Annotated in this window: 60 protein-coding genes (2 of these 60 running past the window's edge); 44 read left to right on the plus strand and 16 right to left on the minus strand. The window is 68.8% G+C overall.

From position 1 onward, the window contains the following. A protein-coding gene (locus ACFXJ8_RS20850; protein ID WP_379645564.1) for an alpha/beta fold hydrolase crosses the window boundary here: on the plus strand, positions 1 to 702 show its 3' portion. 336 nt of this gene lie to the left of the window's left edge; only the last 702 of its 1,038 coding nucleotides appear in the window; the start codon falls outside the window, past its left edge; it ends in the stop codon at positions 700 to 702. Here the strand turns inward: ACFXJ8_RS20850 and ACFXJ8_RS20855 are convergent. The 3 genes from ACFXJ8_RS20855 to ACFXJ8_RS20865 form a co-directional block, all read right to left on the minus strand. Further along, positions 687 to 1,559 carry an HAD family hydrolase gene (locus ACFXJ8_RS20855; protein WP_379645565.1) on the minus strand — a complete coding sequence of 291 codons (873 nt, stop codon included), beginning with the start codon at positions 1,557 to 1,559 and terminating at the stop codon, positions 687 to 689. The two genes, ACFXJ8_RS20850 and ACFXJ8_RS20855, sit on opposite strands and share 16 nt — an antisense overlap. A gap of 91 nt (positions 1,560 to 1,650) precedes the next feature. Continuing rightward, positions 1,651 to 2,292, minus strand: a complete 642-nt coding sequence (locus tag ACFXJ8_RS20860) for a DUF5667 domain-containing protein (protein ID WP_379645566.1) — start codon at positions 2,290 to 2,292, stop codon at positions 1,651 to 1,653. Positions 2,293 to 2,363: 71 nt separating this feature from the next. Then, on the minus strand, positions 2,364 to 3,014 hold the full coding sequence (locus ACFXJ8_RS20865) for a sigma-70 family RNA polymerase sigma factor (RefSeq protein ID WP_379645567.1): 651 nt from the start codon (positions 3,012 to 3,014) through the stop codon (positions 2,364 to 2,366). 180 nt (positions 3,015 to 3,194) lie between these two features. Between ACFXJ8_RS20865 and ACFXJ8_RS20870 the strand changes: the two genes are divergently transcribed. Further along, entirely contained in the window at positions 3,195 to 4,793 is a 1,599-nt protein-coding gene (locus ACFXJ8_RS20870; RefSeq protein ID WP_379645568.1) for a putative quinol monooxygenase, read from the plus strand. Positions 4,794 to 4,826: 33 nt separating this feature from the next. Here ACFXJ8_RS20870 and ACFXJ8_RS20875 read toward each other — a convergent pair whose 3' ends face one another. Continuing rightward, on the minus strand, positions 4,827 to 5,063 hold the full coding sequence (locus ACFXJ8_RS20875; protein ID WP_379645569.1) for a glutaredoxin family protein: 237 nt from the start codon (positions 5,061 to 5,063) through the stop codon (positions 4,827 to 4,829). A 102-nt stretch (positions 5,064 to 5,165) separates the two neighbouring features. On the opposite strand from ACFXJ8_RS20875, the gene ACFXJ8_RS20880 reads away from it, so the two are divergent. The 6 genes from ACFXJ8_RS20880 to ACFXJ8_RS20905 all read left to right on the plus strand — a co-directional run bounded on the left by ACFXJ8_RS20880 (position 5,166) and on the right by ACFXJ8_RS20905 (position 11,325). Further along, a complete protein-coding gene (locus ACFXJ8_RS20880) occupies positions 5,166 to 5,852 on the plus strand; it encodes a redox-sensing transcriptional repressor Rex (protein ID WP_379645630.1) in 687 nt (228 codons plus the stop codon). Then, the gene (locus ACFXJ8_RS20885; RefSeq protein ID WP_379645570.1) at positions 5,849 to 7,105 is read left to right on the plus strand and encodes a glutamyl-tRNA reductase; all 1,257 of its coding nucleotides are present in this window, start codon (positions 5,849 to 5,851) and stop codon (positions 7,103 to 7,105) included. Before ACFXJ8_RS20880 ends, ACFXJ8_RS20885 begins: the two co-directional genes overlap by 4 nt. Further along, the gene (gene hemC / locus ACFXJ8_RS20890) at positions 7,102 to 8,001 is read left to right on the plus strand and encodes a hydroxymethylbilane synthase (RefSeq protein ID WP_379645571.1); all 900 of its coding nucleotides are present in this window, start codon (positions 7,102 to 7,104) and stop codon (positions 7,999 to 8,001) included. Before ACFXJ8_RS20885 ends, hemC begins: the two co-directional genes overlap by 4 nt. Continuing rightward, positions 7,998 to 9,542, plus strand: coding sequence for a uroporphyrinogen-III synthase (locus tag ACFXJ8_RS20895; RefSeq protein WP_379645572.1), 1,545 nt, complete (start codon positions 7,998 to 8,000; stop codon positions 9,540 to 9,542). Before hemC ends, ACFXJ8_RS20895 begins: the two co-directional genes overlap by 4 nt. Before the next feature lie 45 nt (positions 9,543 to 9,587). Next, positions 9,588 to 10,571: a porphobilinogen synthase gene (gene hemB / locus ACFXJ8_RS20900; protein ID WP_379645573.1), complete on the plus strand. Its 984-nt coding sequence runs from the start codon at positions 9,588 to 9,590 to the stop codon at positions 10,569 to 10,571. Between the two features lie 127 nt (positions 10,572 to 10,698). After that, on the plus strand, positions 10,699 to 11,325 hold the full coding sequence (locus ACFXJ8_RS20905; protein ID WP_379645574.1) for a bifunctional DNA primase/polymerase: 627 nt from the start codon (positions 10,699 to 10,701) through the stop codon (positions 11,323 to 11,325). A gap of 116 nt (positions 11,326 to 11,441) precedes the next feature. Here ACFXJ8_RS20905 and ACFXJ8_RS20910 read toward each other — a convergent pair whose 3' ends face one another. After that, positions 11,442 to 11,675 (minus strand): type II toxin-antitoxin system VapB family antitoxin, encoded by a 234-nt coding sequence (locus ACFXJ8_RS20910; protein ID WP_379645575.1) that lies wholly within the window; start codon positions 11,673 to 11,675, stop codon positions 11,442 to 11,444. A 44-nt stretch (positions 11,676 to 11,719) separates the two neighbouring features. Between ACFXJ8_RS20910 and ACFXJ8_RS20915 the strand changes: the two genes are divergently transcribed. The 4 genes from ACFXJ8_RS20915 to ACFXJ8_RS20930 all read left to right on the plus strand — a co-directional run bounded on the left by ACFXJ8_RS20915 (position 11,720) and on the right by ACFXJ8_RS20930 (position 15,220). Then, positions 11,720 to 12,319 (plus strand): TetR/AcrR family transcriptional regulator, encoded by a 600-nt coding sequence (locus ACFXJ8_RS20915; RefSeq protein WP_379645576.1) that lies wholly within the window; start codon positions 11,720 to 11,722, stop codon positions 12,317 to 12,319. A gap of 67 nt (positions 12,320 to 12,386) precedes the next feature. Next, the gene (locus tag ACFXJ8_RS20920; protein ID WP_379645577.1) at positions 12,387 to 13,574 is read left to right on the plus strand and encodes an SRPBCC family protein; all 1,188 of its coding nucleotides are present in this window, start codon (positions 12,387 to 12,389) and stop codon (positions 13,572 to 13,574) included. Positions 13,575 to 13,769: 195 nt separating this feature from the next. After that, positions 13,770 to 14,624 carry a metalloregulator ArsR/SmtB family transcription factor gene (locus tag ACFXJ8_RS20925; RefSeq protein WP_379645578.1) on the plus strand — a complete coding sequence of 285 codons (855 nt, stop codon included), beginning with the start codon at positions 13,770 to 13,772 and terminating at the stop codon, positions 14,622 to 14,624. After that, positions 14,621 to 15,220: a dihydrofolate reductase family protein gene (locus ACFXJ8_RS20930; RefSeq protein ID WP_379645579.1), complete on the plus strand. Its 600-nt coding sequence runs from the start codon at positions 14,621 to 14,623 to the stop codon at positions 15,218 to 15,220. Before ACFXJ8_RS20925 ends, ACFXJ8_RS20930 begins: the two co-directional genes overlap by 4 nt. 74 nt (positions 15,221 to 15,294) lie before the next feature. On the opposite strand, the gene ACFXJ8_RS20935 is transcribed toward ACFXJ8_RS20930, so the two are convergent. After that, positions 15,295 to 15,942 (minus strand): class I SAM-dependent methyltransferase, encoded by a 648-nt coding sequence (locus tag ACFXJ8_RS20935; protein ID WP_379645580.1) that lies wholly within the window; start codon positions 15,940 to 15,942, stop codon positions 15,295 to 15,297. A gap of 497 nt (positions 15,943 to 16,439) precedes the next feature. Here ACFXJ8_RS20935 and hemL point away from each other — a divergent pair, with 497 nt between their 5' ends. Next, positions 16,440 to 17,729, plus strand: coding sequence for a glutamate-1-semialdehyde 2,1-aminomutase (gene hemL, locus ACFXJ8_RS20940; protein WP_379645581.1), 1,290 nt, complete (start codon positions 16,440 to 16,442; stop codon positions 17,727 to 17,729). A 13-nt stretch (positions 17,730 to 17,742) separates the two neighbouring features. On the opposite strand, the gene ACFXJ8_RS20945 is transcribed toward hemL, so the two are convergent. After that, positions 17,743 to 18,636 carry an EamA family transporter gene (locus ACFXJ8_RS20945; protein ID WP_379645582.1) on the minus strand — a complete coding sequence of 298 codons (894 nt, stop codon included), beginning with the start codon at positions 18,634 to 18,636 and terminating at the stop codon, positions 17,743 to 17,745. Between the two features lie 72 nt (positions 18,637 to 18,708). Here ACFXJ8_RS20945 and ACFXJ8_RS20950 point away from each other — a divergent pair, with 72 nt between their 5' ends. After that, entirely contained in the window at positions 18,709 to 19,638 is a 930-nt protein-coding gene (locus ACFXJ8_RS20950) for a LysR family transcriptional regulator (RefSeq protein ID WP_379645583.1), read from the plus strand. Here ACFXJ8_RS20950 and ACFXJ8_RS20955 read toward each other — a convergent pair. After that, the gene (locus ACFXJ8_RS20955) at positions 19,631 to 20,473 is read right to left on the minus strand and encodes an EamA family transporter (RefSeq protein WP_379645584.1); all 843 of its coding nucleotides are present in this window, start codon (positions 20,471 to 20,473) and stop codon (positions 19,631 to 19,633) included. The two genes, ACFXJ8_RS20950 and ACFXJ8_RS20955, sit on opposite strands and share 8 nt — an antisense overlap. Before the next feature lie 50 nt (positions 20,474 to 20,523). Between ACFXJ8_RS20955 and ACFXJ8_RS20960 the strand changes: the two genes are divergently transcribed. The 5 genes from ACFXJ8_RS20960 to ccsA are packed head-to-tail and all read left to right on the plus strand — an operon-like array spanning position 20,524 to position 25,032. After that, the gene (locus tag ACFXJ8_RS20960) at positions 20,524 to 21,156 is read left to right on the plus strand and encodes a histidine phosphatase family protein (RefSeq protein WP_379645585.1); all 633 of its coding nucleotides are present in this window, start codon (positions 20,524 to 20,526) and stop codon (positions 21,154 to 21,156) included. A gap of 56 nt (positions 21,157 to 21,212) precedes the next feature. After that, entirely contained in the window at positions 21,213 to 21,782 is a 570-nt protein-coding gene (locus ACFXJ8_RS20965; protein WP_379645586.1) for a TlpA family protein disulfide reductase, read from the plus strand. Then, complete coding sequence (locus tag ACFXJ8_RS20970) at positions 21,775 to 22,497, plus strand: cytochrome c biogenesis CcdA family protein (RefSeq protein WP_379645587.1); 723 nt, start codon at positions 21,775 to 21,777, stop codon at positions 22,495 to 22,497. Before ACFXJ8_RS20965 ends, ACFXJ8_RS20970 begins: the two co-directional genes overlap by 8 nt. Continuing rightward, positions 22,497 to 24,038: a cytochrome c biogenesis protein ResB gene (locus tag ACFXJ8_RS20975; RefSeq protein ID WP_379645588.1), complete on the plus strand. Its 1,542-nt coding sequence runs from the start codon at positions 22,497 to 22,499 to the stop codon at positions 24,036 to 24,038. The genes ACFXJ8_RS20970 and ACFXJ8_RS20975 overlap by 1 nt, the downstream gene beginning before the upstream one ends. Then, positions 24,028 to 25,032, plus strand: a complete 1,005-nt coding sequence (gene ccsA, locus ACFXJ8_RS20980) for a cytochrome c biogenesis protein CcsA (RefSeq protein WP_379645589.1) — start codon at positions 24,028 to 24,030, stop codon at positions 25,030 to 25,032. The genes ACFXJ8_RS20975 and ccsA overlap by 11 nt, the downstream gene beginning before the upstream one ends. 35 nt (positions 25,033 to 25,067) lie before the next feature. On the opposite strand, the gene ACFXJ8_RS20985 is transcribed toward ccsA, so the two are convergent. Then, positions 25,068 to 25,367 (minus strand): PLD nuclease N-terminal domain-containing protein, encoded by a 300-nt coding sequence (locus ACFXJ8_RS20985; RefSeq protein WP_379645590.1) that lies wholly within the window; start codon positions 25,365 to 25,367, stop codon positions 25,068 to 25,070. Positions 25,368 to 26,131: 764 nt separating this feature from the next. On the opposite strand from ACFXJ8_RS20985, the gene ACFXJ8_RS20990 reads away from it, so the two are divergent. Then, positions 26,132 to 26,824, plus strand: a complete 693-nt coding sequence (locus tag ACFXJ8_RS20990; RefSeq protein ID WP_379645591.1) for a hypothetical protein — start codon at positions 26,132 to 26,134, stop codon at positions 26,822 to 26,824. A 10-nt stretch (positions 26,825 to 26,834) separates the two neighbouring features. After that, positions 26,835 to 27,101, plus strand: coding sequence for a hypothetical protein (locus ACFXJ8_RS20995; RefSeq protein ID WP_379645592.1), 267 nt, complete (start codon positions 26,835 to 26,837; stop codon positions 27,099 to 27,101). A 215-nt stretch (positions 27,102 to 27,316) separates the two neighbouring features. Here ACFXJ8_RS20995 and ACFXJ8_RS21000 read toward each other — a convergent pair whose 3' ends face one another. Further along, positions 27,317 to 27,538: a BldC family transcriptional regulator gene (locus tag ACFXJ8_RS21000; protein ID WP_026214226.1), complete on the minus strand. Its 222-nt coding sequence runs from the start codon at positions 27,536 to 27,538 to the stop codon at positions 27,317 to 27,319. 255 nt (positions 27,539 to 27,793) lie between these two features. Between ACFXJ8_RS21000 and ACFXJ8_RS21005 the strand changes: the two genes are divergently transcribed. Next, on the plus strand, positions 27,794 to 28,012 hold the full coding sequence (locus ACFXJ8_RS21005; protein WP_379645593.1) for a DUF4229 domain-containing protein: 219 nt from the start codon (positions 27,794 to 27,796) through the stop codon (positions 28,010 to 28,012). On the opposite strand, the gene ACFXJ8_RS21010 is transcribed toward ACFXJ8_RS21005, so the two are convergent. Then, positions 28,009 to 29,190: a hypothetical protein gene (locus ACFXJ8_RS21010; protein ID WP_379645594.1), complete on the minus strand. Its 1,182-nt coding sequence runs from the start codon at positions 29,188 to 29,190 to the stop codon at positions 28,009 to 28,011. The two genes, ACFXJ8_RS21005 and ACFXJ8_RS21010, sit on opposite strands and share 4 nt — an antisense overlap. A 78-nt stretch (positions 29,191 to 29,268) precedes the next feature. On the opposite strand from ACFXJ8_RS21010, the gene ACFXJ8_RS21015 reads away from it, so the two are divergent. Then, a complete protein-coding gene (locus ACFXJ8_RS21015; RefSeq protein WP_379645595.1) occupies positions 29,269 to 29,988 on the plus strand; it encodes a demethylmenaquinone methyltransferase in 720 nt (239 codons plus the stop codon). Here the strand turns inward: ACFXJ8_RS21015 and ACFXJ8_RS21020 are convergent. Then, complete coding sequence (locus ACFXJ8_RS21020; RefSeq protein WP_379645596.1) at positions 29,970 to 30,410, minus strand: hypothetical protein; 441 nt, start codon at positions 30,408 to 30,410, stop codon at positions 29,970 to 29,972. The genes ACFXJ8_RS21015 and ACFXJ8_RS21020 overlap by 19 nt on opposite strands. A 451-nt stretch (positions 30,411 to 30,861) precedes the next feature. Between ACFXJ8_RS21020 and ACFXJ8_RS21025 the strand changes: the two genes are divergently transcribed. The 19 genes from ACFXJ8_RS21025 (at position 30,862) to ACFXJ8_RS21115 (ending at position 50,202) form a co-directional block, all read left to right on the plus strand. Next, complete coding sequence (locus ACFXJ8_RS21025; RefSeq protein WP_379645597.1) at positions 30,862 to 31,722, plus strand: DUF5753 domain-containing protein; 861 nt, start codon at positions 30,862 to 30,864, stop codon at positions 31,720 to 31,722. Positions 31,723 to 31,780: 58 nt separating this feature from the next. Beyond that, the gene (locus tag ACFXJ8_RS21030; protein WP_379645598.1) at positions 31,781 to 31,981 is read left to right on the plus strand and encodes a DUF397 domain-containing protein; all 201 of its coding nucleotides are present in this window, start codon (positions 31,781 to 31,783) and stop codon (positions 31,979 to 31,981) included. Positions 31,982 to 32,204: 223 nt separating this feature from the next. Beyond that, entirely contained in the window at positions 32,205 to 32,441 is a 237-nt protein-coding gene (locus ACFXJ8_RS21035; protein WP_379645599.1) for a DUF397 domain-containing protein, read from the plus strand. A gap of 282 nt (positions 32,442 to 32,723) precedes the next feature. After that, a complete protein-coding gene (locus ACFXJ8_RS21040; protein WP_379645600.1) occupies positions 32,724 to 33,962 on the plus strand; it encodes a geranylgeranyl reductase family protein in 1,239 nt (412 codons plus the stop codon). A gap of 76 nt (positions 33,963 to 34,038) precedes the next feature. Further along, positions 34,039 to 34,398 carry an NADH-quinone oxidoreductase subunit A gene (locus ACFXJ8_RS21045; protein ID WP_358128674.1) on the plus strand — a complete coding sequence of 120 codons (360 nt, stop codon included), beginning with the start codon at positions 34,039 to 34,041 and terminating at the stop codon, positions 34,396 to 34,398. A gap of 2 nt (positions 34,399 to 34,400) precedes the next feature. Continuing rightward, on the plus strand, positions 34,401 to 34,952 hold the full coding sequence (locus ACFXJ8_RS21050; protein ID WP_379645601.1) for a NuoB/complex I 20 kDa subunit family protein: 552 nt from the start codon (positions 34,401 to 34,403) through the stop codon (positions 34,950 to 34,952). Then, entirely contained in the window at positions 34,949 to 35,626 is a 678-nt protein-coding gene (locus ACFXJ8_RS21055; RefSeq protein ID WP_379645602.1) for an NADH-quinone oxidoreductase subunit C, read from the plus strand. Before ACFXJ8_RS21050 ends, ACFXJ8_RS21055 begins: the two co-directional genes overlap by 4 nt. Further along, positions 35,623 to 36,948 (plus strand): NADH-quinone oxidoreductase subunit D, encoded by a 1,326-nt coding sequence (locus tag ACFXJ8_RS21060; RefSeq protein ID WP_379645603.1) that lies wholly within the window; start codon positions 35,623 to 35,625, stop codon positions 36,946 to 36,948. The genes ACFXJ8_RS21055 and ACFXJ8_RS21060 overlap by 4 nt, the downstream gene beginning before the upstream one ends. Then, positions 36,945 to 37,601 (plus strand): NADH-quinone oxidoreductase subunit NuoE, encoded by a 657-nt coding sequence (gene nuoE, locus ACFXJ8_RS21065; RefSeq protein WP_379645604.1) that lies wholly within the window; start codon positions 36,945 to 36,947, stop codon positions 37,599 to 37,601. Before ACFXJ8_RS21060 ends, nuoE begins: the two co-directional genes overlap by 4 nt. Then, positions 37,598 to 38,887, plus strand: a complete 1,290-nt coding sequence (nuoF, locus tag ACFXJ8_RS21070; RefSeq protein ID WP_379645605.1) for an NADH-quinone oxidoreductase subunit NuoF — start codon at positions 37,598 to 37,600, stop codon at positions 38,885 to 38,887. The genes nuoE and nuoF overlap by 4 nt, the downstream gene beginning before the upstream one ends. A gap of 64 nt (positions 38,888 to 38,951) precedes the next feature. Beyond that, on the plus strand, positions 38,952 to 41,324 hold the full coding sequence (locus ACFXJ8_RS21075; RefSeq protein ID WP_379645606.1) for an NADH-quinone oxidoreductase subunit G: 2,373 nt from the start codon (positions 38,952 to 38,954) through the stop codon (positions 41,322 to 41,324). Then, a complete protein-coding gene (gene nuoH / locus ACFXJ8_RS21080) occupies positions 41,321 to 42,667 on the plus strand; it encodes an NADH-quinone oxidoreductase subunit NuoH (protein WP_379645607.1) in 1,347 nt (448 codons plus the stop codon). Before ACFXJ8_RS21075 ends, nuoH begins: the two co-directional genes overlap by 4 nt. Beyond that, a complete protein-coding gene (gene nuoI, locus ACFXJ8_RS21085) occupies positions 42,654 to 43,169 on the plus strand; it encodes an NADH-quinone oxidoreductase subunit NuoI (protein WP_379645608.1) in 516 nt (171 codons plus the stop codon). Before nuoH ends, nuoI begins: the two co-directional genes overlap by 14 nt. Continuing rightward, complete coding sequence (locus ACFXJ8_RS21090; RefSeq protein ID WP_379645609.1) at positions 43,162 to 43,950, plus strand: NADH-quinone oxidoreductase subunit J; 789 nt, start codon at positions 43,162 to 43,164, stop codon at positions 43,948 to 43,950. Before nuoI ends, ACFXJ8_RS21090 begins: the two co-directional genes overlap by 8 nt. Beyond that, complete coding sequence (nuoK, locus tag ACFXJ8_RS21095; RefSeq protein WP_183652029.1) at positions 43,947 to 44,243, plus strand: NADH-quinone oxidoreductase subunit NuoK; 297 nt, start codon at positions 43,947 to 43,949, stop codon at positions 44,241 to 44,243. The genes ACFXJ8_RS21090 and nuoK overlap by 4 nt, the downstream gene beginning before the upstream one ends. Before the next feature lie 66 nt (positions 44,244 to 44,309). Beyond that, a complete protein-coding gene (gene nuoL, locus ACFXJ8_RS21100) occupies positions 44,310 to 46,136 on the plus strand; it encodes an NADH-quinone oxidoreductase subunit L (RefSeq protein WP_379645631.1) in 1,827 nt (608 codons plus the stop codon). Continuing rightward, positions 46,136 to 47,653, plus strand: a complete 1,518-nt coding sequence (locus ACFXJ8_RS21105; protein WP_379645610.1) for an NADH-quinone oxidoreductase subunit M — start codon at positions 46,136 to 46,138, stop codon at positions 47,651 to 47,653. The genes nuoL and ACFXJ8_RS21105 overlap by 1 nt, the downstream gene beginning before the upstream one ends. Continuing rightward, positions 47,650 to 49,203 (plus strand): NADH-quinone oxidoreductase subunit NuoN, encoded by a 1,554-nt coding sequence (nuoN, locus tag ACFXJ8_RS21110; protein ID WP_379645611.1) that lies wholly within the window; start codon positions 47,650 to 47,652, stop codon positions 49,201 to 49,203. The genes ACFXJ8_RS21105 and nuoN overlap by 4 nt, the downstream gene beginning before the upstream one ends. A gap of 9 nt (positions 49,204 to 49,212) precedes the next feature. Further along, positions 49,213 to 50,202: a polyprenyl synthetase family protein gene (locus ACFXJ8_RS21115; protein WP_379645612.1), complete on the plus strand. Its 990-nt coding sequence runs from the start codon at positions 49,213 to 49,215 to the stop codon at positions 50,200 to 50,202. Between the two features lie 115 nt (positions 50,203 to 50,317). On the opposite strand, the gene rarD is transcribed toward ACFXJ8_RS21115, so the two are convergent. Next, positions 50,318 to 51,262, minus strand: a complete 945-nt coding sequence (rarD, locus tag ACFXJ8_RS21120; protein WP_379645613.1) for an EamA family transporter RarD — start codon at positions 51,260 to 51,262, stop codon at positions 50,318 to 50,320. A gap of 112 nt (positions 51,263 to 51,374) precedes the next feature. On the opposite strand from rarD, the gene msrA reads away from it, so the two are divergent. Together msrA and ACFXJ8_RS21130 are read left to right on the plus strand one after the other, a co-directional pair. Then, on the plus strand, positions 51,375 to 52,028 hold the full coding sequence (msrA, locus tag ACFXJ8_RS21125; protein ID WP_379645614.1) for a peptide-methionine (S)-S-oxide reductase MsrA: 654 nt from the start codon (positions 51,375 to 51,377) through the stop codon (positions 52,026 to 52,028). A gap of 3 nt (positions 52,029 to 52,031) precedes the next feature. Continuing rightward, positions 52,032 to 52,436: a hypothetical protein gene (locus tag ACFXJ8_RS21130; RefSeq protein ID WP_379645615.1), complete on the plus strand. Its 405-nt coding sequence runs from the start codon at positions 52,032 to 52,034 to the stop codon at positions 52,434 to 52,436. 205 nt (positions 52,437 to 52,641) lie between these two features. Here ACFXJ8_RS21130 and ACFXJ8_RS21135 read toward each other — a convergent pair whose 3' ends face one another. The 3 genes from ACFXJ8_RS21135 to ACFXJ8_RS21145 form a co-directional block, all read right to left on the minus strand. Then, positions 52,642 to 53,247 (minus strand): SMI1/KNR4 family protein, encoded by a 606-nt coding sequence (locus tag ACFXJ8_RS21135; protein ID WP_379645616.1) that lies wholly within the window; start codon positions 53,245 to 53,247, stop codon positions 52,642 to 52,644. Positions 53,248 to 53,902: 655 nt separating this feature from the next. Continuing rightward, a complete protein-coding gene (locus ACFXJ8_RS21140) occupies positions 53,903 to 54,301 on the minus strand; it encodes a hypothetical protein (protein ID WP_379645617.1) in 399 nt (132 codons plus the stop codon). A 264-nt stretch (positions 54,302 to 54,565) separates the two neighbouring features. Beyond that, on the minus strand, positions 54,566 to 54,642 hold the 3' end of the coding sequence (locus ACFXJ8_RS21145) for a hypothetical protein (protein WP_379645618.1). Its footprint extends 148 nt past the window's final position; 77 of the gene's 225 nt are visible here — the last part of the coding sequence; the start codon falls outside the window, past its right edge; its stop codon occupies positions 54,566 to 54,568.

Below are 54,642 nucleotides of genomic sequence, written 5' to 3' on the forward strand. Positions count from 1 at the left end.
GACCTGCACACGGTCATCGAGGCCGTCGTGCCGCCCGAGCTGCCCGTGGTGGTGGTCGGCCACTCCATGGGCGGGATGACGGTGATGGGGCTGGCCGCGGCCCGCCCCTCGCTGTTCGGATCGCGCATCGTCGGCGCGGCGCTCGTCAGCACGTCGTCGGGCCGGCTGGGGGAGAGCACGTTCGGCCTGCCGGGCCCGATCGGCAGGCTCGCGCCCCGCGTCACGCCGCTCCTCATGGACGGCCTGCGCGACCGGATGCTCAGCCCGGTCGCAACGATGCCGCTGACCCGCTCCATGGCCTTCGGCCCGAGCAGGCAGCACCTGCGCTTCGTCAACCGGATGATCGCGGCCACGCCCGCGGCGGTGATGGCGGGCTTCTACCGCGGCATGGTCGCCCACGACAAGCTGGCGGCGTTACCGGCCCTGGCCTCGGTGGAGACGCTGGTGCTCGTCGGCGCGCTCGACCGGCTCACCCCGCTCGTCCACAGCCGCAGGATCGCCGACGCGCTGCCGTCGGCCAGGCTGGTCGTGGTGCCGGGGGCGGGGCACATGGTGGGCCTGGAGAACCCGACGGCGGTCGGCGTCGAACTCGCCGCTCTGCTCGAACGCGTCTCCGCCCGCTTGGGGAACGGAGAGCCGGAGCCCATCGGCGCGGGCGCGGCCGAGCCGCTGGGGGAGCGCGCCGCTCAGCCGGAGCGGTAGTGGCGGCGGAGCGCGATGCCCGCCGCGATGCCGCCCGCCACCGCGCCCACGCCCGCCGCGATCGGCAGCGCGGTCAGCGTCGCCTTGCGGCCCGTGCGGAAGTCGCGGACCGGCCAGCCGTGCTTCTTGGCGTGCTCGCGCAGCTCCGAGTCGGGGTTGATGGCCACCGCCCGCCCCACGAGCGAGAGCATCGGCAGGTCGTTGGCCGAGTCGCTGTAGGCGGTGCAGCGCGTCAGGTCGAGACCTTCGCGGCGGGCCAGCGCCCGCACCGCCTCGGCCTTGGCGGGACCGTGGAGCAGGTCGCCGACCAGCCGCCCGGTGTAGACACCGCCCTGCGACTCGGCGACCGTGCCGAGCGCGCCGGTCAGGCCGAGCCGCTGGGCGATGACCCTGGCCAGCTCGACGGGGGTCGCGGTGATCAGCCAGACCCGCTGCCCGGCGTCGAGATGGGACTGGGCCAGCGCCCTGGTGCCCGCCCAGATCCGGTCGGACATCTCCTCGTCGTAGATCTCCTCGCCGAGCCGTACGACGTCGTCGACCTTGCTGCCGGCGACGAAGGCGAGCGCGGTCTCGCGGGCCACCGCGATGTGCTCGGGGTTCTCGTTGCCACGCAGCCGGAAGACCGCCTGGCCGACCGCGAACTTCAGCAGGTCGGAGCTGGTGAACATGCCGCGCGTGGCCAGGCCGCGGGCGAAGTGGTAGATCGAGGCGCCGCGCATCATCGTGTTGTCGACATCGAAGAAGGCCGCGGCCTGCAGGTCTGGCTCGGCGGGAACCGTGGCCACCGCGGCGGCTGCCGCCACCTCGCCGGCAATCTCCGCCTCAGCCGCCCGATGCCGTCCTAGTAGCCGCCTCATAGCCCCTCAGCTTAACCAAGCGCCGCCTGTCCGGTGGGCAGGCGGCCGGGAGACGCCGACTATCTGGCCGGCGTCGGTTGGGCCGCGCCGCCTATCCGGTCGGCAGCCGCAAGCCGTCGATGTAGTCGAGGTAACCGCTGGCCTGACGCTGGTCGACGTCGTTGAGCCGCTCCAGCATGGGGTCGACCTTCTCGTGCTGCTCCTCGACGAACTTGTTGATCTTCGACTGGTCGCGCGGCACCGCCCTGTCCATCCGTTCGATCGCCGAACGCGTGCTCTCCTCCATCTCCTGGAGTGTGGCGCCCACGTGCGGACCTCCGCCGCCCGCGTCGAGCAGCGCCTCGAGCTCCTCGGCCCGCTTCCCCGCCGCGTCGAGCGCGCCGCCCGCCTTGTCGGGGTTCAGCTCGATCAGCGCGCCCTCCGCCGCCCGCTTGAGCGGGTAGAGCACGTCGCCGGGCACCGCCCGGTAGGTCACGACCACCGACATCGTCATCGCCACCGCCAGACCCGCCGACAGCAGCGGCGACAGCCAGCGCAGCCGCCTGCGCTCCGGCCTGCGCGCGGGCCGAGCCGGTACGGCGGGCAGGCTCTCGGACATGAGCGTCTCGCGCAGCCTCGCCCTGAAGGCGGGGTCGGGCCCGCCGCCCAGCGGAAGGTTCTCGCCGAGGTCGTTCAGCTGGCTGAGCAGAGCATCATGAGGGGACAGCCGACGGTGGAATGGCGACCTACCCATGAACGCTCCCTGCCGCCCCCGGATGGTGATCTCTTGCTGATACTTGCCTAACGACCTGCCGCGGGGTGAGGTTACGCCAGATCGGGCTTGAGGGCCCTGGCCAGCGATCGGATCGCTCGAAACTGCAGCGCTTTGATCGCTCCACTCTTCTTCCCCATGATCAGTGCGGTCTCCGCGAGTGACAGGCCGTGCAAGAACCTCAGGACCACGCATTCCTGCTGCTCGGGATTGAGCTCCCGGACGGCGCGCAGCACGCGGTCGTTGATGATCGCCGTGACGACGGCGTTCTCTGGGATGTGCGCCCCGTCGAGGGGCACGTCGAGCACCTCGGCGGTCGTGACCTCCAGGCGGTAGCGGCCCGACTTGAAGTGATCGGTGACGAGGTTTCGCGCGATGGTCACGAGCCAGGCGCCGAAGTCACGGCCCTGCCAGGTGAAGTCGGTGATTCGGCGAAGAGCGCGAAGGAAGGTCTCGCTGGTGAGATCCTCGGCGAGCGGATGGGAGCCGACCCTGAAGTAGATGTAGCGATAGACAAGATCGAGATAGCGGTCGTAGAGCGTTCCGAACGCGTCGTTGTCGCCGGCTTTCGCCTGTAAGACCAGCGTGCGCAGCTCGTCGTGCTCGGTGTCGGGGACGTTTTCGCGCACGGCAAGCTCGCTCGTCCGTGCTCCTCCGAGTGCGGAGGGAGGAAGTAGCCCGGCGAACGACCACGAGTCAGGCATCCGGTATCCCTAGGGGTAAGGGGTGCGGCGTGCTCGAACACTCTAGAAATCAACGGGAAATTCCACAATCCGCACTGGGCACGGCATGACTACCTGAAACCCGCGGATACCGTGTGGATCGACCGGCTTCCCTCTTCGGCTACCGGTTGGGAGGTAATGTCCGGCAGCATTGGGGGCACCATGGAACTCCTCGTCGCAGTGATCGCGTTCGCCGGCGCCTTGCTCGCCGGGATCGCCGCGTTCGCCCTGGTGCGCCGCTTTCAGGAAGACCGTGACGGCTGGCTGATCGCCTGGATCGTGGCGGCGGTCGCACTCTGCGTCTCGCTCGCCGTGGTCGGCCTGGGCGGCCTGCAGTCGTTCGGTCCGCTCACCTTCCGGCTCTACCAGCTGTTCGGCGCGCTCCTGGCGCCCCTCTGGCTGGCCATCGGCCTGGTCCAGTTGCTCGCGGAGAAGGGCAGAGCCAGCTTCGCGTCCTGGCTCATCGGCATCGCCGTCACCATCGTCTCCGGCTACATCCTGATCCTCGACCCCGTGGTCGAGGAGGCCAAGCTCAAGAACGCGACCCTGCCCTCCGGCAGCCTCCACTGGGACCTGGCCGCCGGATCGGTCCTGACCGGCGTGCACGCGCTCGTCGTCCTGGTCATGCTCGGCTGCCTGGTGGTGGCGGGCCTGCGCTGGCGCAACGGCGACGAGTACGACACCGACAACCTGCACGCCAGCCTGGTCGTCGCGCCCAGCGCCATCGCGCTGGTCGGCTCCGTGCGCTTCAGCGTGCCCGCCTTCTTCACCGTCGCGCTGTTCGCCGTCGCCGCGGCCGGTGTCTGGTACTCCGTGCTGCGCCCGCTCGCGCCGTACGACGACGAGGAGGAAGAGATCGCCGACGAGCAGTGGGACTCCCGCCCCGCGGGCCGCAGGGCCGCGTCCCCGCAGCAGCCCGCCGCCCAGCAGCCCCCCATGCAGCAGGCCCCGATGCCGCAGCCGCCGATCCAGCAGCAGGTCACGCAGCCGCGCCGGTCCGGGCTCGGCGACCTGGTCGCCGAGTACCGCGCGGGCGAGCAGGAGACCGACTACGCGGCCCGCATGGACCCCTTCGGCGCCGGCCCGGCCACCGGCTCGTTCATGGCCAACGGCGACGAGCGCGGCTACGGCTCGCTCCCGCCCAGCGGCCCGCATCCCGGCCACCACACCGGCGCCCACCAGAGCCCTCACAGTGGCCCGCACACCGGCCCGCACACCGGCCCGCACAGCGTGCCGGGCGGCCGGGCGCAGGCGCCGGAGACCGGCATGTTCGGCGTGCCCGAGGGCCTGTCGGCGGGCTCCCACGGGTACGGCTCACGCGAGCCGGAGTACGCCATGCCCGCCACCGGAGCCGTCTACCCCGGCGCCGAGATCCCCGGCTTCACGACCGGCTCCACCACGGTCCCCGCCGGTGGCGGCTCGCGCCCCTCGCCGAGCATCTACGGCCTGCTGACCGTCTTCACGATCATGGACGGCTCGGGCGACGCGTTCGACCGGCTGGCCGAGACCACCGTCGACGCCGTACGGCGCAACGAGCCCGACACGCTGGTCTACGCCTGCCACTCGGTGAAGTCGGCCCCGCTGCAGCGCATCGTCTACGAGCTCTACCGCGACGAGGTCGCCTACGCCGACCACCAGCGCCAGCCCCACATGGAGCGCTTCCTGACCGAACGCCAGTCGATGGTGCTGGCCACCAACGTCATCGAGCTCGACGTCAACGCGGCCAAGGTCGTGCCGTTGCCGATGGCGTTCCAGCTCTGAGGCGCAGCTCTGGGGGCTGGGCCGTACCCGATATCAAGCGGACAGGGCCGCGCGCAGGCGCGGCTCCGAGACCTTCCAGAAGTCGTGCTGCACCCCGTCGATGAGAGTGACGGGAATCATCTCCCAGTACTTCTCCGTCAGCTCGGGGGAGGAGTTGATGTCGACCTCCTCCCACGGCACGCCCATGTCCTGCGCCACTCTGGCGATGATCGCGCGGGCGTCGTCGCACAGATGGCAGCCTGGCTTGCCCAGCAATGTGATGCGGTGCATCCCCTCAGCCTAGCCACGACTTTGTGCGTCGGTTCACAAAGGGATTAGTCTGAAAGGCGGCCAGATTACTGTTCGCGCAGCCCCAAGGAGCCTCGGCACGTGATGCGTCAGTCCCAACCGCGCGACCGCGGCATCCCCGAGGCGACGGTGGCCAGGCTTCCGCTGTACCTGCGCGCGCTCAACGGGATGGCCGAGCGCGGCATCGCCACGGTGTCCTCCGAGGACCTGGCGACCGCGGCGGGGGTCAACTCGGCCAAGCTGCGCAAGGACCTGTCACACCTCGGCTCGTACGGCACCCGCGGCGTAGGCTACGACGTGGAGTACCTCGTCTACCAGATCTCCAGGGAGCTCGGCCTCACTCAAGACTGGGCCGTCGCGATCGTCGGAGTCGGTAACCTCGGCCGCGCGCTCGCCAACTACGGGGGGTTCGTCTCCAGGGGCTTCCGCGTCGCGGCGCTGCTCGACGCCGACCCCGAAATCGTGGGCGACGACATAGCGGGGTTGAATGTTGAGCACATCGACGAACTGGAAGCCGTCATCAAGAGGCGAGGGGTCTCGATCGTCGTGCTGGCCACACCGGCGGTCGCGGCGCAGGAGTTGTGCGACCGTGTGGTCGCGGCGGGGGTGACCAGCATCCTGAACTTCGCCCCGGTCGTGCTTTCCGTGCCCGACACTGTCGATGTCCGTAAGGTCGACCTGTCGATCGAGCTGCAGATCCTCGCGTTCCATGAGCAACGCAAAGCGGATCGGATGAGTGGGGGGCCGTTGATGGCCGTGGACAGCCAGTGAGCGTTCTTGCGATCGGACTCAGTCACCGGACCGCTCCGGTGTCCTTGCTCGAGCGCGTGTCGGTCTCCGGCGACGCGCTGGTCAAGCTGATGCAGGACGTGCACAGGGAAGTGAACGTCGCCGAGGTTCTGGTCGTCTCGACCTGTAACAGGGTCGAGGTCTACACCGCGGTGGACAGGTTCCACGCGGCCGTGACGGCGATCACCAACCTGCTCGGCACGCACTCCGGCGTCCCCGTGGAGGAGCTCACCCCGCACCTCTACGTGCACTACGAGGACCGCGCGGTCGAGCACCTGTTCTCCGTCGCCTCCGGTCTGGAGTCGATGGTGGTCGGCGAGGGGCAGATCCTCGGCCAGATCCGCCAGGCGCTGAAGATCGCCCAGGAGCAGGGCACGGTCGGCGCCACCCTGAACGAGCTGGCCCAGCAGGCGCTGCGGGTCGGCAAGCGCGCCCACGCCGAGACCGAGATCGACCGCGCGGGCGCCTCGCTCGTCACCGCGGGGCTGTCGTTCGCCGGCGACCTGACCGGCAGGCGCGCCCTGGTCGTCGGCGCGGGCGCGATGAGCGGCCTGGCCGTCGCCACGCTGGCGCGGCTGGGCGTCACCGACATCGTGATCGCCAACCGCACCTACGACAAGGCGGTACGGCTGGCCGAGTCGGTCGGCGGCAGGGCCGTCGAGCTGTCGGAGGTCTCCCGCGAACTGCGCGAGGCCGACCTGGTCATCTCCTGCACGGGCGCCGGCCACCACGTCATCACGCCCGACATGCTGCAGGGTCCCGCCTTCCTGCTGGACCTCGCGCTGCCGCACGACATCGACCCCGCCGTCCGCGCCGTCGACGGCGTCACCCTCGTCGACCTGGAGACCATCCAGGAGTCGGGCGTCGGCGCGGGCGAGCAGGACGCGGTCGAGGCGGTGCGCCGGCTGGTCGCGCAGGAGCTCGACGCGTTCCTTTCGGCCGAGCGGGCCGCTCGCGTCACCCCGACCGTGGTGGCGCTGCGCAGCAAGGCCGCCGACGTCGTCGAGGCCGAGCTCGGCAGGCTGCTGATGCGCGTGCCCGACCTCGAGGGCCGCACCCGCGACGAGGTCGCCCAGACCGTCAGGCGGGTGGTCGACAAACTCCTCCACGAGCCGACTGTGCGTGTCAAGCAGCTCGCCACCTCGCCCGCGGGCGATCATTATGCCGAAGCTCTGCGCGAGCTGTTCGATCTGGATCCCACGATGCCCGAGGCCGTGAGAAGGGTGGACCTGTGAAGCTCGGCACCCGTCGCAGCCTCATGGCGACGACCCAGTCGCAGATGGTCGCCGACCTCTACACCGCGAAGACCGGCCAGGAGATCGAGCTGGTCGGCATCACGACGTTCGGCGACGTGTCCAAGGCCCAGCTGTCGCAGCTGGGCGGCACCGGCGTGTTCGTCAGCGCGCTGCGCGACAAGCTGGTCGAGGGCGAGGTCGACTTCGCCGTCCACTCGCTGAAGGACCTGCCGACCAAGCAGGACCCGCGCTTCGTGCTCGCCGCGCTGCCCGAGCGCCACGACGTGCGCGACGCGCTGGTGGGCAGGGCGAAGTTCGCCGACCTGGCGCCCGGCGCGAAGGTCGGCACCGGCTCCCCGCGGCGCATCGCCATGCTGCGCGCCCTGCGCGACGACCTCCACTACGTGCCGATCCGCGGCAACGCCGACACGCGCATCGGCAAGGTCACCTCGGGCGAGCTCGACGCGATCGTCCTGGCCGCCGCGGGCCTGAACCGCATCGGCAGGCAGAGCGAGATCGCGCAGGTCTTCGAGATCGAGGAGATGCTGCCTGCTCCCGGTCAGGGCGCTTTGGCCGTAGAGTGCCTCTCGACCAGGTCTGACCTGGTCGACTTCCTCAGCGTGCTCGACGACCCGCGGACCAGGTCCGCGGTGACGGCCGAGCGCGCGGTGCTGTCCGCTCTCGAGGCGGGATGCTCGGCCCCGGTCGGCGCGTTCGCCCTCGACGACGGGCACACGCTGAACCTGACCGCAGCGGTCGTCGCCCTCGACGGCCGGCATGCGGTCCGCAAGTCCGCCGCCGGTTCTCCTTCGGAGGCCATGGAGCTGGGCCGTGAGCTCGCGGCCTCCATGATCGCCGAGGGGGCCGACAGATTGATGGGGGAGCAGTCCCATTGAGCTCCGATAGTCCAACCTCCGCTTTCGTCGCCTTCGTGGGCGCGGGTCCAGGCGACGCAGGCCTGCTCACGCTCCGGGGCGCCGAGCTCCTGGGCAAGGCCGACGCCGTCGTCCTCGACCAGGACCTCTTCGGGCCCCTTCTCAAGCACTGCAAGGAAGGCGTCGAGGTCGTCCAGGGCGACTTCGTCAAGCGCGCCAAGGCGGGCCAGCTCGTCGTACGGCTGTGCGAAGGCGACCCGATGCTGTTCTCCTCGATCACCGAGGAGGTCGCGGCCTGCGCCGCGGCGGAGGTGGACTTCGAGATCGTGCCCGGCGTCCCTCCCGCCACCGCCGTGCTCACCTACGCGGGCATCCCGCCCGCCTCCGACGTCCCCGAGTTCCGGATCGTCGACGCCGCGCAGGAGCAGGACTGGGCCGCCCACGCCGCCTGCACGGGCACGCTGGTCGTCTACAACGGCATCGACCAGGCGGTCGCCATCGGCAAGGCGCTGATCGCCAACGGCAAGCCCGACTCCACCCCCGTCGCCGTCAGCAGCGCGGGCACCACGACCGAGCAGTTCACCGTGGCCACCACGCTGGGCAGGCTGCAGCCCGACCTCAAGCACGCCGGCTTCACCGAGCCCGCGCTGATGGTGGTCGGCGAGGCCGTCGGCCTGCGCGACCGGCTGTCGTGGTTCGAGACCAAGCCGCTGTTCGGCTGGCGGGTGCTGGTGCCGCGCACCAAGGAGCAGGCCGCCGGCCTGTCGGAGCAGCTGCGCTCCTACGGCGCGGTGCCCGAGGAGGTGCCGACCATCTCGGTCGAGCCGCCGCGCACCCCGCAGCAGATGGACCGCGCCATCAAGGGCCTGGTCACCGGCCGCTACGAGTGGGTCGCCTTCACCAGCGCCAACGCCGTCAAGGCGGTGCGCGAGAAGTTCGAGGAGTACGGGCTCGACGCCCGCGCCTTCGCCGGGCTCAAGGTCGCCGCCGTCGGCGAGGCCACCTCGCGCGCCCTGGTCGACTTCGGGGTCAAGCCGGACCTGCTGCCGTCGGGCGAGCAGTCGTCCGAGGGACTGGTCGCCGAGTGGCCACCGTACGACTCGATGCTCGACCCGATCAACAGGGTGCTGCTCCCGCGCGCCGACATCTCCACCGACACGCTGGTGGCGGGGCTGACCGAGCTGGGCTGGGAGTGCGACGACGTCACCGCCTACCGGACGGTCCGCGCCGCCCCTCCGCCCGCGCCGATCCGCGAGGCGATCAAGGGTGGCGGGTTCGACGCCGTCCTGTTCACCTCGTCCTCGACCGTGCGCAACCTGGTCGGCATCGCGGGCAAGCCGCACAACGTCACGGTGATCGCGGTCATCGGGCCGCAGACCGCCAAGACGGCCGAGGAGTTCGGGCTGCGCGTCGACGTCATGGCCGACAGACCTTCGGCTTCCGCCCTCGCCGCCGCCCTGGCGGAGTACGGTCGTAAGCAGAGGCAGGCGGCCTTGGAGGTGGGCGACGTCCCGCGCAGGCCGTCACAGAACCGCAGGGGCGCGCGCAGGCGCACCAAGTAGCCCCTCGTACGGGGAACCCTCGTTCGGGGAAGTGTGAGGAGAGTCATGACCGCCGAGTTCCCGACCGCCCGTCCGCGACGGCTGCGCCGCACGCCGGCCCTGCGGAGGCTGGTGACCGGCACCCGGCTGCACGCCTCGGAGCTGATCCTGCCCGCGTTCGTCAAGGAGGGCATCACCGAGCCGCATCCCATCGGCTCGATGCCGGGCGTGGTCCAGCACACCCGCGACTCGCTGCGCAAGGCCGTCCACGAGGCGGCCGAGGCGGGCGTGGGCGGCGTGATGCTGTTCGGGATTCCGGCGGTCAAGGACTCCTACGGCACGGCCGCCGACGACCCCGACGGCATCACCCAGCAGGCGCTGCGCGACGTCGTGTCCGAGGTGGGCGACGCGCTGGTCGTCATGGCCGACACCTGCCTCGACGAGGTCACCGACCACGGCCACTGCGGCATCCTGACGCCCGACGGCGAGGTCGACAACGACGCCACGCTCGACCGCTACGTCTCCACGGCCGTCGCCCAGGCCCGCGCGGGCTCCCAGATGATCTCGCCGAGCGGCATGATGGACGGCCAGGTCGGCGCCATCAGGGCGGGCCTCGACGCGGCCGGGTTCTCGCACATCCCGATCATGGCCTACGCGGCCAAGTACGCCTCCGCCTTCTACGGGCCCTTCCGCGAAGCCGTCGAGATGCCGAAGAACTTCGGCGACCGCAAGGCCTACCAGCAGGACCCCGCCGGGCCCGTGGGCGAGGCGCTGCGCGAGGTACGGCTGGACGTCGCCGAGGGCGCCGACATCGTCATGGTCAAACCCGCCCTCCTCTACCTCGACATCCTGCGCGAGGTCCGCGACACGGTCGAGGTGCCCGTCGCCGCCTACCAGATCAGCGGCGAGTACGCGATGGTCGAGGCGGCGGCGGCCAACGGCTGGATCGACCGCGACCGGGCGATCATGGAGTCGCTCATCGCGATCCGACGCGCCGGAGCCGACCTCATTCTCACGTACTGGGCGACGGAAGTGGCCCGCCGCATCTGACCGGAGGGGTTTCCCGTCGGGTCATGGGACCTATGCGTTAGAGTGCGAGGACAAGTGCTGGTGTGTCCCTCGTGAAGCCGCTGCCCGGGGACCCTTCTCAGGCACGGGACTCGAACGGGGAGACACCATGGTGGGGGTACCACTCGCTCGGCGTACCAAAAAGCGGACGCGCCCGACACGCGTCGACACTGTCCTGCAGTACGCCGCACTCGGCTGGGCCAGCGTGCCCGGCGCGCACCCGCTGCGCCGCGGTGCCCGCGCCTGTTCGTGCGACCGCATCGGCTGTCCCGACCCCGGCGCGCACCCGCTCTCGCCCGCCTGGTCCCTGCAGGCCACGACGGACACCGCGCTGCTGACCCGCTGGTGGCAGCGCGAGCCGGAAGCCAACGTGATCCTGCCCACCGGACGCGTGTTCGACGTCTTCGACGTACCGCTCACGGCGGGCCTCAGCGCCCTCGCCCGCATGGACGCCGCCGACTTCCCCTCAGGCCCGGTCGCCTCTCACGGTGACCGGGTGCTGTTTTATGTGGCCACCCGCGGCAACCCTGAGGACGAGGACGAATGGTGGTCGTGCAGCCTCGACGTCGCGCCCACCACGATCGACGAGACGCCAGGACTGCGGTGGCACTGCCGCGACAGCTTCGTCCTCGCCCCGCCGTCCACCCTCGCCACCGGACAGCCGGTCTCCTGGCTGCGACCGCCCGACGGCCGGCCCCTTCCCGACCCGCTCCGGGTGCTCGACTGGCTCGTCTGAGCGTGACGCCGCACGTCCCGCTGTTCGACCCGGTCATGATTCTCGCCATCCTCAGCCCGTGACGCACCTGCGGTCGCGCATCGCCAGGAGATCGATCACACCGGCCGAGCGGTCCACTACCGCACAGCGTCCTTCTGCGCCGCCTTCGCCGCATGATGCGCGGCCTCGGCCTCATCGAACTCGCCTCGCCGTGCGCGGGCGGCGAGTCTGTCCAGCGCCTCGAGCCGCTCCACTCGTGCCACGTACTCCCTGAGGGCGACGTTGACCGTGTCTTCCTTCGTGGTCGTTCCCATCAGGCGCCTGGCCTTCCCGAGGGTCTCGTCGTCGATATCGATCCGCGTGATCGACATGGCATCCTCCGCTGGGCGTATGTGGGTCACGGCATACTATGGGCGTGGATGTGAGTCCGAGGTCCGTGCGCGCGGTGGACGCCGATGAGAAGGTCGACCGGCAGGCGCGGATCCTTGAGGCGGTGCTTCGGCTGCTGTCCCTGCAGGGCATTTCCGGCGTCAGCATGCGTGCCGTCGCGCGCGAGGCCGGGGTCTCGTTGGGGCTGGTGAACTACTACTACGAGGACAAGACGAGCCTGATCCGTGCGGCCCTGCACCGCATCGAGGAGCAGGACATCGCGATGGTCGAGCCGGATCTCACCCTCGAACCGGAAGAGCGGCTGCGCGCTGCGCTCAAGCGGGTGGCCGACCCGGAGTTCCTGACGACGGAGTACCTGTCCCGGCGACTCCAGCTCTGGGCGCTCGCCCAGGTTCACGAGGACTTCGAGCGCATCAACACGGTGGCCCAGAAACGCTATCGCGCCGGGCTCGCCGCTCTCATCCGCGCGGCCCGTCCCGGGTTGTCGCGCGGCGAGTGCAGCAAGCGGGCCGCCGACATCGACGTCGTCCAGAACGGCTTGTGGCTCACCGCCCTGCTGGGGCTCGACCGCGCCTCGATCAGCAGGAGCGTCACTCGCTGCGAGGAGATCGCACTCGCCGACTGACCGGCAACTTTGAACGAACGTCCAGCAATGTATTGAACGATCGTCCAGACAGTCGTACGCTCCCGCCATGGCACCAGTCACCGCGGAAGACGTACGCCGCGTCAGCACCGGGTTCCACGAGGACCCCGCACGATCGATGTCGCTGCGATCGGAGGCGTACACGGACCCACTGTGGCTCGAGGTCGACGTCCGGGCGATCTTCGCTCGGACCTGGCAGTGGATCTGCCACGTGGAGAAGCTCGAGTCGCCGGGCAGCTACGTGTCGGCCACCGTGGCCGGCATGCCGATCGCGATCGTCCGCGATCGTGACGGAGCGCTGCGCGCGTTCTACAACGTCTGCAAGCACCGCGCCCACGAGCTGCTCACGGGCTCCGGCACCACGCGCAACATCGTCTGCCCCTACCACGCGTGGACCTACGGCCTCGACGGGCAGCTGAAGGCGGCTCGTCGCGCCGACAGGATGGAGACCTTCGACAAGGGCGAGATCTGCCTCGACCAGGTGCAGGTGGAGGAGTTCGGCGGGTTCGTCTACGTCAACCTGGACCCTGGTGCCGCTCCCCTGGGCGAGCAGGCAGGGGACCTGGCGGCCGACATCGCCAGGTGGGCCCCCGACGTCGCTCGGCTGACCCACGCCAAGCGATTGACCTACGACGTCAGGTCCAACTGGAAGAACGTCATCGACAACTTCCTGGAGTGCTACCACTGCCACATCGCCCACAAGGAGTTCGTCGACCTCGTCGACATGGACACCTACGAGGTGAAGACCCACGGCATCTGGTCGAGCCACTTCGCCGAGGCCGGCAAGCACGAGAACTCGGCGTACGACGTCTCAGGCGCATCGGTCACCCAGCACGCGGTGTGGTGGCTCTGGCCCAACACCTGCCTGCTGCGATACCCGGGTCGCGGCAACTTCATGGTCTTCCAGGTCGTTCCGGCCGGTCCGGACCGGACCCTGGAGACCTGGGACTTCTACTTCGAGACGGCCGAGCTCAATGAGGCCGAGGTCCAGTCGGTGAGGTACATCGACAAGGTGCTGCAGGAGCAGGACATCTCCCTGGTGGAGAGCGTCCAGCGCGGTATGGGCACCCCCGCCTTCGATCAGGGCCGCATCGTTTACGACCCGTCCGGCTCAGGGCTGTCCGAGCACGGCGTGCACCACTTTCACGGCCTCGTCCTGGCCGCCTACCGGTCGTGGGTTGCGGGCTCCGGCACCGAGCGCGATCACGAGGAAGCCGTACCCACCCTCACCGCCTGAAGGAGCGGCCAAGCCGAGGCCTGCGCACCGAGCGGGGATCCCCACCCCGTCGATGTCACCGCAGCGAGGAACGACTACGAGCCGCCGTCGCGACCTCCCCCGAGATGACGTCGGCTCTGTGGCGGCTAGGAGAGCCTGCTGACTCCCAAAGATATTCCTTGACACGAATATTCTCTATGGAGAATACTCGTGTCCATGGACGCACTCCTCACCGCACTGGCCGACCCGGCCCGCTGGCGGCTCGTGAGCCTGTTGGCCGAGCGGCCCCGGCCGGTCGGTGTCCTCGCCCAGCTCGCCGAGGCGCGCCAGCCGCAGACGACCAAGCACCTGCAAGCCCTTGAGCGCGCCGGCGTCGTCGTCTCCCAGCGCACCGGCCAGCGCCGCATCTACGCGCTCCAGCCCGCTCCCTTGCGGGACCTGGCGGCTGCGCTCAACCGGCTCGCCGACATCGCGGACCAGGCCGGTGGCCCGCGCGAGACCTACGACCGCTACGGGCTCACCCTCCACGCGGAGCGGCTCGCCGCAGAGGAGCCGGGGTGGGCCGACGGCCGCTCGTTCAGATTCCTCCGGTCGCTGACAGGACGTCCCGAGCTGGTCTGGCGTCACCTGACCGAGGCCTCCCTGCTCGCCCGATGGTGGACGCCGGACGACCTGCGCGTCTCCGAGCTCGTCTTCGAAGCGCGACCGGGCGGGCGGATCGTCCACGAGTACCGCGACGCCGAGGACGCCGACGGCTCCGACCTGGTCGCCGGGCGCGCGCAGGGAGTCGTCGTCGACGTACGCCCCGGTGAGCACCTCGCCTACCGGCTCTCCCCGCTGCTTCCCGACGGCGGCCTCGCCTTCACCGCCCACCTCGACCTCGACCTCCGGCCCACCGAGACCGGCACGGACCTCGACGTCCACTTCCGGATCACCGACAGCACGGTCGACTCCGCGGACTTCATCGCAGGAATCGAGATCGGCTTCGGCCAGAGCCTCGACAAGCTCGCGGCGACCCTCGCCGCGGATTTCGACAGCACCGACGACACCGATAAAAGGAGCACGAAATGACCGACTCGACCGCCCGCAGGGTGACCGCGAACCTGGCCCTCACCCTCGACGGGCGTTACAACGGTCCTGGTGGGCCCGGCGATTTCGGGGCGTTCGCCCCGTATGTGACCACCGAGGTCGCACGAGACCACCTGACCCGCATCTGGGAGGGTGCGACGACGGCGCTCCTCGGTCGGCTCAATGCCGAGGGATTCATGGGGTACTGGCCGTCGGTCGCCGAAGCCGAGAACGCCGATCCGCGTGATCGCGGATACGCGAAGTGGCTGGTCGACGTGGAAAAGGTGGTCTTCTCGACCACCTTGACCCAAGCGCCGTGGGAACGCACCCGCGTGGTGAACGCCCCCGCCGCGGACGTCGTCGCCGAACTCAAGGCCACCGGCAAGGGCGACATCCTTGTCAACAGCAGCGCGAGCATCATCAAGGCGCTCCTGTCGGCAGACCTGCTCGACCGGCTGTATCTCATGATCTTCCCCGAGATCGCCGGAGGTGGGCAGCGACTGTTCGACGACGGCCTCCCGGCGTCGAAGTGGACGCTCACACACCAGGAGACCGGCGAGCTGGGCGAGATCGCCATGGTCTACGACCGAGTCCGCTGAGCCGGCCGATCAGCGCCGTCCGCTTCGAAGCCACCGTCACCATCGCGGCGATCGACGAATGGCTGAAGTGGGCCTCACGGTTTCCGAACCAGCAACTGCACCGCACGCGCAGGATGACCGTTCATCGTGGCGACGTCGATCTGGTGCTCGTCCACCAGGTCGAAGTCCGACAGCAAGCTCCGCAGATGGGAGATGTCGTGGTGACGGCAGACCGCACCGTCGTCGGTGCTGAACACTCCGTACGGCGTTCCGAACCGTTCGGCGAAGGCGGCATAGCGGTTCCGGTTCCGTTCGTCATCCTGCAGCAGGACGTCACTGACATAGAGCAGGCCGCCTGATGCCAGGATCCGGCGCAGCTCAGCGACCAACGCACGCTGGGCATCGTCGTCCGGAATGCACGTGAGCACAGCGAACAGCACCACGACATCGAAACTCCCTGACACACAGGGCACTACCGGTGGCGACTCCAGTACCGCCAGCTTCAGGTCAGGGCGCAGCAGGCGACCCCGATCGATCAACGCCGCAGACAAGTCCACACCGGACACATCCAGGAAACCGTGCTCGACGAGCTCGGCCATCACACGACCGTAACCACAGCCATAGTCCAAGATCCGAGCAGCCCGGCCAATCCCTGACAGCCAGCTGATCTGCACGGGATGAGTGAATGTCTTCGTGGACCCGGCACCGTCCCAATAGGCAGCCTGCCTACCAAGATCCTCCATACAGACGCAGCATAGCCATCAGCACGACACGAGTGGCAGACGGTATACGGGCTGTTCCGGCGCTGGCAGCGAGACGGCACCTGGGCGCGGATCTTGAAGGATCTGCAGGTCAGAGCGGACGCCAAGGGTCTGATCACCTGGGAGGTGGGCGTGAATTCCACGATCACCTGCGCGCATCAGCATGCCGCTGGTGCGCGTAAAGGGGGGATCTGAAGGTTGAGCTTCCCCTCCTACCGTAGTGACCGAACAGCGCGACGCCCTCCCGCCGATCTGAGGCGCCCAGCCCAGAAGCCGTTCCCGGCTCACGGCATTCCGGCTGAACCGAGCCCCTCGACGTCGAACCGTCGAAGGAACCGGCCAACGCGGTCGGGGTCCGGGGCTTGGCCCCGGCTGGGGGCCGTGGGGGGCTCGGCCCCCTACTTAGGGGAGTCCGAGCCGTCAGGCGAGGGCCATGCCCTTGGGAGGGGCCGACGGTGGGGGACCGTAGGCTGGAACGCGTGAGCCGTACACAGATCTCAGAGGACCTTTTCGAGCGAGCCCGCGCCGTCGTCCCCGGGGGCGTCAACTCCCCGGTGCGGGCGTTCGGCGCCGTCGGGGGCACGCCGCGCTTCATGGCGTCGGGCCAGGGCCCCTACATCACCGACGTCGACGGGAACCGCTACGTCGACCTGGTCTGCTCATGGGGTCCGATGATCCTCGGTCACCGTCACCCGGCCGTGATCGAGGCCGTCTCCGAGGCGCTCCAGCGTGGCATGTCGTACGGCGCCGCCACCCCTGGCGAGGTCGAGCTGGCCGAGGAGATCGTGGCCAGGGTCGCACCGGTGGAGAAGGTGCGCCTGGTCAGCTCGGGCACCGAGGCGACCATGAGCGCGGTACGGCTGGCCCGCGGCTTCACCGGCCGCTCCAAGATCATCAAGTTCGCCGGCTGCTACCACGGGCACGTCGACGCGCTGCTGGCCGCGGCCGGTTCCGGCGTGGTCACCTTCGGCCTGCCCGACACGCCGGGTGTCACGGGCGCCGCGGCGGCCGACACGATCGTCCTGCCGTACAACGACCTGGCGGCGGTCGAGGAGGCCTTCCGCACGGCCGAGATCGCGTGCGTGATCACCGAGGCGTGTCCCGCGAACATGGGCGTGGTCCCGCCGCTGCCCGGCTTCAACCAGCGGTTGAAGGAGCTGTGCGCGGCCAACGGCGCGCTGCTCATCATCGACGAGGTGCTGACGGGGTTCAGGGTGTCCAAGGCCGGCTGGTACGGTCTCGACCCCGTCGACGCCGACCTCATGACGTTCGGCAAGGTCATGGGCGGCGGCATGCCCACGGCGGCCTTCGGCGGCAGGGCGGACGTCATGGCGAACCTGGCCCCCGAGGGTCCCGTCTACCAGGCGGGCACGCTGTCGGGCAACCCGCTGGCGTGCGCGGCGGGCCTGGCCACGCTGCGCGGTCTGGACGACGACGCCTACGCCAGGGTCGACGCGGCGGCCGAGACGGTCTCGCTCGCGGCGGCGAAGGCGCTGGAGGCGGCGGGCGTTCCGCACCGGCTCCAGAGCGCGGGCAGCCTGTTCTCGATCTTCTTCACCGATCGGGAGGTCACCGACTTCGCCGCGGCTCAGACGCAGAACACCAAGGCGTACACGGCGTTCTTCCACTCGATGCTCGACCAGGGCGTCTACCTGCCGCCGTCGGCGTACGAGGCCTGGTTCCTGTCGGCGGCGCACGACGAGGAGGCGCTCGGGTCGATCCTGGCGGCCCTGCCCGCAGCCGCCGAGGCGGCGGCCGCAGCAGGCTGACCGGCGCGGGGGGTCAGCGGCGGGCGGTGGTGACGGGTTCGGGCAGGGGTGCGGCGCGGCGGCGGGCGGCGCGGGGTCTGGTGCCCGCGTACAGCGCGCCGGACACGATCAGCACTCCCGCCACCAGCTTGAGCCACGAGATGCTCTCCCCGGTCACCAGCGCCGCCGACGACAGGCCGAAGACCGGGATGAGCAGCGTGTACGGCGCGACCGTCGAAGCGTCGTAGCGCCGCAGCAGCCACCCCCACACCCCGAACCCGCCGAGGGTCGACACGAACGCCACGTACACCAGCGACCCGATGCCCTCCCAGGCGAACGTCAGGTGCGGCACGCCCTCAACAGCCAGCGACAGCAGCAGGAGCGGGGGCGCGGACAGCGCGCTGACCCACACCATGAAGCGCAGCGAGTCGGGCGGCGCGGCCTTGCGCTGGATGACGGTGCCGAGGCCCCAGGCGGCGGCCGCGCCCACGCACAGCAGGAACGCGCCGACGGGCCCGCCGGAGCCGAAGTCGTAGGCCACGATCGCCAGCCCCGCGAAGGCGACGGCCAGGCCGGTGATCCTGCGCGTGCCGGGCCGTTCGCCCAGCAGGACGGCGGCGAACACCACGACGAACAGCGCCTGGGTCTGCAGCACCAGCGAGGACAGTCCTGGCGGCATGCCGGCTCGCATGCCGACGAGCAGCAGGCCGAACTGTCCGACGCCGACCGAGGCGGCCACGCCGGCGATCCACTTCCAGCCCACGGCGGGCCTGCCAACGAACAGCAACGCGGGGAAGGCCGCGAGAGTGAACCGCAGCCCCGCGTAGAGGAGCGGAGGGAAGTGCCTGAGCCCGACCTCCATGACGACGAAGTTGAATCCCCACACGGCGGCGAGGCCGACAGCCAATAGCAAATGCCGCAAACGCATGCGACCATGCTCACAAGTCACAACTTTTAGCACAAGCGACATTTTCTAAGGGGAAAGGTTTAGAATAGCTACATGCTCGACCTGAACCGGCTGAAGGCGCTGCACGCCGTCCACGTCTACGGATCGGTGGGCGCCGCCGCCGACGCGCTGATGGTCACCCCGTCGGCCGTCTCCCAGCAGCTCGCCAAGCTGGAGCGGGAGACGGGCGCGACGCTGCTCGAACGCAACGGCAGAGGGGTGAAGCTCACCGACGCCGCAGGGCTGCTCGCCGAGCACGCCGAACGCATCCTCGCCCTGGTCGAGACCGCCGAGGCCGACTTCGAGGCGCTGCGCGGCGCGGTCGTCGGCAGGCTCAACGTGGGGGCCTTCCCCACCGCGGCCAGGGGCCTGATGCCGCAGGCGCTGACCCTGCTCAGCAAGCGCCACCCCGACCTGGCCGTCCATCTGAACGAGCGCGAGCCCGAGCGGCAGATCAGGGAGGTCGCGCGCGGCGAGCTCGACCTCGTGGTCGTGCAGGACTGGCTGAACAGGCCGATCGCCGTGCCCGAGGGACTGTCGAGGGCGACGCTCCTCGACGACATCGCCGACGTCGCCCTGCCCGCGAGCCACCCGCTGGCCGAGCGCAAGGAGGTGGAGCTGGCCGAGCTGTGCGGCGACCGGTGGATCAGCTCCTCGCCCGGCACGATCTGCCACGACTGGCTGGTCTTCACCCTGCGCAGTGCCGAGCTCGAACCCGAGATCACCTGCAGGGCCGACGAGTACCCGACCCAGCTCGCGCTCGTCGAGGCCGGGCTCGGCTGTGCGATCGTGCCCAGGCTCGGCAGGGTCCACATCCCCGAAGGGGTGCGGATGGTGCCGATCAGGCCCAGGCAGACCCGCCGCATCTACGCGCTGTGGCGCAGCGACGCCGCCAGGCGGCCCGCGATCCGCGCGGCCGTGGAGGCCCTCGTCCACGCCAGCAAGGAGCTGGAGCTCGGCTGGATCACCCCAACCGTCAGCTGATCGCGATCGCGACCATCCCGCCGAGGATGACCCCCGCGGCGACCAGCCGGCGCCGCAGGTCGCCCTCGGCCAGCAGCCGCCCGCCCATCACCACCGCGATCAGCACGCTCACCTCCCGCATCGGCGCGACCACGCTGACCGGCGCCAGCCGGAAGGCGAACAGCGCCAGCAGGTACGACAGCGGCACCAGCACGGCCGCGCCCAGCACCCTCTTCCAGTGCTCGCGCCACACCTCGACGATCAGCCGCCGCCTGCGCCCGAGCACGAACGGCGTGATCGCCACCGTCCTGAACAGCTCGCCGAGATAGATCAGCACCATCGGGACGACCGCGAGCTCCTTGACCAGCTGCGCGTCCCAGACCGTGTAGGCGGCGATGAACATGCCCGTCATCAGCCCGAACAGCAGCCCCTTGACGTCGCCGGCGCCGCCTCCGCTGAGCAGGAACACGCCGATGCCCACCAGCAGGATGCCCGCGATGCCGAGATGCGTCGGGTGCTCGCCGAGGAACAGCACGGCCACGGTGCTGGCCAGCATCGGCCCCGTGCCCCTGGCCACGGGGTAGACCACCGACAGGTCGCCGTGGCGGTAACCGCGCTGGAGCAACACGAAGTAGGCCAGATGCAGCGACGCGCTCACGCAGATCAGCGGCACCACCTGCCACGAGGGCATGGCGCCGGAGATCAGCGCGGCGGGCGTCCACAACACGGTCGCCGCGGCGGCGACCAACCAGAGGAAGACGACGGCGTCGGCTTTGGCGGCCTGCTTGCTCAGCAGGTTCCAGCCGGCGTGGGAGACGGCGGCGACCAGGACCAGGGCGAGTGCGAGGGGGTTCACACCTCCACTTTCGCAGGCGGCGTGATCTGAGCGGATAGGGTGGGGCCACCATGGCTGAGACCACCGTCGTTCACCTGCTGCGGCACGGTGAGGTGCACAATCCCGAAGGCGTCCTGTACGGCAGGCTGCCCGACTACCACCTGTCGGAGACCGGCCACCTCATGGCCGAGACGGTCGCCAAGGCCGTGGCCGACCGCGACATCGTCCGTCTCTACAGCTCCCCGCTCGAACGCGCCCAGGAGACGGCCGCCCCCCTGGCCGGCAAGCTCGGGCTCGACATCGTGACCGACGAGCGGCTGATCGAGGCGGGCAACGTGCTCGAAGGCCGGAAGATCGCTCGCCTGATGCGCAGCCCCGGCAACTTCCGCCACTTCTGGCATCCGGGCCGGCCGTCGTGGGGTGAGCCGTACGTGCAGGTCGTGGCGCGGATGCGGGCCATGGTCGACAGCGCGCGCGCCGAGGTCCGCGGGCACGAGGCGGTGCTGGTCAGCCACCAGCTGCCGATCTGGATGATCAGGATGGCCGCCGAGGGGCGCAGGCTGTGGCACGATCCGCGCCGCCGCCAGTGCGCGCTGGCCAGCCTGACCACGTTCACCTTCGAGGGCGACAGGCTCGTCAGCGTCGGCTACAGCGAGCCCGCCGCCGCGCTCGTCAAGGGCGGGCCCACCGTCCCGGGCGCGTGACCGCGCCGGTAGAGTGGCAAGCTCTACCGGCTGTAGTACAAGGAGATCGTTCTCCCGTGCGCGCGAAACCCCACGCCCTCGCCCTCGTGGCCTTGCTCGCCGTCTCCGGCTGCGCGGGCAGCGCCGGCGGCCAGCCGCAGGCGGGCGACACCAGGTTCGTCGCGGGCGACGGCAAGGTGACCGTGTTCCCCGCCGCCGAGCGCAAGCAGGCGCCCGCGGTCGAGGGCCCCACCCTCGACGGCGGCACGGTCTCGCTCGCCGCGCACAAGGGCAAGGTCGTCGTGCTCAACTTCTGGGCCTCGTGGTGCGGCCCGTGCAGGGCCGAGGCGCCGGTGCTGAAAGACATCTACGCCAAGACCAAGTCGACGGGCGTGGAGTTCGTCGGCATCGACTTCAAGGACCGCCAGGCCGACGCGCTTGCCTTCGAGCGCACCGAGCAGCCCGGCTACCCGAGCATCTTCGACCAGCCGGGCAAGGTGGCGCTGTCGTTCCAGGGCACCGTGCCGCCCGCCGCGATCCCCTCCACGCTCATCATCGACGAGCAGGGCAGGGTGGCGGCCAGGGCGCTCGGCGCGGTCAAGTACAACGACCTGCTCAAGGCCGTGACCCAGGTGCGCGATGAGTGACGTCGTCGCCTCCGGCTCGCTGCTGCTCGCGGTGCCGATCGCGGTGCTGGCGGGCCTGGTGTCGTTCCTGTCGCCGTGCGTGCTGCCGCTGGTGCCCGGCTACCTGTCGTACGTGACGGGGATGAGCGCCGACCCCAAGCGCGGCCGGCTGGTGCTCGGCACCGGCCTGTTCGTCGCGGGCTTCGCGGCGGTGTTCGTCGCCGGCGGCGCGCTGTTCGGCGGCCTCGGTTCGGCCCTGTACGGCAGCGCCGACGTCATCACGCGCATCGTCGGCGCGCTGACGATCGTGCTCGGCCTCGCCTTCCTCGGCGTCATCCCCGGGCTCATGCGCGACGTGCGCATCCACCGGGTGCCGAACGCGGGCCTGGCGGGCGCGCCGCTGCTCGGTGTGGTGTTCGGCCTCGGCTGGACCCCGTGCATCGGCCCCACGCTCGCCGTCGTGCTCTCCCTCGGCTACAACGAGGGCAGCGCCGCCAGGGGCGCCTTCCTCGCCGTCGCCTACGCCCTCGGGCTCGGCCTGCCGTTCGTGGTCGCCGCCCTGGCCTACAGCAGGGCGCTGCGCACCTTCCGTGCCATCCGCAAGCACTCGCGCCTCATCACCAGGGTCGGCGGCGGCATGCTCGTCGCGGTCGGCCTCCTGCTCGTCACCGGGCTCTGGGGGCAGATCATCGCGGGCATGCAGACGTGGATCGGCGCATTCGAGCCGGTGATCTGATGACGGTCGACGAGCTCAAGAAGGAGACGCCCAAGCCCGCCAGGCTCGGCTTCGTCGGCTGGCTGCGCTGGGGCTGGCGCACGCTGACCTCGATGAAGACGGCGCTCATCCTGCTGTTCCTGTTCGCGCTGGCCTCCATCCCCGGCTCCCTGGTGCCGCAGCGCTCGGTCGAGCCCGACAAGGTCGCGCTGATCTACCAGAACGATCCGGCGCTGGCCGAGTGGTACGACCGCCTCCACCTGTTCGACGTCTTCAGCGCGCCCTGGTTCGCGGCCATCTACCTGCTGCTGTTCACCTCGCTGATCGGCTGCGTCCTCCCGCGCACCACCACCTACCTGAAGGAGCTGCGCCGCAAGCCGCCGACGGCCCCGAAGAACCTGTCGCGCCTGCCGTACCACGCGGCGGTCGAAGGCCCGCTCGACGCCGACGAGGCCGCCCGCAGGCTGCGCAAGCTGCGCTTCAGGGTGGCGACAGGCCCCGGCTGGGTGTCGGCGGAGAAGGGCTACCTGCGCGAGACCGGCAACCTGCTCTTCCACATCGCGCTGCTCGGCCTGCTGGTCTCGGTCGGGATCGGCTCCCTGTACGGCTACCGCGGCAACGTCCTGGTCGTCGAGGGCGACGGCTTCGCCAACACCGTGGCCGCCTACGACCGCTACATGCCGGGCAACCGCGTCTCCGCGGAGTCGCTCGAGCCGTTCCACTTCACACTGAATGACTTCCAGGCCACCTACCAGGTCACCGGCGACAAGCGCGGGCAGGAGCTCGACTACACCGCCAAGCTGCGGGTCAACGACTCCTACGACTACGACCTCAAGGTCAACGAGCCGCTCGACGTCAACGGCACCCTGACCTACCTGATCGGCCACGGCTACGCGCCCGTCTTCAAGGTGACCGACGGCAAGGGGCAGGTGGCCTTCAACGGTCCTGTGCCGTGTCTCATCGAGCAGAAGGCGACGCTGACCTCCGGCTGCGTGGTCAAGGTGCCCGACGCCCAGCCACAGCAACTGGGGTTCCTGCTGCAGTTCCTGCCGACGAGCGTGCAACTGCACAGCGGGGGCTACGTCTCGGCCTTCCCCGGCGCCGCCAAGCCCGAGGCGAAGATCCTCGGCGCGTTCTCCGGCGACCTGGGCGTGCGCTCGGGCAAGCCGCAGTCGGTCTACGAGCTGGCACCGCCGGAGGTCATGAAGAAGCTGAACCCTCTCGTCATGGGGTCGAAGGCGCCGCCGCCGCTCGCGGTCGGCAAGTCCTTCGACCTGCCGGGCGGCGTGGGGAAGATCGAGTTCACCGACGTGAAGGAGTGGATGACGCTCCAGATCGCGTACGACCCTGGACGCATGCCCGCGCTGCTGTCCTCCGCCCTCGCGACCGTCGCCCTGGTCATGTCGCTCATGATCCGCCGCCGCCGCGTCTTCGTCCGGATCAAGGACGGCATCGTGGACGTGGGCGGACTGACGCGCACCGAGGGCTCGGGTGCGGGCTTCGCCGAGGAGTTCGCCGACATCGTCAAGGTCCTATCCGCAGGAGAGAAGGATGTCCGCTGACCAACTGGCAGGACTGAGCGACGACCTGGTCCTCGCGACAGTGCTGCTCTACCTGGCCTCGATGATCGGGTTCGCGCTGGAGTTGGCGTTCGGCAGGGCCCGTACCAACTCGGGCGCCACCGCGATCACCGTCACCGAGGACGGGGTCACCGAAGGCGCGCCCGCCGTCGCCGCGAAGGCCACGGTCACCGTGGGCTCCTCGGGGAGCGGCCCGGCCGAGTCCGGTGCTGCGGGCGACGTCGTCGTCAGCCCGCCTGAGCCGCCCTCGTGGACGCCGGTGGCCGGCCGGATCGCCATCGTGCTCGGCTGGATCGGCTGGGCCGCCAACCTCGGCTCCATCGTCACCCGCGGTCTGTCCGTCGGCCGCTGGCCGTGGGGCAACATGTACGAGTTCGTGGTCGCCATCTGCTTCGCCGCGGTGACGGCCTTCCTGGTGACGCAGCTGCGGGCCAACGTCCGCTTCCTCGGCGCCTTCGTCATGGTGACCTCGGCGCTCGGGCTCGGGTTCGCCGTCATCTGGCTGCACGTGCAGGCGGGACCCGTTGTTCCCGCGCTGAACTCCTACTGGATCGCCATCCACGTCTCGGCCGCGGTCATCGCCAGCGGGCTGTTCATCGTGGCGGGCGTGTCCGGCATCCTCTACCTGCTGCGCGGCGACGGCTTCTCCCGCCTGCCCACGCGCGACGACCTGGAGCGGGTCGCCCACCGGGCGATCGTGCTCGCCTTCCCGATCTGGACGTTCGCCGTCATCGCGGGCGCGCTCTGGGCCGACAAGGCGTGGGGCCGCTACTGGGGCTGGGACCCGAAGGAGATCTGGGCGTTCATCACGTGGATCGCCTACGCCGCCTACCTGCACGCCCGCGCGACCGCGGGCTGGCGCGGGCGCGCGGCCACGATCGTGCAGCTGGTGGCGTTCGCGTGCCTGCTGTTCAACCTGGTGGGCGTCAACATCTTCCTCGGCGGCCTGCACAGCTACGCCGACGTCGGCAGTTAACCGGCGGGACTTCGGTGCCCGCCGCTACGTGAGGCTCACTCCTCGTCGCGCATGCGCCGGTCGAGGTCGCGCAGGAATTCGGGGTCGTCGTCGGGGCCGCGGGGCGCCTCGCCCCTGTCCATGATGGAGCGGCCGGGCAACTGGAACGGGCGCGACCGCGTCGGACGGCCGAGCAGCAGCCACAGCACGCTGCCGACCAGTGGGATCAGGACGACGATGAGCACCCAGAGGATCTTCGGCAGGTTGCGGGACTCCTCGTCGGGAGTCGTGATGACGTCGAACAACGAGTAGAGCCAGAAGGCCAGCACCGCCAGTCCAACAAGCACGCCAGGCATGTCTGCACTGTAGGCCATCCCTCGCGTGATCGCGCCGGGTGCTGCCCATATCGGGTGACTCGGGAAGATCGACGTCGTACCGTGGTACCTGTTTCTCGGGCACCCGGCTCGCGAGGGCCTGGTTGATGCGGGTGCCCGGTTTCTCGGCGGTTCGACCAAGGAGGCACCACCGGGCTCGGCCCGGGCGAGCGCACGTCGTCTCGCCGTCCCCGCGCGGGGCGGTGCGGGAGAGCGGGCACCGCGGCGCGGCGCCGCGGGGCGAGGGCTTGGGGCCGGCGGCTCCAACGTCGTGGAGAGGTGCGATGGCCTTTTCTGACGATCGGCGGACCGGCGACAAGGGCCGCCATCGAAGGGGCAGTCGTTGGTGGCGGCGGGGCTCCTATCTTTCATCGCGTCGCTCGGACGCGCCACGCGAGTCGTTCTGGGGCGGCGACAGGGCCGACCGCCCTTCCGAGTATCGTCCTGGGCCCGGGAGCCATCCAGGGGCCGAGAGCCGTCCTGGGGTCGGCAACCGTCCTGGGGTCGAGAACCTGCCTGGGTCTGAGAACCCCTCGGGGCGTGGGAACCACGCTGCCCACGGGAGGCGTGCTGCGGACGGCTCGCCCGGGTGGCCCGCTGAGCGGCGGACGGCCCCACCGGCCGGTCCCGGGTACGGCGGGCCGTACGAGGGCCTGTATCGCCAGGACGGGCGGGCCGGAGAGCATCCCTACGCGGGACGGCTGGAGAAGGAACGCGGCGACAGGGGCGAGCGCCACGCCGCCTCCGTGCTCGACCGGCCGCAGTACACCTGGCAGGACTTCGAGCGCGTGGACGAGCGCCCGAGAGCGCAGCCCAACCGGCCCGACCTGCCCGCCCAGGGCGACGGCCTGACCCACTGCGGACGCCTCGAAGCCATCCTGCACCGCCAGTGGGACGCCAGGCAGGGCCCGCCCTCGGCCGACGCGGTCAGGGCCGTGGACAGCCTGGCCAGGCTGCCCGAACGCCTCAAGGAGTTGCTGGCCGACGGGCTCGAGGGCATCTACGTCGGCGAGGGCGGCGTCCCCGACCTCGACGACATGGGCTACCTGCGTGGAGCGCCGCTGCCCTCGGGGCGGGCGACGTGGGACATCTGCGCCGGCGCGTACGGCGACCGCAAGATCGTCGTGGGGGATCGGCCCTCACCCACGCCCGACGTGATGATGCACGAGGCCGGCCACGCCATCGACGACGTCGACGCGCCGCACGGCGATTGGGTGTCGGACTCACCGGAGTTCGTGGCACTCTACGAGCAGGCCGAACCCCTTCTGGCCTCTTCCTTCCACCGCCAGGGCGGCGGGCTCGGACGCAAGGAGTTCTTCGCGGACGCCTTCGCGGCGATCGCCTCGCGTCAGCGTCCCGCCCTGGTCGACATGCTGGGCGGTGACACGCGGATGGCGCTCAACGTGATGTTGTTCTTCAACCGGCGCTACGGAATCTAGGTGATCAGCAATGTACGTGATCCGGCTCGCTGACGGGACTCTGCGCGTGCCGGAGAGCCTGACCAGCGAAGACGGGCGTCTCATCGGCAACGCGTACGTCGAGGTGGGGCCCGGCGACCCGGACTACGAGCGGTGGCTGGCCGAGGCGCTGACGGAGGAAGAGCTCGCCGAGCGGCGACGACGGTGGGAGACGGACAACGACGAGCTGGAGCGCGCGTTCCTGGCCTTCAAGTCCGAACAGGAATCCGGGCAGGAGTCCGGGCAGGGGGACGGCTGACCGTCACCGGCGGGGCGGGGCGGGGGCATCACGACTCGACCCTTGGAACGTGCGACGTGACGGCGGCCCGCCGAAGTCGGCTGGAGTGGCGTGGAGGACGGGCCCCGGCCACGTGACCGCGGTGGGCTTGAGCCCGCCTGCCGTACGGACTGACTGGCCTGTCGGGTGACCCTGCGTGTTCCGGGTTGCACGCGCAGGATCACCGATGACGGACGTCAGACGCGCGGGGACTCACCTGCGGGCCGGTCGGCCGTAAGGACGTCCTCGCCACGGAGAAGGGCGTGCACTTCCGACTCGCGAAAGCGACGGTGCCCTCCGGGGGTGCGGATGCTACTGATGCGGCCTGCCGCGGCCCAGCGCGTCACCGTCTTTGGGTCTACCCGGAAGAGGGCGGCGACCTCTCCCGGCGTCAGCAGACGCTCGCTGCTACTCTCCACCAATCTCTCCCCCTCGCATCCCGCTTCCTGCCAGCGGGCGGACAGGTACCCAGTGTGTCGAGCGAAGCCTGATATATCCGCGCTTTTCAACAAAGATCACGGGTTGTTATCGGCCGACTGCCCGATTGTTATATGATAGAGCCTCTTTGGGGCTCTCGTGGGTGTTTCTTTACGAAAGCGCCTTACTGGGAACAGTAGCAGCGCTCGCGCCTGGTGCGTAGAGCGACCGCCCTCACCGCCGAGTAACCTCGAGGTGTGCGTCCCGTTCTCGTTTACACCGCGTCGCGGATCAGCCTGTTTGTCGTGACCCTGGGTGTGCTGTACCTGTTGAACCTCAGAGAGCCGCTGGTCCTGATCGCCGTGGCGTTCGTGATCAGTGGGATTGCCAGCTACGTCCTGCTGTCCAGGCAGCGTGACGCCATGAGCGCACGCATCAGCGACAAGGTCGACCAGCCGAAGCCGGAGGACGACTAGGGCAGGGGGAACATGCCAATCCGGGCATGGTACTCCCGTCCGAGTCGCGTTGTGTCACTACCAACGAGTAGTCCGTCCTTGTGCGCCAGAAATGCCTTGACACCGATCCCACGCTCCCTGCCCGGATTCCAGCTGAGCGCCTTTCCGGAGACGGGGTGAATGGCCGCGATACCCTCCCGCGGCACCGCCCCGGGCCCCGCCGAGTCGCGGCCTTGCGGATTGTCCATCCAGCGCTGATGGCCGCCCACGTAGACGGCCGCGCCCGTCACGGCCACCGAATAGAGCGAATCGCCGCCCGTGTGGTTGACCCAGGTCGGCCTGACCGTGGCTGACCTGGCATGGGTCTCGAACCTGGCCGCGCTGTCGCACAGCTTCCTCCTGCCGCCCGCGCCACCCGTGGTGACCACCACGAAGTAGCTCCCGTCTGGGGAGACGTCGAGGCCCCGCACGTAGGAGGGGAAGACGGCCCTGCACGCGGGGGCGTAGGCGTCGGTGCGCCAGGTGGCGACTTTCGCCCGCGCCCGGCTGAGGTCGATCAGGCCGAGTTGGGCCCTGGGCAGGCCGTCCAGCGTGGTGAAGCTGCCGTCGACGATCAGCCTGTCACGGGTGAGGGCCAGCGCGTGGACCTTCACCTTGGGGGTGAGGGGCGCGCCCGGCGTGATCGTGAAGCGGGGGTCGGCCGCGCCGGTCGTGGCGTTGAGCCTGGCCAGCGCCACACGGGGGCGGGTGAAGTCGCCTCCGGCGTACAGCTGCGAGCCGCTTCTGGCCAGTGTCGTGACCTGCCCGCCGCTCACCTGCGGGTCGAAGCTCTCCACGGCGGCGCCGTCGGCCAGGCGCAGCCGTACGAGGCCGTCGCCGCCGACGTAGACGGTGTCGCCGTCGCCGGGAGCCAGCGCGTGGACGGAATCGTCGATCGAGGGCGCGAAGCCGGGCAGGATCTCGCCCGTGCGCAGGTTGTAGGCGAAGAGATTGTCGCGTTCCACGGCGAATGACCGGCTTGCGTCACTCACTTCGGAGAAGTCGCCGCCGACGACGACGGTGTCGCCGACCACGGTGATGGCGTTGACGATGCCATCGAGGACATGGGGCGTGGTGTCGAGAGGATTCGTCGACACCACGCGGGTGTGCGCGACGGGCGTGACGGCCACGAGCGCCGCGAGGGTGGTTCGGACAAGCATTCGCCAAGTCTTAGCAGACTCTGAGTAATCGAGTTGCTACTTTCGGTTTATTGTCGCTTAAGCCCTAGGCTTGACCCCATGACCCGCGCTCAGTTGGACAAGCAGCCGCATGAGGTCGCCGCGATGTTCGATCGCACGGCCAGGCGATACGACTTCGTGAACGACGTCATCTCGCTCGGGCAGGTGCGGCTGTGGCGCAAGGCCGTCGCCCGGGCCGTCGACGCGGGCCCCGGCGAGCTCGTCCTCGACCTCGGGGCCGGCACGGGCACCTCCACCGACTCCTTCACCGGGCTCGGCGCCCGCGCGATCGCCTCCGACTTCTCGCTCGGCATGCTCGCCACCGGCGTCAGGCGCAGGGGCGGCAACGCGCTCACGGGCGGGGGCGTGCCGTTCATCGCGGGCGACGCGCTGAACCTGCCGTTCGCCGACGACGCCTTCGACGCGGTGACGATCTCGGTGGCGCTGCGCAACGTGCACGACACCGAGCAGGCCCTGCGCGAGATGCTCCGCGTGACCAAGCCCGGCGGCAAGCTGGTGATCCTCGAGTTCTCGCACGTGACGGTCAAGACCTTCGATCTGGTCTACCGCGAATACCTGATGAAGCTGCTGCCCAAGGTGGCCACGGTCTTCGGCTCGAACGACGACTCCTACGAGTACCTCGCCGAGTCCATCAGGGACTGGCACGACCAGCCGGCCCTGGCCAAGATCATCCAGCGGGCCGGCTGGGAGCGGGTCGCCTGGCGCAACCTCAACCTTGGCATCGTCGCCATTCACCGGGGCTACAAGCCCCAGGGCTGAACCACTTCCATGGTCACCAGGCCGCCGTTGGCCGGGTGCCGGTAGAAGACGACCGCCTGGGCCAGGCAGGCGGTCCTGATCTCGGCCGCGTAGTCCTCCAGCAGTTCGAGGCTCAGCCCCGACCGCAGTCCGAGGAGCAGCAGCACGCTCGCGCCTTCCACGCTCATCCTGAGCACGAGCGGGAGGCGGCCTTTCGGTGTGCGCATGGACGTCCGCTTGGCCAGGCCCTGGAAGCGGTGCCGGACGACCACCGCCACCACCTGGCGCACGATCTCCTGTCTGACCCATGACGTCGCCATGCAGGCCAGTGCGACGCCGACCACGGCCATGGCCGCCGTCACGCCGTCCGTCCACGCCGCCACCTGGGCGGTGACCAATGCGAGCAGGCAGAGCGCCGTGGCCTCCGTACGCCACCTGAACACCGCCCCGAGCCGGGCGGGCAGATCCCGCGCCTGGGGGATGTACGGGTGGCTGCGAGGATGCCCTCCGCCCTCACATAAGGGGCGGCGGCGCCTGGTCGCCGGGCTGATATCGGTTGAGCTCCAGAGGAGGAAGCTCCCCTTGCGCGATCCACGCCTGGGGGTGACTCTGGTCATGTCTCACGGCTCCGATGTCCTGTCGTCGGTACGCGGTGCTGAGGGACTTCCGGGCGCGCTCCGCCCGTTCGTCTGCGTGGACATCCGGCTCGAACGTTCGTGGGGAGGTGCGCGCTTCTTCACGTCGGTTCACCGCTTCTCGCAGTAGGATGGCATTTTCCCTCCGGGAAGTGTCGTGCAATTCCCGCTGGGATTATTGGAGAGATGCCCGCCTTCAAAGGGGTTCAACCCTTCCAGGCGGTGGGTAGTACTTCGACACGCTTGTGAGGAGAGCTGAGTGGCGCGGGAGCCGAGCCCCACCGTCAGCCGACGCCGTCTCGCCGCAGAGCTGCGTCGACTCCGCGAGGATGCCCAGGTAACGGGCACCCAGGTCGCCCAGGTCCTGGACGGATCTTCATCCAAGGTGTCCCGCATGGAGAAGGCCCAGGTGGCCGCCCACCGCGAGGATGTCGCCAGGCTGGCCGACTTCTACCAGGTACGGCCCGCCGTCCGCGAGGCCCTGCTCGCGCTGGCGGTGGAGGCCGAGGGCAAGGGCTGGTGGGATGCGCACGGCGAATCGCTGTCGGAGTCCTACACCACCTTCATCGGACTGGAGGCGGGTGCCGCGACGATGCTCACGTGGCAGAACGTCATCTTTCCCGGGCTGCTGCAGACCGCCGACTACGCCAGGGCGCTCATCAGCTTCGGCGATGCGTGGAACGCGCTTCCACCGACGCAGATCGACCGTCTGGTCAGGGTCCGTGACCGCCGGGGGCGCATTCTCGAGGCACCCGATCCGCTGAATCTCACCGTCCTGCTCGACGAGTCGGTTCTGATGCGCAGGTTCGGCTCACCCGAAGTCATGCGCAACCAGCTCGGGCATGTGCTGCGTGTCGCGGAGCTGCCGAACGTCACCATCCGGGTGGTGCCGCTCGAGCGCTCCTCGGCCTTTCACAGTTTCGTCCTGCTGAAGTTTCCGCAGCGTGAGGGCCTGGACCCGCTCCACGACGACCTCGTCTACATCGAGAACGCCACCGACGCGATTCTCGAAGAGAGCGAACAGAAGACTTTCGCGTATGAACGTGTGTTCCACCAGGTGTTGGCCGCCGCGCTGTCGGAAGAGGATTCACTGAAACTCATCGGAGAACTAGCTCGGTGAATTGGTCACTCCCTGTCGGGGTATGCCCTCCTTGGCCCCCGACAGTGAGGACATGCCCATGGAGTCAACGACCTCAGAAGAGATCGTATGGCGCAAGAGCAGCTTCAGTAATGTCACTGGTGAGTGCATTGAGGTCGCGCGGACCGATCGGGCAGTGCTCGTCAGAGACTCCAAGCGACCTGACGGCGCCGTCCTGAGCTTCAGTCACAAGGCGTGGGACGCGTTCAAGGTAGGAGTCAAGGACGGTCAGTTCGACTGACGATAGGCGGGGCGGCGCGGCCGCCCCACAAGGTGTTTGTGCAGGTATGGGCGCCATGTCCATCGCCCCTGGGGTATTTGTTTCCTAACCTGCCAGCCTCATTTTGGTAACTGTCTGGCGTCGATCCGCGATCTTGAGATTCAATCCAGGGAGGATTGGCGCGATCGACACGCCCGCGCTCGTGCGACGACGCACTGAGCGCCTTCTTCTTTTGGGATGAGATGTGAACAGTGCGGTGTTCGGGACAGGTCTTCCCATCGTCCCTTCTAGCGACCCGGACACCACCTGGCGCAAGAGCTCGTTCAGCGGCCCGACGGGGGAGTGCGTCGAGTTCGCTCGCGGCGCCGACGGGGTGCTGATCCGGGACTCCAAGGACCCGTCCGGCGGGGTGCTGGCGTTCACTCTCGGTGAGTGGCGGGCCTTCCTCGCCGGGGTTCGCAACGCCGAGTTCGACGTCTGACTCCCGAACCGGTGATCGAGTCAAGGCCCTCTGTCGTGGACAGGGGGCCTTCGTCGTGGGTAAGCGTGTACCCGGCTGCCACCTGGTGCCGGAAAAGCGCTAGACTGCGTGCCGACAAAGTTTGTGAAGAGCTTCACAAAGGAACGAAGGCCCACACTCCGAGGCCGACCAGCGTGTAGGACAGGACAGGTCCGTGACCGTGCCAGCCGACATCAGGCAAGCGCAGGAGCCCGCCGTGACAGCGCGAGGAACGAGCCGGCGAGCGGCGAAGCGGGCGCGACAGTGAACGCGACCGACGCCGACGTCATCGTCGTCGGCGCGGGTCCCGCGGGCTCGGCGACGGCGTTCTATCTCGCCCAGGCCGGGCTCGACGTCCTGCTTCTCGAAAAGACGCGCTTCCCTCGTGAGAAGGTCTGCGGCGACGGTCTGACCCCGCGGGCGGTCAAGCAGCTCATGAACATGGGCGTCGACATCGACGCTCCTGGCTGGGTGCGCAACAAGGGCCTGCGCGTCGTGGGCGGCGGCGGGCGTTACGACCTCGACTGGCCGCAGCTCGACAGTTTCCCCGACTTCGGCCTGGTACGCACCAGGCAGGACTTCGACCAGATCGTCGCGGCCAACGCGGTGAAGGCCGGCGTGCGCCTGATGGAGGGCGTCAACGTCAGCGGCCCGATCATCGACGACCGCAGCGGTCACATCGTGGGCGTCACGACCAAGGAAGGCGTCTCCTACCGCAGCCGCCTGGTGGTCGCCGCCGACGGCAACTCCACCAGGCTCGCCCTGGCCATGGGGCTGCACAAGCGGGAAGACCGGCCGATGGGCGTGGCCGTACGGACCTATTTCGAGTCTCCGCGCCACGACGACGACTACCTGGAGATCTGGCTGGAGCTCTGGGACCAGGAGACGCTGCTGCCCGGCTACGGCTGGGTGTTCGGCCTGGGCGACGGCACCTCCAACGTGGGTCTCGGCCTGCTCAACACCAGCGACGCGTTCAAGACCATCGACTACCGCGACCTGCTCAAGCGGTGGACGAGGAACATGCCCGCCGAGTGGGGCTTCACCGAGGACAACATGACGACCCCCATCAGGGGGGCGGCGCTGCCGATGGCCTTCAACCGGCAGCCGCACTACACCAGGGGCCTGGTGCTCGTGGGCGACTCGGGCGGCGCGATCAACCCGTTCAACGGCGAGGGCATCGCCTACGCCATGGAGACGGGCGAGATCGCCGCCGAGGTGATCGTCAAGGCGTTGCGCGGCACCACGCCCGCGCAGCAGGAGCGGATCCTGCGGGCCTACCCGCGGGTGCTCAAAGACGCATATGGCGGATATTTCACGCTTGGCAGGTGGTTTGTCGAAGCTATCGGGAAGCCTGGGGTGATGAGCTTCGGCACCCGGCATGGGCTGCACCATCCCAGGCTGATGCGCTTCGCTCTCAAACTCCTTGGTAATCTCACCGACCGGCGAGGCGATGCGTCAGACCGGATCATCAACGCTCTCGCGAAGGTCGTCCCACCAGCATGAACCTTTCATCCGCCCGGCACACTTACAGATCAGACTGCGCGCCCGCGCGCGTGGAGATGGGAGAGGAGGCGTAGCGATGGATCTCTATGTGCCCATCCTGGTGCTCGCCGTTCTCGCGGGAGGGTTCGCGCTCTTCTCGGTCGCGATCGCCCCGTTCACCGGTCCCAAGCGCTGGAACCGCGCCAAGCTTGACGCCTACGAATGCGGCATCGAGCCGACGCCCCAGCCCGTCGGTGGCGGACGTTTCCCGCTGAAGTACATGATCACCGCGATGCTGTTCATCGTGTTCGACATCGAGATCATCTTCCTTTACCCGTGGGCCGTGTCGTTCGACATGCTCGGGGTCTTCGGGCTGGTCGAGATGGTGCTGTTCATCGTCACCGTGCTCGTGGCGTATGCCTACGTGTGGCGCCGCAAGGGTCTGGACTGGGACTAGATATGGGACTTGAAGAGAAACTCCCCAGCGGGTTCATCCTCAGCACGGTCGAGCAGGCCGCCGGGTGGGCCAGGAAGAACTCGGTGTGGCCGGCCACGTTCGGTCTCGCCTGTTGCGCGATCGAACTGATGGCAACCGGTGCATCGCACTACGACCTCGCGCGCTTCGGCATGGAGCGCGCTTCGGCATCTCCCCGCCAGGCCGACCTGATGATCGTCGCGGGCCGGGTGTCGCAGAAGATGGCGCCGGTGCTCAGGCAGATCTACGACCAGATGGCCGAGCCCAAGTGGGTCATCGCCATGGGCGTGTGCGCCTCCAGCGGCGGCATGTTCAACAACTACGCCATCGTGCAGGGCGTCGACCACGTCGTCCCCGTCGACATCTACCTGCCCGGCTGCCCGCCGCGGCCGGAGATGCTGATCGACGCGATCGTGAAGCTGCACGACAAGATCCAGAACACGAAGTTCGGCGCGCACCGCGCCAAGCAGATCGACGAGCTCGAGCTGCAGGCGCTCCGTACGCTGCCCCTGATCGACCAGGAGGCCGCCAAGTGAGCGACAACCTCCCCGAGGTCTCGAAAGAGCACCTGCCCGAGGAGCCGGTGGTCCGCCACGGCATGTTCGGCGCCAGCGACACCGGTGACACCTCCGGTTTCGGCGGCCTCGTCGTACGGCGGGCCCCGCGCCTGTCGACCCCCCGCCCCTACGGCGGCTACTTCGACGAGCTCGTCGACAAGCTCGAGTCGTTCGACGGCGAGGCCATCGAGCGCGTCGTCGTCGACCGCGGCGAGCTGACCCTCCACGTGAAGCGCGAGAAGCTGGTGGAGGTCTGCCGGCGCCTGCGCGACGAGCCCGAGCTGCGCTTCGAGCTCAGCCTGGGCGTGAGCGGCGTCCACTACCCGCACCTGGTGGGCGAGGAGCTGCACGCGGTCTACCACCTGTGCTCCATCACCCACAACAGGCGCGTCCGCGTCGAGGTGAGCGCGCCCGACTCCGACCCGCACATCCCCTCGACGGTGGACGTCTACCCGACGCACAACTGGCACGAGCGCGAGGCCTACGACTTCTTCGGGATCGTCTTCGACGGCCATCCCGCGCTGACCCGGATCATGATGCCGGACGACTGGGACGGTCACCCGCAGCGCAAGGACTATCCGCTCGGCGGCATCCCCGTCGAGTACCGCGGCGCCGAGATCCCCTCGCCGGACAACAGGAGGTCGTACGCGTGAGCACGGGATATGACGAGGCGACCGAGGGCAAGGTCTACTCGGTCAACGGCGCCGACTGGGACGACCTCGTCGGCGCGGTGCGCGACTCCGAGGACGCGCGACTGGTCATCAACATGGGCCCGCAGCACCCGTCCACGCACGGCGTGCTCAGGCTCATCCTGACCCTCGACGGCGAGACGGTCACCGAGGCCCGTACCGGCATCGGCTACCTGCACACCGGCATCGAGAAGAACATGGAGTTCAGGACGTGGACCCAGGGGACCACGTTCGTCACTCGCATGGACTACCTCGCGCCGCTGTTCAACGAGACGGCCTACTGCCTGGGCGTGGAGCGGCTGCTCGGCATCGAGGACCGCATCCCCGAGCGGGCGCAGGCCATCCGCGTCCTGATGATGGAGCTCAACAGGATCTCCTCGCACCTGGTCGCGATGGGCACGTTCGGCATGGAGCTGGGCGCGACCACGCCGTTCCTCTTCGGCTACCGCGACCGTGAAATGATCATGGACCTGTTCGAGTACATCACGGGTCTGCGGATGAACATGGCCTACGTCAGGCCCGGCGGCGTGAGCGTCGACCTGCCCGCGGGCACGGTCGACAAGGTCGGCGAGTTCCTCAAGGAGATGCCCAAGCGCATCAAGGACATCCGCAAGCTGCTCGACGAGAACCCGGTCTACACCCGCCGGACCAAGGACGTGGCCTACCTCGACCTGACCGGCTGCATGGCGCTCGGCGTCACCGGCCCGATGCTCAGGGCCGCGGGCCTGCCGTGGGACCTGCGCAAGTCGCAGCCGTACTGCGGGTACGAGACCTACGACTTCGAGATCGCCACCGAGCAGAGCTGCGACGTCTACGGCCGCTATCTCGTTCGCATGAAGGAGATGGAGGAGTCGCTCAAGATCATTGAGCAGGCTCTCGACCGCATCGCGGGGCCGCTGAAGAACAAGCCCGTTATGATCGAGGACAAGAAGATCGGCTGGCCCGCCCAGCTGGCGCTCGGCCCCGACGGCTTCGGCAACTCGCCCGATCACATCGCGCACATCATGGGCAGCTCCATGGAAGCGCTGATCCACCACTTCAAGCTGGTCACCGAGGGCTTCAGGGTTCCGGCCGGCCAGGCCTACGCCTCGGTGGAGTCCCCCCGCGGCGAGCTCGGCGCGCACGTGGTCAGCGACGGCGGCACCCGGCCGTACCGCGTCCACTTCCGCGAGCCGTCCTTCACGAACCTGCAGGCCGTACCGGCAACCTGCGAGGGTGGCCAGGTCGCCGACGTGATCGCGGCCGTGGCATCCATCGACCCGGTCATGGGAGGTGTGGACCGGTGACGTATTCGCCGGAAGTCCGGGAGCGTCTCGAGAGGGACGCCAAGGAGATCATCGGGCGCTACCCGAAGACGCGCTCGGCGCTGCTGCCGCTGCTGCACCTGGTGCAGTCGGAGGACGGTTTCGTCTCCGACGAGGGCCAGGAGTTCTGCGCGGAGATGCTCGGCGTGAGCAAGGCCGAGGTCGTGGGCGTGGCGACGTTCTACACGATGTACAAGCGCAAGCCGATGGGCGACTACCACGTCGGCGTGTGCATCAACTCGCTGTGCGCCGTCATGGGCGGCGACCAGATCTGGGACGAGCTGTCGGAGCACGTCGGCGTCGGCCACGACGAGACGACCGGCGACGGCAAGGTGTCGCTGGAGCGCCTGGAGTGCAACGCGGCCTGCGACTTCGCGCCCGTGATGATGGTCAACTGGGAGTTCTTCGACAACCAGACGCCCGAGTCGGCCAAGCAGCTCGTCGACGACCTGCGCGACGGCAAGAGCGTCTCGCCCACGCGTGGTCCGAAGCGCCTGTGCACCTTCAAGGAGGCCTCCCGGGTGCTGGCCGGGCTGCCCGACGACCTGGCCGGTGACGGCCCGTCGGCGGCCGGCCCCTCGCTGGAGGGCCTGAAGGTCGCCAAGGCCAACGGATGGAAGGCCCCCGAGGCATGAGCACCACTCTCACTCCGGTCCTGACCGCGAACTGGGACCAGGCCAACTCCTTCACGCTGGAGGGCTACGGGCCCTACGACGCGGCGAAGAAGGCGCTCGGCATGGACCCCGACGCCGTCATCCAGGCGGTCAAGGACTCCGGTCTGCGCGGCCGTGGCGGCGCGGGCTTCCCCACCGGCATGAAGTGGGGCTTCATCCCGCAGGGCGACGGCAAGCCGCACTACCTCGTCGTCAACGCCGACGAGTCGGAGCCGGGCACCTGCAAGGACATCCCGCTGATGATGGCCAACCCGCACTCGCTGGTCGAGGGCATCATCATCACCTCCTACGCCATCCGCGCCAACCACGCCTTCATCTACGTGCGCGGCGAGGTGCTGCACGTCATCCGCAGGCTGCACGCGGCCGTGCGCGAGGCGTACGAGAAGGGCTACCTGGGCAACGACATCTTCGGCTCGGGCTACGACCTCGAGCTGGTCGTGCACAGCGGCGCGGGCGCCTACATCTGCGGCGAGGAGACGGCGCTGCTCGACTCGCTGGAGGGTTTCAGGGGTCAACCGCGTCTCAAGCCTCCGTTCCCTGCCGTGGCGGGCCTGTACGCGTCGCCCACTGTTGTGAACAACGTGGAGTCTGTGGCGAGTGTTCCCTCGATCATCGCCAACGGCGCCGACTGGTTCGCCTCGATGGGTACCGAGAAGTCCAAGGGCTTCGGCATCTTCTCGCTGAGCGGCCACGTCACCCGTCCCGGACAGTACGAGGCGCCGCTCGGCATCACGCTGCGCGAGCTGCTCGACATGGCCGGCGGCATCCGCGCGGGGCACGAGATCAAGTTCTGGACCCCCGGCGGCTCGTCCACGCCGATCTTCACCGCCGAGCACCTCGACGTCCCCCTCGACTTCGAGGCGGTCGGCGCCAAGGGCTCGATGCTCGGCACCCGCGCGCTGCAGATCTTCGACGAGACCACCTGCGTGGTCCGTACCGTCCTGCGATGGACCGAGTTCTACGCCCACGAGTCGTGCGGCAAGTGCACGCCGTGCCGCGAGGGCACCTACTGGCTCAAGCAGGTGCTCAAGCGCCTGGAGGCCGGTCAGGGCACCGAGGACGACCTCACCCTGATCACCGACATCGCCGACAACATCCTGGGCCGCTCCTTCTGCGCCCTGGGCGACGGCGCGACCAGCCCGATCCACTCGTCGGTGAAGTACTTCCGCGACGAGTACCTCAAGCACTTCGAGGTCGGCGGCTGCCCGTTCGACCACAAGAAGTCCACTCTGTGGGGTGACTCGTGAGAGAGCGAAGCGAGCGAGCCAATATGCACAGCACCTCGGTCGTCGGGCCGACGGAGGAGGTCCGATGACCACCACTGCCGTAGAGACCACAGTCGTCACCCTCACGATCGACGGCTTCCAGGTCACCGTGCCCAAGGGCACCCTGATCATCAGGGCCGCCGAGCTGCTGGGCATCCAGATCCCCAGGTTCTGCGACCATCCGCTGCTCGACCCGGCGGCCAACTGCCGTCAGTGCCTGGTCGAGATCCCCGACGCGGGCAACGGCCGCGGCTTCCCCAAGCCGCAGCCGTCGTGCGCGATCGAGGTCGCCGCGGGCATGGTCGTGCAGACCCAGCTCACCTCGCCGGTCGCCGAGAAGGCGCAGCGCGGTGCGATGGAGCTGCTGCTCATGAACCACCCGCTCGACTGCCCGGTCTGCGACAAGGGCGGCGAGTGCCCCCTGCAGAACCAGGCGATGTCCAACGGGCAGGGTGAGTCGCGTTTCCACGAGCACAAGCGCACCTTCCCCAAGCCGCTGCCGCTGTCGGCGCAGGTCCTGCTCGACAGGGAGCGCTGCGTGCAGTGCAAGCGCTGCATCCGCTTCTCCGACGAGATCGCGGGCGACCCGCTCATCGAGTTCTTCGAGCGCGGGGCCAAGGAGCAGGTGGGCGTCGCCGACGGCAAGCCGTTCGACTCCTACTTCTCCGGCAACACCATCCAGATCTGCCCGGTCGGCGCGCTGACCAGCGGTGCCTACCGCTTCCGCGCCAGGCCGTTCGACCTGGTGTCCAGCCCGAGCGCCTGCGAGCACTGCGCGAGCGGTTGCGCGCAGCGCACCGACCACCGCCGCGGCAAGGTCACCCGCCGTCTGGCCGGCATGGACATGCAGGTCAACGAGGAGTGGAACTGCGACAAGGGCCGCTTCGCGTTCACCTACGCGACGCAGTCCGACCGGCTGCGCACGCCGCTGATCCGCAACGAGGAGGGACTGCTGGTCCCCGCCTCGTGGCCCGAGGCGCTGGCCGCCGCCGCGGCCGGTCTGGCCCAGGCGCGCGGCAGGGCCGGTGTGCTGGTCGGCGGTCGCGTGACCGTCGAGGACGCCTACGGCTACGCCAAGTTCGCCCGCGTGGCGCTCGGCACCAACGACATCGACTTCCGTGCCAGGCCGCACAGCGCCGAGGAGACGCAGTTCCTCGCGCACGCGGTCGCCGGCAAGGGCATCGAGATCTCCTACACCGACCTGGAGCAGGCGCCCGCCGTCCTGCTGGTCGGCTTCGAGCCCGACGAGGAGTCGCCGATCGTCTTCCTGCGCCTGCGCAAGGCGTGGCGCAAGAAGGGCCTGAAGGTCACCTCGATCGCGCCGTTCGCCACCGAGGGCCTGGCCAAGATGGGCGGCACGCTCATCAGGACGCTGCCGGGCGGCGAGGCCGACGCTCTCAACGAGCTCGGCTCCGTGGCCGAGGGCACGATCATCCTGGCCGGCGAGCGGCTGGCCACCGTCCCCGGCGCCCTGTCGGCCCTGGTACGGCTCAGCGCCGCCTCCGGCGCCAGGCTCGCCTGGATTCCGCGCAGGGCCGGTGAGCGCGGCGCCATCGAGGCGGGCGCGCTGCCGAACCTGCTGCCGATCGGCCGCCCGGTCGAGGACGAGAGCGCCAGGGCCGAGGTGGCCAGGGCGTGGAACGTCGGCTCCGTCCCGGCCACGCCGGGCCGCGGCACCGCCGAGATCCTGGCCGCCGCGCTGAACGAGGAGATCGACGCGCTGCTCGTCGCTGGCGTCGACCCGCACGACCTGGCCGACTCCGAGGCGGCGCTGGCCGCCCTGGAGAACACGCCGTTCATCGTCAGCCTCGAGATCCGCGCCAGCGCCGTCACCGACAGGGCCGACGTGGTCCTGCCGGTCGCCGCCGTCGCCGAGAAGGCCGGCACGTTCGTGAACTGGGAGGGCCGCGGCCGCTCGTTCGAGCGCGCGCTGCAGGTGCCCGGCATCATGAGCGACCTGGGCGTACTGTCGGCCATCGCCGACTACATGGACGTGCACCTGGGCCTGCCCGATGCCGCCGCCGCCCGCAAGGAGCTCAGCGGCCTGGGCGCCTGGCGCGGCACCCGCGTCGGCGCGCCGAACGTCGCCGCCGCGGCCCAGCCGGTTCCCCAGGCGGGTGAGGCCGTGCTGGCCACCTGGCACCAGCTGCTCGACAACGGCCGTCTGCAGGACGGCGAGCCGTACCTCGCGGGCACCGCCCGTGCGGTCGAGGCGCTGGTGTCGGAGAGCACCGCCGCCGAGATCGGCGTGGTCGACGGCGACAAGATCGTAGTGGGTGAGACGGTGTCACTGCCGGTGCGCGTCGCGGACCTGCCGGACCGGGTGGTCTGGCTGCCGACGAACTCCGCCGGCTGCGCGGTCACGCGCGACCTGCGCGTGCTGGCCGGCGACATCGTCAGGATCGGGAGCGCCTCATGAGCTTGACAGTCCTCGCGACGGATCCGACCCTCGCCGACTTCGGTAAGGATCCGATCTGGATCACCATCATCAAGGCGGTCGGCATCTTCGCCTTCCTGATGCTGGGCATCCTGTTCGGCGTCTGGTACGAGCGCAAGCTGATCTCCCGCATGCAGAACCGCTACGGGCCCAACAGGGCCGGTAAATTCGGTCTGCTGCAGTCGGTGGCCGACGGCATCAAGATGGGCCTGAAGGAAGACATCTTCCCCAACACCGTGGACAAGGTGCTCTACCTGCTGGCCCCGGTCATCATGGTGGTGCCCGCCTTCCTGGCCTTCTCCATCACGCCGTTCGGGCCGATGGTGAACATGTTCGGCGTGCAGACGCCGCTGCAGCTGGTCGACCTGCCGGTCGCGGTGCTGTTCATGCTGGCGATGGGCGCGGTGTCGGTCTACGGCGTGATTCTCGCCGGGTGGTCGTCCCGCTCGCCGTACGCGCTGCTCGGTGGTCTGCGGTCGGCGGCCCAGGTGGTCTCCTACGAGATCGCGATGGGTCTGTCGTTCGTGGCGGTGTTCCTGTTCGCGGGCACGCTGTCCACCTCGGAGATCGTCAACGCGCAGGCCTCGGGCGGCACGCTGGATCTGCTCGGGCTCGAGATCCCGATGCCCTCCTGGTACGTGATCCTGCTGCTGCCGTCGTTCCTGATCTACGTGGTGTGCGCCTTCGGCGAGGCCGCGCGTATCCCGTTCGACCTGCCCGAGGGCGAGGGCGAGCTGGTGGGCGGCTTCCAGACCGAGTACTCCTCGTCGCTGAAGTTCGCCCTGATCATGATGGGCGAGTACCTGCACACCTTCACCGCCTCGGCGATGGCGATCACGCTGTTCCTCGGCGGATGGCGGGCGCCGTGGCCGATCTCGCTGTGGGACGGCGCGAACACCGGCTACTGGCCGTTCCTGTGGTTCTTCATCAAGTTCGTCCTGGTCTTCTCGTTCGTCGTCTGGGCCCGCGCCTCGCTGCCCCGCGTGCGCTACGACCAGCTGATGGCGCTGGGCTGGAAGGTGCTGATCCCGCTCAACCTGGCGTGGATCATGCTCGTGGCCACCGTCAAGCTGCTCAGGACCGACGGCATCGACCTGACATACGTGTACGTCATCGGGGCGATCGTGGTCGTCGGAGCCTTCGCCGTCTGGTGGCGCTTCGACACCGTGAACCAGCGTCGCAAGGACGCGGACAAGGCCCAGGTCGCGGCCGAGTTCGAGCAGCTCGCCAGCGAGCCGACGGCCGGCGGCTTCCCTGTGCCGCCGCTTGACCTGCCGCACTACCACGGGGTGGAGCGCAAGGAGGTTCCCAGTGGGAGCAACTGATTGGCTGAACCCCGTGAAGGGGTTCGGCGTGACCTTTCACACGATGTTCAAGAAGCCGGTCACGACGAACTACCCGGAGGAGAAGAAGCCCACGGCTCCTCGCTTCCACGGTCGTCACCAGCTGAACCGCTGGCCCGACGGGCTGGAGAAGTGCGTCGGCTGCGAGCTGTGCGCGTGGGCGTGTCCCGCCGACGCGATCTACGTCGAGGGCGGCGACAACACCGACGAGGAGCGCTACTCGCCCGGCGAGCGCTACGGGCGCACCTACCAGATCAACTATCTGCGGTGCATCCTGTGCGGCCTGTGCATCGAGGCGTGCCCGACCAGGGCGCTGACGATGACCAACGAGTACGAGCTCGCCGACTCCAGCCGTGAGAGCCTCATCTTCACCAAGGAGATGTTGCTCGCGCCGCTCACCCAGGGCATGGAGCAGCCTCCGCACCCCATGCGGCTCGGCGAGACCGAAGAGGACTACTACCGCTTGGGGCGCGAGAATGGGTGAGACCATCACGTTCTGGGTGCTGGCCGTGGTTTCCGTCGGCGCGGCACTCGGAATGATCTTCAGCCGTAAGGCGGTCTACTCGGCGCTCCTACTCGGCGGCGTCATGCTCTGCCTCGCGGTGCTCTACGCCGTCCAGGAAGCGCCCTTCCTCGCCGCCGTGCAGATCATCGTCTACACCGGCGCGATCATGATGCTCTTCCTGTTCGTGCTCATGCTGGTGGGCGTCGACTCGTCCGACTCGCTGGTCGAGACGCTCAAGGGGCAGCGCTTCTGGGCGGGCCTGGCCGGCGTCGGCTTCGCCGTCCTGGTGATCCTCGCGATCGGCAACGCGCTGTTCGTGCCCGAGCCCGTGGGCATGGCCGCCGCCACCGAGCAGGCGGGTGGCAACGTGCCGGCGCTGGCCAGGCTGGTGTTCACCCGCTACGTCTTCGCCTTCGAGGTCACCTCGGCGCTGCTGATCACCGCCGCGCTCGGCGCGATGGTGCTGGCGCACCGCGAGAAGGCCGAGCCGAAGGCGTCGCAGAAGGACCTGTCGCGCGCCAGGTTCGCGGAGGGCGACCCGTCGCCGCTGCCCGCGCCCGGCACCTACGCCAGGAACAACGCCATCGACATGCCCGCGCTGCTGCCCGACGGCTCGGTCGCCGAGCTGTCGGTCAACAGGCATCTCGCGCGCTACGACGTCGAGCAGGGCCACCTGCCCGACGACCCCAAGCTCGCCGAGGGCATCAAGCACGTGGCCGAGGAGGAACCCGTGACCGAGCCGCGCGAGGTGACCAAGTGACCACCGAGTACCTTGTTCTCTCGGCCCTGCTCTTCGCGATCGGCGCGCTCGGCGTGCTGATCAGGCGCAACGCGATCGTGGTCTTCATGTGCGTCGAGCTCATGCTCAACGCCTGCAACCTCGCGTTCGTCACCTTCGCCCGCATGCACGGCAACCTCGACGGCCAGATCATCGCCTTCTTCGTGATGGTCGTGGCCGCCGCCGAGGTCGTGATCGGTCTTGCGATCATCGTGACGATCTTCCGAACCCGCAGGTCGGCATCCGTGGACGATGCCAACCTGCTGAAGTACTAAGAGGTGACAGTGGAACCGGCTGAGATCATCCCGCACTCCGGTGGAGTGATCGGGGCCTCCTGGCTGATGATCGCACTGCCCCTCTTGGGCGCGGCGATCCTGTTGCTCGGCGGCCGCCGTACGAACGCCTGGGGGCACTACCTCGGCGTCCTGATGTCGCTGGGTTCGTTCGTCGTCGCGGTGCTCGCCTTCCTCCAGCTTTCTGGTGGTCGGTACAGCATCCACCTGTTCGAGTTCATTCCCGGCATGGCCGACATCAGCCTGCTGGTCGACCCGCTGTCGATCAGCTTCTGCCTGCTGATCACGGGTGTGGGTTCGCTGATCCACATCTACTCGATCGGCTACATGTCGCACGACCCCGACCGGCGCAGGTTCTTCTCCTACCTGAACCTGTTCGTCGCGGCCATGCTGCTGCTGGTGCTCTCGGACAACTACGTCTCCCTGTTCATCGGCTGGGAGGGCGTCGGTCTGGCCTCCTACCTGCTGATCGGCTTCTGGCAGTTCAAGCCGGCGGCGGCGGTCGCGGCCAAGAAGGCGTTCATCGTCAACCGCGTCGGCGACTTCGGCCTGCTGATCGCGATCTTCATCATGTGGACCACGTTCGGCAGCGTCGCCTTCGGCGACATCTCCGGCAAGGTCGGCGAGGCCTCGCAGGGCACGCTCACCGCCGTCGGCCTGCTGCTCCTGCTCGGCGCCTGCGGCAAGTCCGCCCAGCTGCCGCTGCAGTCGTGGCTCCTCGACGCGATGGAGGGCCCGACCCCGGTCTCGGCCCTCATCCACGCCGCGACCATGGTCACCGCCGGTGTCTACCTGGTGGTCCGCTCCGGGTTCATCTTCGAGGGCGCGCCCACCGCGCAGCTGGTCGTCACCATCGTCGGCGTGGCCACGCTGCTGGCCGGTGCCATCATCGGTTGCGCGAAGGACGACATCAAGAAGGGCCTGGCCGGCTCGACGATGTCGCAGATCGGCTACATGATGCTGGGCGCGGGCCTCGGCCCCGCCGGCTACGCGTTCGCGATCGCCCACCTGATCACGCACGGCTTCTTCAAGGCCAACCTGTTCCTCGGCGCCGGATCGGTCATGCACGGCATGAACGACGAGGTGGACATGAGGAGGTACGGCGGCCTGTTCTCGGTCATGAAGGTGACCGCGGTGACCTTCATCATCGGCTACCTGGCGATCATCGGCTTCCCGCTGCTGTCCGGTTACTTCACCAAGGACGGCATCATCGAGACGGCGATGCACCACAACGAGATCCTCGGCTGGCTGGCCGTGATCGGCGCGGGCATCACCGGCTTCTACATGTCGCGGATGGTCTTCATGACCTTCTTCGGCAAGCGTCGCTGGGACTCCGAGGCGCACCCGCACGAGTCGCCCGCCGTCATGACCGTCCCGCTGATCATCCTGTCGATCGGCTCGGTCTTCCTGGGCGGCTACCTGATCCTGGACAACCGGTTCATGAAGTACCTCGCGCCGGCCGTCGGCCTGCCCGAGGCGCTGCCGGAGTTCCACTTCGTCAGCGGCCCCGGCCTGGCGACCCTGGCCCTGGTAGCCGTGGGCGCCGGGTTCGCCTGGGTCAGGTACGGCAGGGCCGACGTGCCCGAGACCGCCCCGCGCGGCTCGTTCCTCACCGTCTTCGCCAGGCGTGACCTGTACGGCGACGCCCTCAACGAGACACTGCTCATGCGTCCAGGACAGTGGCTCACCCGCATCGCGGTGTTCTTCGACAACCGCGGTATCGACGGCCTGGTCAACGGGCTGGCGGCGGCCGTCGGCGGCTCGTCGGGACGGCTGCGCCGGCTCCAGACGGGCTTCGCGCGGACGTACGCGCTGTCCATCCTCTTCGGCGCCGCACTGCTGGCCGGCGCTCTGCTCCTCGTAGGGAACCTGTGATGCCCTGGCTTACGATCCTGATGGCAGTGCCCGCCGTGGGCGCTGCCCTGGTGGCCCTCACGCCGAAGGGCAACGGCAAGCTGGCCAAGCAGCTGGCGCTGGCCGTCTCGGTCGTCGTGCTGGCGCTCACCCTCGCGATGGCCGTGCAGTTCAGCCCGAAGGGGCCGCGCTTCCAGTTCGTCGAGACCTACGACTGGATCCCGAGCTTCGGCGTCCACTACGGCGTCGGCGTCGACGGCATCGCCCTGGTGCTGATCGCGCTGTCGGCGGTGCTGGTGCCGATCGTGGTGCTGGCCTCGTGGAACGACGCCGACGCCCCGCACGCCAAATACTCGGTGAAGACGTACTTCGCGCTCCTGCTGGTGCTCGAGGCCATGATGATCGGCGTCTTCGCGGCGACCGACATCTTCCTGTTCTACGTCTTCTTCGAAGCCATGCTGATCCCGATGTACTTCATGATCGGGTCGTACGGCGGCGCGCAGCGGTCCTACGCGGCCGTCAAGTTCCTGCTCTACTCGCTGTTCGGCGGCCTGCTCATGCTGGTCGCGGTCATCGGCCTCTACGTCATCGCGGGCAAGAACACCTTCCTGTTCCCCGAGCTGATCGGCGCCATCCAGGACCCGACCACGCAGAAGTGGCTGTTCGCCGGCTTCTTCTTCGCCTTCGCGGTGAAGGCGCCGCTGTGGCCGTTCCACACCTGGCTGCCCGACGCGGCGGCGCAGGCCCCCGCGGGCGCGGCCGTGCTCCTGGTGGGCGTGCTGGACAAGGTCGGCACGTACGGCATGCTCCGCTTCTGCCTGGAGCTGTTCCCCGACGCGTCGAAGTTCTTCACCCCGCTGGTGATCGTGCTGTCGGTGGTCGGCATCATCTACGGCGCGATCGTGGCCATCGGCCAGACCGACATGAAGCGCCTGATCGCCTACACCTCGATCTCGCACTTCGGCTTCATCGCCCTCGGCGTGTTCGCGATGACGAACGACGCGGGCGCCGGCGCCACGCTCTACATGGTCAACCACGGCTTCTCGACCGGCGCGCTGTTCCTGATCGCCGGGTTCCTCATCGCGCGGCGCGGCTCGCCGTACATCGAGGACTACGGAGGCGTGCAGAAGGTCACGCCGAAGCTGGCGGGCGTGTTCCTCATCGCGGGCCTGTCGGGTCTGGCGCTGCCGGGTCTGTCGTCCTTCGTCAGCGAGTTCATGGTGCTGATCGGCACCTACGAGCGCTACGCGGTTCCGGCGATCATCGCGGCGACCGGCGTGATCCTGGCGGCCATCTACATCCTGTGGATGTACCAGCGGATCGCGGGCGGTCCGACGGCCGAGCCGGTCAAGGAGTTCAAGGACCTCAACGGCCGCGAGCTGTGGGTGGTCGCCCCGCTGATCGCCCTGATCATCGGGCTCGGCTTCTACCCCAAGCCGCTGCTTGACGTGATCAACCCGGCCGTGGACCACACGCTGGTCTCCGTCCAGGTGGAGAAGTTCACCCCGGCGATTGCCGAGAAGGGGGCCGGACAGTGAACGGCACCATCCAAGCGCCGACGATCGAGTATGGCCAGCTCGCGCCGATGCTCGTGATCTTCGGCGCCGCGATCATCGGCGTGCTGGTCGAGGCGTTCGCGCCGCGCTACCTGCGCAAGTCGATCCAAGTGCCGGTGACGCTGCTCAGCATGGCCGGCGCGTTCGTGCTGGTCATCTTCCAGGTGATCAGCGGGGTGCCGGCCTCGGCCGCGGCGATGGGCGCCATCGCCGTCGACGGACCCTCGCTGTTCTTCTGGGGCGTCATCATCGTCCTGGCCTTCGCCAGCACGCTGCTGGTCCTCGACGACGACAACTTCGTCGCCTCCGCCGCCGCCGTACCCGGCAGCGCCGCGGAGGAGGAGGCGGAGAGCCTCGGTGGCGCGCACACCGAGATCTACCCGCTCATCCTGTTCGCGGTCGGCGGCATGCTGCTGTTCGCCTCCGCCAACGACCTGCTGGTGATGTTCGTCGGCCTCGAGGTCATGTCGCTGCCGCTGTACCTGCTGTGCGGTCTGGCCCGCCGGCGCCGCCTGCTGTCGCAGGAGGCGTCGATGAAGTACTTCCTGCTGGGCGCGTTCTCCTCGGCCTTCTTCCTGTACGGCATGGCCTTCGTCTACGGCTTCGCCGGCTCGGTCGACCTGGGCAAGATCAGCCAGGCGCTCGGCTCGGTGGGCGGCCTGGACACGATGCTCCTCATCGGTCTCGCGCTGCTCGGCGTCGGCCTGATGTTCAAGGTGGGCGCCGCGCCGTTCCAGGCGTGGAAGCCCGACGTCTACCAGGGCGCCCCGACCCCCGTCACCGCGCTCATGGCCTCGGGCACGCTCGTGGCCGCCTTCGGCGCCGTGCTGCGGGTTTTCTGGGTGGCTCTGGGCAACCTCGACTGGGACTGGCGTCCGGTCATGTGGGGCGTCGCCATCCTGACGATGGTCGTCGGCGCGGTCCTCGCGATCACGCAGACGGACATCAAGCGCATGCTGGCCTACTCCTCGATCGCGCACGCGGGCTTCCTGCTCATCGGTGTGATCGCGACCAGCACGCAGCCCGAGGGCAACGCCGCCACGCTGTCGGCGATCATGTTCTACCTGCTCGTCTACGGCATCAGCACGGTCGGCGCGTTCGCCGTCGTCACGATGGTGCGCGACGCGGGCGGCGAGGCAGGCCACCTGTCGCGCTGGGCGGGTCTCGGCAAGCGGTCGCCGGTGCTGGCGGGCGTCTTCGCCTTCTTCCTGCTGGCCTTCGCCGGTATCCCGCTCACCAGCGGGTTCTTCGGCAAGTACGCGGTCTTCGTCGCCGCCGTGGCCAACGGCGCGACGCCGCTGGTCGTCGTCGGCGTGGTCACCTCCGCGATCGCCGCGTTCTTCTACGTTCGCGTGATCGTGTTGATGTTCTTCAGCGAGCCCGCCGCCGACGGCCCGACCATCGCGGTGCCCTCAGCGGCCACCGCGGCTGTTATCACTCTCGCGGCAGCGGTTACGGTAGTGCTGGGGGTTTTCCCGCAGCCTGTCCTGGATCTCGCTGACAAGGCTGCCTCTGCCTTGTTTATCCGCTAAGGGGTTTATATGTCCGCGCCACCGGTTGTTGATCTGCCCATCGACGATGAGCGGTTGGCGCACGACCTGGCCAGCGGTCTCGCATCCGTCGAGAAGCTGCTGCGCACCTCGGTCGAGAGCGAGGACGCCTTCGTCACGGAGGCGTCCAAGCACCTCATCGAGGCGGGCGGCAAGCGCTTCCGCACGATGATGGTGCTGCTGGCCGCGCAGTTCGGCGATCCCTCCGCGCCGGGCGTCGTGCCCGCCGCGGTGGTGATCGAACTCACCCACCTGGCCACCCTCTACCACGACGACGTCATGGACGAGGCGCCCGTCCGCCGGGGGTCGCCTTCGGCCAACGCCCGGTGGGACAACACCGTGGCGATCCTCACCGGCGACTACCTGTTCGCCCAGGCGTCGGAGATCCTCGCCGACCTCGGCGCCGAGGCCATCAAGATCCAGGCGCAGACGTTCTCCCGCCTGGTGCGCGGCCAGATCCGCGAGACGATCGGCCCCTCCGCGGGCGTCGACCCGATCCACCACTACATCCGCGTCCTGGCCGACAAGACCGGCTCCCTCATCGCCACGTCAGGACGCTTCGGCGGCCTGCTGTCCGGCGCCCCCGCCGACGTCGTCGAACGGCTGTCGAGCGCGTGCGAGGCCATCGGGGTGGCGTGGCAGCTCGGCGACGACCTGCTGGACGTTGCCTCCGAGTCCGCCGAGTCCGGCAAGACGCCCGGCACCGACCTGCGCGAAGGGATCAGGACGCTGCCCGTCCTGTACGCGCTGGAGTCGTCGCCGTCGGCGCGGCTGCGGGAACTGCTGGCCGGGCCCGTGGCGGAGGAGGACGTGGCGGAGACGCTGACGCTGCTGCGGGCCGACCAGGGGATGGTGCGGGCCCGGCAGGAGCTGGACGCCTGGGTGAACCGGGCTCGGGCCGACCTGGCCACGCTGCCGGACATTCCGGCGCGGGCGGCGTTCCTGACGCTGTGCGACTACGTGGTGGAGCGGTCGGGCTGACGGGTTTCGGGCTCTTTCGGGTTCTTTAGATTCTCCAGGTTCTTTAGGGTTCTTTTGGGTTCGCCGTGGCGGCGGGGACCGGAGTCCTGCTGGGCGGCGCGCCTTCGCCGGACGGTCAGCGGTGACCGGCGGAGGCGCCAGGGTGGCTTGCCGTACCGGATGAGGTTGGGTGAAGGTCCGCGCGGCGGGCCCGCCGCGCCGTCGCCCGGAGGCTGTCATAGGTGAAGACCGCCAGCGCCAGCCACACGATCGCGAACCCCGCCCACCGGCTCGGCGGCATCGTCTCCTTCACGATCAGCACGCCCACCAGGAACTGCAGGACCGGGGCGATGTACTGCAGCAGCCCGATCATGCTCAGCGGCACCCTGATCGCGCTGGCCGTGAAGAACAGCAGCGGCACCGCCGTCACCAGGCCGCCGCCCGCCAGCAGCAGCGCGTGCCACGCGCCCTGGCTGCCGAACGTCGAGCCGCCCGCCTGCTCCAGGTACACCAGATAGGCCAGCGCGGGCGCCAGCAGCACCAGCGTCTCGACCGTGAGGCTCTCCGCCGCGCCGACGTTCGCCTGCTTCTTGACCAGGCCGTACACGCCGAAGCTGACCGCCAGCGTGAGCGCGAGCCACGGCAGACGGCCGTAGTCGAGGGTCAGCACGAGTACGGCCAGCGTGCCGAACCCGACCGCCACCCACTGCAGGGTCCGCAGGCGCTCCTTCAGCAGGATCACCCCGAACAGGACGCTCACCAGCGGGTTGATGAAGTAGCCGAGCGCCGTCTCGACCACGTGGCCCGAGTTGACGCCGTAGATGTAGGTGCCCCAGTTGACGGTGATGAGCAGCGCCGCGAGCGCCAGCAGCCCGAACTGCCTCGGCTGGAGCTGCCTGAACCACGACCAGTGCCTGCGTACGGCGAGGATCCCCACCACGGCCACCAGTGACCACGCCATGCGGTGGGCGAGGATCTCGACCGGTCCCGAGGGCTTCAGCAGCGGCCAGTAGAGCGGGAAGAGGCCCCACAGCGCGTAGGCGGCGACACCATAGAGGACTCCACGACGTTGGTCAGGCATGTAACCGATTTTCGCCCCTTACTCCATTAAATACAAATGCGTATTGCTATCTGGGATGATGTAGGGACTCTAAAGTGTTGGAGCGTAGGGTTGATGGAGGAGGAGGTGGATCATGGGCTGGCTGTTCGGCTCGCACAAGACATCGATGGTGAACGCCTCGGACGCCCTCCCGGGACGTTCGACGCCGATGCCCGTACCCGCGCGCCACGCGGTCCTCGACGCTCCGCTCGCCGGAGCCGAGGGTGAGATCGCGGACTTCGGCCTCGGGTGCTTCTGGGGCGCCGAGCGGAAGTTCTGGCAGACTCCGGGCGTCGTGTCCACGGCGGTGGGCTACCAGGGCGGCTACACCCCCAACCCCACGTACGAGGAGGTATGTTCCGGCGGCACGGGACACACCGAGGTCGTGAGGGTGGTGTACGACCCCTCCAAGGTGTCGTACGGGGAGCTGCTCAAGGTGTTCTGGGAGGCCCACGACCCGACCCAGGGCATGCGCCAGGGCAACGACGTCGGCACGCAGTACCGGTCGGCGGTGTACGTTCACTCACCGGAGCAGGAGAAGGTGGCGCTGGCCTCCAGGGACGCGTACCAGCAGGTGCTGACGTCGGCGGGCTACGGCAAGATCACCACGGAGATCGCCCAGGCGGGCGAGTTCTACCTTGCCGAGGAATATCACCAGCAGTACCTTCACCGCAATAAAAACGGCTACTGCGGGATAGGCGGCACAGGCGTGGCCTGCCCGATCGGCTTGACGTCGGGCGAGGCCTGAGCAGTGCCCTTACGGACGCCTCGGGAGCACCTGGAGGACATTCGCCGGCGACCGGGGGCATACGGCCTGGACGGCTCGTACCGGCTGTTCACGACGTACATCGCCGGGTTCGACGCGGGCGGTGGCCACACTCTCCTGGAAGGCTTCAGGGAGTGGCTGATCGTCCAGGCGAATGGGGGTAACAACCTCGTCTGGGAGGCGCTGGTGCTCATGCTGGCGTTTCCCGGCGAAACTGTACTGCTCTCTTCCGTGCGGGTGGATGACGAGCGGAACGCGGTCGCTGTAGACGTGCTCTTCGATGTGCTTGAACGTTTCCTGGCCGATCGTGATGGGCGGCCAGGTGGGCGGAACATGATCCAGGCTGCCTATGACCAGTGGCTCAGTCAGCAGAGCTGGATGCAGCCGTAGACGGGCTGTATAGATGGGCACGCAGAGTGATCGCGGCGACAAGTTTCTCTACAGGGTCAAGGCCGCCCGCCTGCGGCGGTCGGCGCGCGTCGGGGCGGTCGCTGGCCGCGCTGCGGCTCTCCGGCCGGTCGCGGCCAGCGCCGCCCACGCGCATAACCACCGCCACGAAGGACCCGAGACGGCGAAACTCACGACGAAAGGGACATCAACGCGCGTATCGCATTCGCAGCTCGTCCATTGCGAGGTCCCAGAAGGACCTGTAACGCTTAGCGCCGGGTTTCCATGGCGCGAGATACCAGGCTTCCCACTCACCTTCAGCGGTGCGGACGTGGGGATTGAGGAGAGCCACTCCGTCATCCCAGTATCCGGTCAGAAGGGTGTCGGGCACGTACTCCCCTCTGTAATGGATGGAGTCCTGCTCCGGTCCGTAGACGAAGTAGAGCTCGTCGGGCACGCTCCATGAGTTGTCCTGCTTAGGTTCTGACCAGCTCTCGGCGATCGAGGGATCGACATCACGGAGCCAGCCGACTTCTTCGACACGCAGCAGGCAGCAGTCATCGTCGCTGCCCCACCCGTTGGCGAACAGGAGAAACTGCCGGTAACTCGGCGGCAGCTGCACGCCCAGCCGCTCTTCAAGCTCGCGGACCTCTGCTTCGGTAGCCGGGGGATAAAGATCGCCGAGTGGACTGACCGCCGGGTGATCAAAACCCTCGGTCACCGGATGGCTTGCGGGGAGGCGTTCAGACCATGCGCACTGGGCACTCATCGCGAGAAGATATCCCGTTTCGAGTGGCTGCTGCACGTGCAGCACAAGCTTGGGCCGTCCCTCCCGATAGCCTCCAGGTGTGGGACATGAGAGATGATCAAGGTACGGCGTCTATCGATGCTGAGCGTCCCGCAGGTCACCCAGCACACCGGACCACAGGAGCGTCGCTCTCCTAATGCAGGTGTCGTTCGAGGCGGTAGCTTGGCTGAGGTCGTGACGATCGCTCACTTCGCTCACCAGCGTTCGGGCCGGGGCGATCGCCGCCAAGGACCTCCTTCGTCGGCCCTTGCCACTGGGGCTCCGCTACTGCGCGTTGATCTTGCTAGCGGGTTTGCTAACAACGGCTACAGATAGCCGTGGACGCTCCTGGATGCTGGCCCTGCCGAACATACCCACCGGCCAGGGCGATCGACTGCGGCGGACGCACCTGGACAGTCGTGAAGTCCCTACGGATCAGAAGGTTAGGGGTTCGAGTCCTCTCGGCCGCGCTCCAGGTCAAGGCCGAAGGAAGCGTGACCAGTGAGGCGACGTTCTTCGACACCAACTCTTCCTGTAGGGCATGGCCGATGACCAAGCGGAGTACGCGCCGCCCGCGCGGATGTCGAACCCCTTCACACGTTGGTGAGCGTCAGCGCTGAACTCGCCGTTCGCGCCAGCGGTGCTCCGGCCCGATCTGGGCCAGCCGCCTCGTTCTCAGCGATCAGTTTGGATAGAAGTCCAGGTCATCCTCGTCGGGCTTGACCGGCGCGTACTGCTGCAGCTCACCGTCCCTCAGCATCCATACCCTGAAGAACCAGTCCTCCTGATCCATCACGAAGACCTGCAACGCGTTCGGGCAGCGCCAGGGCTTCTGCGCGATGTGATCAAGGACTGCGTTCAGGTCGGCGTGGTTGAGCGCACCGGCCCACACATCGCACTCTGGGTACTTCCCCCCGCCCCATGCCGTGTTCTGACCGGTGGTCTCACGGAGAAAGCCACACCCTTGCCCCGGCGTATCCCCTCGAAGCGGCGCCTCCGTGCGCAGCCACTCGCTCAACGCTTCCACGTTCGGACGATCATCCGGATGGACCGACACCATCACGTTGGCTACCCAGCTCATTGGGCTATTGTCCGCCACAGCGGATCATCAGGGTTGACAGCCCTGGCTGGTCAGATTTCTCGGGCCTTGACGGCCCTGTGCTCCGGGTCGGGTTGCCATCGATTTACCCGGGTACCGCTGGGTGATCGTACAGGCGTCCAATGGATGAAGGTTCGGCAGCGCGGGATTTGTGGGCTCTCCAGCCACCCGTAAAGGCTGAAGATCAACCACGCTGCCGAACCCGCTTCGTGGAGCCGTCCAGGGGGAGCGGTCCCTGCCCTTGCTTCAGGCCACGCCGCGCAGTCTTACCGGTCTGAGGCTTACCTGGCTGCGCGCCTCGGCCTGCAGGTGCTTGTGCAGCT

The organism is Nonomuraea sp. NPDC059194 (assembly GCF_042754765.1).
Lineage (GTDB): Bacteria > Actinomycetota > Actinomycetes > Streptosporangiales > Streptosporangiaceae > Nonomuraea.

Bases quoted from the DNA above. Each gene is read 5' to 3' on its own strand.
- ACFXJ8_RS20855 (WP_379645565.1), bottom strand. From the start codon at position 1,559: ATGAGGCGGCTACTAGGACGGCATCGGGCGGCTGAGGCGGAGATTGCC.
- ACFXJ8_RS20860 (WP_379645566.1), bottom strand. From the start codon at position 2,292: ATGGGTAGGTCGCCATTCCACCGTCGGCTGTCCCCTCATGATGCTCTG.
- ACFXJ8_RS20865 (WP_379645567.1), bottom strand. From the start codon at position 3,014: ATGCCTGACTCGTGGTCGTTCGCCGGGCTACTTCCTCCCTCCGCACTC.
- ACFXJ8_RS20870 (WP_379645568.1), top strand. From the start codon at position 3,195: ATGGAACTCCTCGTCGCAGTGATCGCGTTCGCCGGCGCCTTGCTCGCC.
- ACFXJ8_RS20875 (WP_379645569.1), bottom strand. From the start codon at position 5,063: ATGCACCGCATCACATTGCTGGGCAAGCCAGGCTGCCATCTGTGCGAC.
- ACFXJ8_RS20880 (WP_379645630.1), top strand. From the start codon at position 5,166: ATGCGTCAGTCCCAACCGCGCGACCGCGGCATCCCCGAGGCGACGGTG.
- hemB (WP_379645573.1), top strand. From the start codon at position 9,588: ATGACCGCCGAGTTCCCGACCGCCCGTCCGCGACGGCTGCGCCGCACG.
- ACFXJ8_RS20905 (WP_379645574.1), top strand. From the start codon at position 10,699: ATGGTGGGGGTACCACTCGCTCGGCGTACCAAAAAGCGGACGCGCCCG.
- ACFXJ8_RS20910 (WP_379645575.1), bottom strand. From the start codon at position 11,675: ATGTCGATCACGCGGATCGATATCGACGACGAGACCCTCGGGAAGGCC.
- ACFXJ8_RS20920 (WP_379645577.1), top strand. From the start codon at position 12,387: ATGGCACCAGTCACCGCGGAAGACGTACGCCGCGTCAGCACCGGGTTC.
- ACFXJ8_RS20925 (WP_379645578.1), top strand. From the start codon at position 13,770: ATGGACGCACTCCTCACCGCACTGGCCGACCCGGCCCGCTGGCGGCTC.
- ACFXJ8_RS20930 (WP_379645579.1), top strand. From the start codon at position 14,621: ATGACCGACTCGACCGCCCGCAGGGTGACCGCGAACCTGGCCCTCACC.
- ACFXJ8_RS20935 (WP_379645580.1), bottom strand. From the start codon at position 15,942: ATGGAGGATCTTGGTAGGCAGGCTGCCTATTGGGACGGTGCCGGGTCC.
- ACFXJ8_RS20945 (WP_379645582.1), bottom strand. From the start codon at position 18,636: ATGCGTTTGCGGCATTTGCTATTGGCTGTCGGCCTCGCCGCCGTGTGG.
- ACFXJ8_RS20950 (WP_379645583.1), top strand. From the start codon at position 18,709: ATGCTCGACCTGAACCGGCTGAAGGCGCTGCACGCCGTCCACGTCTAC.
- ACFXJ8_RS20960 (WP_379645585.1), top strand. From the start codon at position 20,524: ATGGCTGAGACCACCGTCGTTCACCTGCTGCGGCACGGTGAGGTGCAC.
- ACFXJ8_RS20970 (WP_379645587.1), top strand. From the start codon at position 21,775: ATGAGTGACGTCGTCGCCTCCGGCTCGCTGCTGCTCGCGGTGCCGATC.
- ACFXJ8_RS20975 (WP_379645588.1), top strand. From the start codon at position 22,497: ATGACGGTCGACGAGCTCAAGAAGGAGACGCCCAAGCCCGCCAGGCTC.
- ccsA (WP_379645589.1), top strand. From the start codon at position 24,028: ATGTCCGCTGACCAACTGGCAGGACTGAGCGACGACCTGGTCCTCGCG.
- ACFXJ8_RS20985 (WP_379645590.1), bottom strand. From the start codon at position 25,367: ATGCCTGGCGTGCTTGTTGGACTGGCGGTGCTGGCCTTCTGGCTCTAC.
- ACFXJ8_RS20995 (WP_379645592.1), top strand. From the start codon at position 26,835: ATGTACGTGATCCGGCTCGCTGACGGGACTCTGCGCGTGCCGGAGAGC.
- ACFXJ8_RS21010 (WP_379645594.1), bottom strand. From the start codon at position 29,190: ATGCTTGTCCGAACCACCCTCGCGGCGCTCGTGGCCGTCACGCCCGTC.
- ACFXJ8_RS21015 (WP_379645595.1), top strand. From the start codon at position 29,269: ATGACCCGCGCTCAGTTGGACAAGCAGCCGCATGAGGTCGCCGCGATG.
- ACFXJ8_RS21030 (WP_379645598.1), top strand. From the start codon at position 31,781: ATGGAGTCAACGACCTCAGAAGAGATCGTATGGCGCAAGAGCAGCTTC.
- ACFXJ8_RS21045 (WP_358128674.1), top strand. From the start codon at position 34,039: ATGGATCTCTATGTGCCCATCCTGGTGCTCGCCGTTCTCGCGGGAGGG.
- ACFXJ8_RS21050 (WP_379645601.1), top strand. From the start codon at position 34,401: ATGGGACTTGAAGAGAAACTCCCCAGCGGGTTCATCCTCAGCACGGTC.
- nuoF (WP_379645605.1), top strand. From the start codon at position 37,598: ATGAGCACCACTCTCACTCCGGTCCTGACCGCGAACTGGGACCAGGCC.
- ACFXJ8_RS21075 (WP_379645606.1), top strand. From the start codon at position 38,952: ATGACCACCACTGCCGTAGAGACCACAGTCGTCACCCTCACGATCGAC.
- nuoH (WP_379645607.1), top strand. From the start codon at position 41,321: ATGAGCTTGACAGTCCTCGCGACGGATCCGACCCTCGCCGACTTCGGT.
- ACFXJ8_RS21090 (WP_379645609.1), top strand. From the start codon at position 43,162: ATGGGTGAGACCATCACGTTCTGGGTGCTGGCCGTGGTTTCCGTCGGC.
- nuoL (WP_379645631.1), top strand. From the start codon at position 44,310: ATGATCGCACTGCCCCTCTTGGGCGCGGCGATCCTGTTGCTCGGCGGC.
- ACFXJ8_RS21105 (WP_379645610.1), top strand. From the start codon at position 46,136: ATGCCCTGGCTTACGATCCTGATGGCAGTGCCCGCCGTGGGCGCTGCC.
- ACFXJ8_RS21115 (WP_379645612.1), top strand. From the start codon at position 49,213: ATGTCCGCGCCACCGGTTGTTGATCTGCCCATCGACGATGAGCGGTTG.
- rarD (WP_379645613.1), bottom strand. From the start codon at position 51,262: ATGCCTGACCAACGTCGTGGAGTCCTCTATGGTGTCGCCGCCTACGCG.
- msrA (WP_379645614.1), top strand. From the start codon at position 51,375: ATGGGCTGGCTGTTCGGCTCGCACAAGACATCGATGGTGAACGCCTCG.
- ACFXJ8_RS21140 (WP_379645617.1), bottom strand. From the start codon at position 54,301: ATGAGCTGGGTAGCCAACGTGATGGTGTCGGTCCATCCGGATGATCGT.